Raw genomic sequence first — 54,956 nt, 5'->3', positions numbered from 1 at the left:
TGATGGCCGAGCCGGGGGTGCCGGGAACGATCAAGGCCCCCGATCCCTACGCCTACGGCTCGACGCTCGACCCCATGGAGAGCCTCGAGTACATCGACGAGATGCTCACCCTCGAGGGCGATACGGTCGCCGCGGTGGTCGTCGAGCCGATCGTTGGCTCGAACGGCATTCTGGTGCCGCCGGACGAGTACTTGCCCCGACTCAAGGAGATCGCCCACGACCACGGCGCGCTCCTGATCTGTGACGAGGTGATGAGCGGGTTCGGGCGCACGGGCGAGTGGTTCGGCTGTGACGTCTTCGGGGTCACCCCCGACATCATGACGATGGCGAAGGGACTCACGGGAGCCTACCAGCCCCTGGGCGCGACGATCGTCACCCCCGAGATCGCCGACCACTTCGAGGAGGAGATGTTCTGTCACGGCCACACCTACTCGGGCCACCCGGTCGCGGTCGCGGCTGGCCTCGCGGCGATCGAGACCTACCGCGAGGAGAACCTGATCGAGCGGGCCGGCGAGATCGGTGCCTACCTCGGCGACCGACTCGACGAACTCGACGAGGCTCACCCGAGCGTGGGCGAGACGCGCGGGGTCGGCCTGTTCCGGGGGATCGAACTCACGAAACGCGCCGACGAGCGCGTCCCCTTCGGCGAACGCGAGGACAAGATCTCCCCCGGTACCACCGTCGTCGACGAGGTGGCCGCGACCGCGGGCGACCACGGCACCTACGTCGCGAACATGATCAACACGCTGATCCTCGCTCCGCCGCTTTCGATCACCGAGGACGACGTCGACGAGGCCGTCGAGGCCCTCGACGCAGGTCTCGACGTCTCCGACGACGCGATGGACGACTGAACGGGCCGATCGCCATCGGGGAGCGCCGACGGTGAGAGCCGAGTGGTTCATGGTCCGGTACCCTCGACTAGGGGCCATGAGCGATTCCCGTCGCACGGCCCCCGATCTCGACGAGACGGACCTCGCGCTGCTCGAGCAGGTTGAAGCCGACTTCGACGTCAATTTGGAGACGATCGCCGACGAGCTCGACCTCTCGAAGTCCGCGGTCCACTACCGGCTGAACAAGCTCAAAGAGGAGGGTGTCATCCAGGGGATCACGGCCGACGTCGATCCCCTGGCGCTCGGACTGGAACTGACCGCGATCACCGACGTCATGGTGGCCCACGAACGGGGGTACTCCGAGGACATCGGCGAGAACCTGCTCGCGCTCTCCGGCGTCGAGCAGGTCTACTACACCATGGGCGACGTCGATTTCGTCGCCGTGAGCCGCGTCCAGACGCGCGATCAGTTGAATGACCTCATCGACCGGATCGTCGCGATCGACGGCGTCAACGAGACGTCCTCGAAGTTCGTCCTCGGGGAGTTCGAGAACGACCGTGCGGTGTCGTCGAACCTCACTTCAGAGGCGAGGGAGGCGGTGCTCGACGGGGACGGGTCGTCGTAGTCGGCCCGTCGAGTGCGACCGCTCGAGTCCTCTCGGCGTCCGCTGATCGAGCGGCGCCGTCTCAGTCCTCGTCGGTCCCGCCCGTCCTGATGTCCGCCGACAGCCCCTGGGCCATCTCGATCTCCTTCGAGTTGTTGAGCGTCCAGGCGGTCCGTTCCGTTACTGCTTCGATCGCCTCCCGGGCGCTCGGATAGCCGTTGCCCGAGTTCTTGACGCCGCCGAAGGGAAGCTGGACCTCCGCGCCGATACAGGGGAGGTTGCCGTATGAGAGGCCGACCTCGGCGTAGTCCCGGAAGTGGTTGATCTGGCGGTAGTCCTCGCTAATGATCGCGCCCGCCAGCCCGTAGGGCGTGTCGTTGTGGATCTCGACGGCCCGCTCGATGTCCCCCTCGTACTCGACCAGGGCGACGTGGGGACCGAAACACTCCTCTTTGAGACATCGAAGTTCGGGATCGTAGCCGATCTCGTAGACGAACGGACCGACCCAGTGGCCCTCCTCCCGATCGGCGTCGCCGGCGAGGTCCTCGCCCTCCAGGTCGAACCGATCGACCAGTACCTCTGCACCTTCCTCGCGGGCGACCTCGTTGTGCCGACCGATCTTCTCGACGTGGTCGGCCTCGATCGCGGGGCCCATGAACGACTCCTCAGTAAGGGGATCGCCGACGGTGACGTCGGCGGCGAGATCCACGAACCGTTCTTTGAACTCGTCGTAGACGTCGGTGTGAACGATCAGGCGCTCGCTCGAAACGCAGCGCTGGCCGGTCGTCTTGAAGCTGGACATGATCGCCGAGTGGACGGCGATATCGAGGTCGGCCTTTTCGGTAATGACGATCCCGTTTTTGCCGCCCATCTCGCAGGCCGCGAGCTTGCCGGGTTCGCCGCCGACCGAACTCGCGATCTCCTGGCCGACCTCCGCCGAGCCGGTAAAGAGGACGGTATCGACGCGGTCGTCCTCGACGATCGACGCGCCGGCGTCGCCGAAGCCCTGGACCATGTTGAACACGCCGTCGGGAATCCCGCTCTCCTCGAACATCTCGGCGATGATCTGACCGCACCAGGGGGTCTGCTCGGCGGGCTTCCAGACGACGGTGTTGCCCTCGACCAGCGAGATCGCCATGTGCCAGAAGGGGATCGCGACCGGGAAGTTCCAGGGGGTGATACAGCCGACGACGCCCCGGGGCTTGCGGCGCATGTAGGCGTCCTTGGCACCGACCTCGCTGGGGACGACATCGCCGTGGGGGTGGCGGGCGTTGCCAGCCGCCCACTCGACCATGTGCCAGGCCTCGGCGACGTCGGCTTTCCCCTCCGAGAGTTCCTTCCCGCACTCCTTGGTAACGATCTCGCCGAGTTCGTCGTGGCGGTCCCGGAGCTCGTGGTAGATCTCCCAGAGGTACTCCGCGCGGTCGATGTACGACAGCCGGCGCCACTCCGCGAAGGCGTCGTCGGCGGCCGAAAGCGCCCGGTCGACCTCGCTCTCGTCGCCTCTGGCGAACGTCGCCAGCGTCTCACCGGTCGCCGGATTCCTGCTCTCGAAGCTCTCGCCGTCGCCCTCGACCCACTCGCCGTCGACGTAGTGGCCGTAACCCTGATCGCTCATTACTGGCAATACTCGCCGGGCGCCGTGAAAAAGCCTGCTATGCGCCGGAGGTTACTCGCCGAGGTCGGCGACCTTCTCGAGTTCGCTGCGGAGCCGCGTCGAGTCGAACTCGTGGTCGGGGCGCAGCCGGACGAAATCGAGGAACTCCCGGGCGGCGAGTAAGTCCTCGGACCCGTAGGTCCCGTAGGCGACCGCGACCGCCTCCCGGGCGCCCAGTCGGGGCTCGAGCACCGCGAGGGCACACGCGAGGTCGTAGGCCCGCGTCTCTCTGGCCCGGCCCGCCTGGAGGCGGGTCGCGTCGATGAAGTAGATCTCGTCGTCGCGGATCAGGACGTTCTCCGCGCGGAGATCGCCGTGGGCGAGGCCGTGGTCGTGGAGCGCGGCGAGCATCGAAAAGAGGTCGGGCGCGCGCTCGCGGACCTCGTCGTCGGGAAGGTCATCGAACGTCTCGAAGGCGGGGAGGTACTCGAGGACGAGGACCCCGAGCCCGTTGACCTCGAAGGCGTCGACGGGCCGGGGCGCGTTGAGTCCGATCTCGCGCATCCGCTCGGTGGCCTCGTGCTCGTGTTCGACCATCTGGAGTGGGGTGTCGAACCGGTCGAAGAAGCCCTCCGTCCCCGACGAGAAGGCGCCGACGTTCCGCCCCGTAGTGAGCAGGCCGTGGACGAGGGCGTTCTGGCGGGAGACGATCTTGACGAACCACTCCTCGTCGATCACCAGCGGCGTCGAGAGCCAGTTGTCGCTCTCTACGAACTCGACGCGGACCTCCTCGCGGCCGTAGCGCTCGGCGAGAGTTCGGACCACCCGCTCGATCCGGCCCCACTCGACGGTGCCCCGGGCGAGCTGGCGGAGGTCCATGTGTAGACGCCTAGCAACCACGCGGTAAATGTGTCCCGGACTGGACGAGCGGACAGTCTGCCGGATGGCTGGTGAACTTCTGGGGCATTGATCCCGACGGCACCACGACGGCAACCCGCCAGCGACAGGACGGTGCGTTTATTCCCCTCGTCGGTAACGAACGACCATGGACTTCGACGTGCCCGACGAACACCGGATGATCCGGGAGACCGTCCGGGAGTTCTGTGAGGCCGAGATCGCCCCGATCGCCCAGGAGATCGAGGACGACCACCGCTACCCCGAGGAGGTCTTCGACCAGCTCGCCGACCTCGACGTGATGGGCGTCCCGGTAAGCGAGGAGTTCGGGGGGTTGGGCGGCGACCAGCTCATGTACGCCGTCATCACCGAGGAACTCGGCCGGGTATCGGGCTCGATCGGGCTCTCCTACGCCGCCCACGTCTCGCTGGCCTCGAAACCGATCGAGCTCTTCGGGACGCGAGAGCAGAAAGAGGAGTGGCTCCGGCCGCTCGCCGAGGGCGAGTACGTGGGCGGCTGGGCGCTGACCGAACCCGAGAGCGGGTCCGACGCCTCGAACATGTCCACGACTGCCCGACAGGAGGGCGACGAGTGGGTGCTGAATGGTACAAAGCAGTTCATCACGAACGCCTCCGAGGCCGGATCGATACTGGTGAAGGCCGTCACGGACCCCGAGGCGGGCTACGATGGGATCTCGACGTTCATCGTCGATCCCGACGACGACGGCTTCGAGGTCACGACGATCTGGGAGAAGATGGGGCTTAACGCCTCGCCGACCTGTGAGATCCAGCTCGACGGGGTCCGGCTCCCCGAGAACCGACTGCTCGGCGAAGAGGGTGAGGGCTGGGAGCAGACCAAGCGAACTCTCGACGGCGGGCGGATCTCGATCGCGGCGCTCTCGACGGGGCTCGCCCAGGGTGCCTACGAGGCCGCCCGCGACTACAGCACCGAGCGCGAGCAGTTCGGCCAGCCGATCTCGGAGTTCGACGCCGTCCGGGACATGGTCGTGGACATGCATCGAAAGACCGAGCGCGCGCGCCTCTTGACCCATCGGGCGGCCTGGCGCTACGACCAGGGCGACCCCGTTACTCGCGAGTCAGCGCTGGCGAAACTCGACGCCAGCGAGGCGGCCCGCGAGGTCGCAGAGGACGCCGTCCAGGTCCTGGGTGGGTACGGCTACACCACCGACTTCGCGCCCCAGCGGTTCTACCGCGACGCGAAGCTGATGGAGATCGGCGAGGGAACCAGCGAGATCCAGCACCTCGTCATCGGGCGGGAACTCGGGCTCTAACTACCGCCGTAGCCGATCCACGAACGAGGAAACCGCCGCGGCCGGGGAGAGCGGTCGTCCCGTCTCCCGGCGACGGCGGTGTTCGCGGGCGATCCGCAGGGAGAGGGCGTAGCCCGCGGCCGCGAGGACGAGGGCGATCACGAGGTTGCCCAGCACGAGAAGCTGGACGGCGGTCACCGCGGCGTCGGCGAGCGGCCGGTCGAAGACGGCGACCGGTTCGGTGCCGAAGGCGAGGGCACCGAGCTGGTAGCTGGCGACGTAAACCACCGGCTTGACCAGGGGGTTGAGGACGACTGCGGAGGCGAAGATGGCGGTCTTGCTGACCCACTCGAGGTAATAGGCGAGAACGACGAACAGTCCGAGGCCGAGCCCGCCGGTTGGCATCGCGGTGATGAAGGTTCCGAGGGCGAAGCTCGCGGCGATCTCCCGGTCGGTGTGTTCTTCCTCCAGGGCGGCCGTGAACGCTCTCCGGACGCGGTCGCGGTAGACGGAGAGCCGTTCGAGGAGCATTGACGACGCTCTCCGGGATTCCCCGCCGGAACAAAAGGCTGTCGCCCGGTCGCTACGCGCCGGGGAAGGTACCGGACTCCTCGTAGGCGTCTACAACCCGCTGGACGGCGACGACGTAGGCCGCGGTCCGGAAGTCCTCGGCGCCGTGGTTCTCGTAGGCGTCGGTCAGGGCGTCGAAGGCGTCGACGACCATCGTCTCGAGCTCGTCGTTGACACGCTCTTCGGACCAGTGGAAACGTTGGCGGTTCTGGACCCACTCGAAGTAGGAGACGGTGACGCCGCCCGAGTTCGCGAGGATGTCGGGAACGACCGTCACCTCGCTCTCGGCAAGGACGTCGTCGGCCCGCGGCGTCAGCGGCCCGTTGGCGGCCTCGACGATCAGGTCGGCCTCCACGTCCTCGGCGAGGTCGCCGTCGATGGCGTTCTCCAGGGCCGCGGGGATCAGGACGTCGACGTCGGCCGTGAGGAGTTCCTCGTTGGTGAGTTCGCTGTCGGCGTCGGGGTAGCCGACGACGCTGCCGGTTTCCTCCTTGTGGGACTTGACGGCCCGCGGGTCGAGGCGGTCGTCGCTTCGGATCCCGCCGCTGGAGTCCGAGACGGCGACCACGCGCGCGCCCCGTTCGTCGGCCAGTCGGGCGGCGATCGAGCCCGCGTTGCCGTAACCCTGGACGGCGACCGTCGCGCCCTCGATCTCCCGGCCGAGGTACTCCAGGGCCTCGTGTGCGGCGATCACCGTCGAGCGGCCGGTCGCCTCGACGCGGCCCTCGCTGCCGCCACTCGAGAGCGACTTCCCGGTGACGACTCCCGGCGCCGTCGTGTTCTCGAGGGTCTCGTAGGTGTCCTTGATCCAGTTCATCTCCCGTTGGCCCGTGTTGACGTCGGGTGCGGGCACGTCCCGGTCCTCGCCGATCAGCGGGCGGAGTTCGGCCGCGAACGCGCGCGTGACGCGCTCGAGTTCGGTCTCGCTGTACTCCGCGGGGTCGATCGCGATCCCACCCTTCCCCCCGCCGTAGGGGATGTCCACGATCGCACACTTGTAGACCATCCACCCCGAGAGGGCCTTGACCTCCTCGCGGCTGACGTGTGGGTGATAGCGGATGCCCCCCTTGTAGGGGCCGCGGTCGCCGTTGAACTGCGAGCGGAAGGCCTTGAACCGCTCCAGGGTACCGTCGTCGCGCTCTACGGTCAGGTTCGTCTCGAGGACCCGCTCGGGGTGTTTGAGCCGCTCGACGACGTCGTCGGCGACGTCCATGTGGGCCGCGGCCTCGTCGATCTGGGACTGGAGGCTCTCGAAGGGGTTCACGTCGGCAGACATGCCTAGTGGATTCGGCGAACGTGGGATAAGTGTGGCGAACATCACCGTAAATCATGGGGTTCGTGCCCGAACGGCATATAATCGCCCTAAAGGAGTGGACGGGCGTGGGCCGGAGTCACTCCGCGCTCGCCAGCTCGAGGATCCGCTCGGCGCGGGAGAGAAGCGGCGCGTCGATCATCTCGCCGTCGGCCTCGAACACCCCTCCCTTGGCCTCCCGTTCGGCCGCGAGGACGCGCTCGGCCCACTCGATTTCCTCGGGGTCGGGCCGGAAGGCGTCGTGGATCGGCTCGATCTGGTCGGGGTGGATCGCGAGCTTTCCGTCGTAGCCCAGCCGGCGGGCCCGTGCCGTCTCCGTGCGAAGCCCCTCGCTGTCCCCGAACTCCGTGAAGACGGTGTCGATCGCGTCCCGGTCGTAGGCGGCGGCGGCGAGCACGACCCGCTGGCGGGCATAGAGGACCTCCGTCCCCTCTCGGCTCCGGGAGGCCCCGAGGTCGGCCGCGAGGTCCTCGGCGCCGAAGATCAGCGCCTCCGTCCGGTCGTGGGCGGCGATCTCGTGGGCGGAAAGCACTCCCCGGGCGCTCTCGATCAGCGCGAACACGCCCGCCGCCGAGTCGCGGTTCGTCAGGAGCGCCGCGACCGCCTCGACGTCCTCGGCCGCCGCGACCTTCGGGAGGACGAGCGTGTCGAGGCGTGCGTTCGGACCGAGGACCGCGTCGAGATCCTCGGCCGCCCGCCCGGACTCGACGCGGACGCAGACCTCGCTTTCGGCATCTGCGGCGTCGGCCAGCAGGTCGCCCACCGCCTCGCGCGCGGCGGTCTTTCCGTCGGGCGAGACCGCGTCCTCCAGGTCGAAGATCACGGCGTCGGCCCCCGACTCGAGGGCCGTTCGCATCATCTCGGGACGGTCGCCGGGGGTAAAGAGCAGGCTTCGTCGGGCCATACCCCCACTGCTCTCCGGGGCACCGTCAATCGTGGGGCCAGCGGCGAGCGTTTTTGGGGGTCGTGGTGCTACACCGGATATGGCCGGACGCTACTTCGAGGAGTTCACCGTCGGCGAGACGATCGACCACGAGAAACGCCGAACGGTAAGCGAGGGCGACAACCAGCGGTTCTGTGACATGACGATGAACCAGCAGCCCCTGCACCTGGATCGGGAGTTCGCCGCCGACACCGAGTTCGGCGAGCGGGTCGTCAACGGCCTCTACACGATGAGCCTGGCCGTCGGGCTCTCGATCCCCGAGACCACCGACGGGACGATCGTCGCGAACCTCTCGTACGACGGCGTCGAACACCCAAACCCCGTGTTCCACGGCGACACGATCCACGCGCGCTCGACGGTCACCGACAAGCGCGAGACCAGCGACGGCGAGCGCGGGGTCGTCACGATGCGCGTCGAGGCGTTCAACGGCGACGACGAACTGGTCTGTGGGTTCGAGCGAACCGTCCTCTCGCTGAAACGCGCGGTCGCCGAGCGCGAGTGACCTACGGCCACGCTTCACACACCCGCGACAACGCTTTTGTGCGACCGTCCGTCGGACGTTCTATGGATCTGTTCCCCGAGACGATCGAGACCGACCGACTGCGCCTCGAGGCCGCCGGCCCCGAGACGGTCGACGTCCTCGAGTTCTACGAGATCTGTTCGTCGGACCCGGGGATAGACGAGGTCACCGAGTACGTCACCTGGGAGCCCCACAGTACGCCAAAGGAGACCGTCGACTTTCTGGAGCGCGTCGCCGAGGGCCGCGAGGAGGACGAGCGGGCGTCCTACATGGTCTACCCCCGCGAGGGCGAGGAGGGCACCGGCGAGATCGCCGGGATGGCCGGCTTCGGCGTCGACTGGGATCGGCGGACGATGACGCTCGGCACCTGGCTCCGGAAACGGTTCTGGGGCCGGGGGTACTCCGGCGAGCGCGCCGCCGCGTTCATGGCGGTGGCGTTCGACCGCCTCGACCTCGACTGCGTGGCGGTCACCGCGGACGCGGACAACGACCGCTCGAACCGCGCCATCGAGAAGTACGTCGAGGCCCACGGTGGCCGCCGCGAGGGACTGGTACGGAACTTCGTCGTCATCGACGGCGAGCCCGAAGACTGCCACCGCTACACCGTCTCCCGCGAGGAGTGGGAGGCCAGCGAGTCGGAGGTCGCGGTGCGGACTGAGGGGTAGGAGCTACTCGGCGTCCGTCTCCCCCGAGCGCGCCTCGAGGTATCCCCCTTCCCACTCGTGGCGGGCCCGGAGCCGCTCGTAGCCCGCCTCGGTCAGCGAGTAGTAGTTCGTCCGCCCGTCGAGTTCCCCCTTCTCGACGAACCCCGCCTCGACGAGTTCGTCCAGGTTCGAGTAGAGCCGGCCGTGGAGCACCGACCGATCCTGGGACTGTTCGACCTCGCGCATGATCTCGCTTCCGCTCGGCGTGTCCATCCCACAGAGGACGAACAACAAATCTCGCTGGAAGCCGGTCAACTCGGCCAACATGGTTCCCCGTTCGAGGCTCCCTGCATAAATACATTCCCTATCGTATGGAATTTATGTGGGGGCTAACCGGCGGAACGGAGTCTCCCGGTTCCCTCCCGGAGATCCTTCCCGCGGGGTTCGGGCGTCGTTCCCTCGCTGCCGACACCGTCGCCGTTCCCGGGCACGACGGACGAAGCGGGCGTTTAGCGCCAGTATAATAACCCACGGACCCCGTACTTGGGCCAACGACCGCTACGCCGGCGATCGGCGGGAAGCGGACTCCGACCCACGATGAACGGGACCGACGGAGAGGACGGATCGAGCCACGACCGGGAGCGACCGGACCCCGGGGACGCTTCGCGCCCGCCCTGGGAGGAGGTTCGGGACCTCGACCTCCAGTCGGGGCTCGTCGCCGCCGGAATCGGCGTCTTCGTCCTCGGTACGATCCTCACGGTCGGCGGCCCGCTCGTAGTGGACGCCCTCGTCGGCTCCGACGACGACCCGGCGGGGAGTGGCCCGGAACTCGAGGGCGGGGAGCCGGCAACGGCCACCGACGATGGGGGTGGCGCGAACGGGGCCGACGCGGGGAGCGACGGCTCCCCGGAGACCGCGGATGACGGAGAGGAGTCGGGCAACGCCGACTCCGAGGGGACTGGGGAGGGGACGGGAGGCGACACGCCGACCGACGAGGGCGAGAGCCAGGACGACGAACCCGGAGACGACGGAGCCGACCGGCCCGCGGACGGTCGGTCGGCCGACGGCGCTGACGGGGAGGGCGACGGGAGCGAGGCGAACGACGAGGACGCAGGTGCGGACGACGCGACCGACAGCAGCGACGACGAGTCGTTCGGCGACGAGGACGGCGACGGGACCCCGGCGAGCGATCCCTCAAGCGACGGCGAGGACGGTGACGGCGAGGCAGGCGACGGCGGAACGGACGACAGCGGAGCGGACGACGACCTCGGGTCCCTGTTCGACGACGCGGACGACGGCGAAGCGGACGACGAGGACGGACCCACGGCCGGCGACGGGGCCGGTCCCGGAAGCCAGGGGAACGGAGCGGGCGACGGTCGAAACGAGAACGACGGGGGACCGGCCGACGGGAGCGATGACGGCGGCGATGGCCTCTCGAGTGACGGGGACGATGATAACGACTCCGGCGATGGCGACATCGGGATCGAGTTCTGAGCCCCGAGGCCGCCATGTCGTAAGGTTGATGGATCGGAGGGGGGTTTCCAGGGACATGTTCGACAAACTCGGGGCCGTCGGGATCGCCGGGCTGGCGCTCGTCCTCGTCGGGATCGCGCTCGTTGCCTACGCGAACCTGATCGTCGCGGCGGGGATCGCGCTCGCCATCGCGGGGCTGGGCCTCGTCGTGAAGGGACTGCTCAACTCGCTGCTTGGAGCCTGGGGAATGCAGTAAGCAGGTCAGCTTAATTGCAAGGCGGAGCCCCCTTCTGCTCACGGCTTCGCCGTTCGCATGGTCTGGGGGACGGAGTCCCGCGCTATCCTCAACGAGCGCCGGAAGTGCGACGCTCTGTCGCACGGAGGCGCGAGTAGGGAGGGGAGGAGCCGATCGCGGACTACCGAACCCACACGACAGTGGCAGGCCGACTCCCGGACGTTTACGTACCGTTGGGTTTTATCTGAGGTATGAAAGTGCGTCGAACTGCCGTCGTGAAACTCGCCGTTTCCGACGAGCACCGCGACGCTTTCCACCGAACTGCCACACAGTATCTGCACTGTGCGAATCGAACCGCCGCGTTCTGTTGGTTGGATACCTCGTTCACCGAGTGCAAGACCAACAAACGGGAGGTTCGGGACGCATTGTACGCCGACCTCCGCGAGGAGACGGACTTGCAGGCACAACTCGTCCAAGCCGCCATTCGTCGCGGCGTCGAAGCCGTCAAGGGCGTTGTCGAACGCTGGAAGAACGGGCGGCGCGTCTCCCGTCCCACGTTCACTGCCGAGACCATCGACTACGACACGCGAAGCGCGACGTTCTCCCGCAACAAAGCGTCGCTTGCAACGGTCGATGGTCGCATCGAACTTCCGTTCGTGTTGCCGTCGGACAGCCCGACGCCCTACGAACGGTACGTTCTCTCCGAGGACTACGAGTTCCGCGAGAGTACGCTCAGGTACGACGCGGTAACCGACGAGTTTTACCTGCACCTCTCGACTCGGCGGTGCGAATCGGACGGCAACCATGTCGAGGTTTCGGCAGATACCGAGCACCAGACGGTCCTCGGTATCGACCTCGGCGTCACTAGTCTCGCTGTCGCTTCGACCGGCACGTTCTGGCAGGGCGACGACTACGATCACTGGTCTGGCGAGTTCGAGAAGCGGCGTGGGAAGCTGCAACAGCGCGGGACACAAGCCGCACACAACGCGCTTCTTCGGCTCGGAAAGCGCGAAGAAGCGTGGTGAAAACAGTACATTCACACCGTCGCAAACGAGATCGTCACCGAAGCCGCTGAGAACGGGTGCGACGTAATCGCGTTCGAGAAGTTGGACGGCATCCGCGAGCGGTTGCCGTTTGCGGAGTGGCACCACGTCTGGGCGTTCCGCCGGCTGGTCGAGTACAAGGCACCCGAACGCGGCGTCTCCGTCGAACAGGTTGCACCGAACCACACGTCCCACCGCTGTTCTCGGATGGACTGTGGGTTCACGCACGAGCACAACCGCGACGGCGAGCACTTTCACTGCCAGAAATGCGGCTACGAGGTCAACGCGGACTACAATGGCGCGAAAAACATCGGGCTACGCTATGCCCGGAAGCGAACACACAGACTCCGTTCCTCGCCCACGTCGGGGGACGGAGACGTCTTGGAAAGCGGAGCTTTCCAATGGTCAGAAAATCTCCGATTTCCTTCGACACCAGTAGACGTGCGTGTGAATGGTGGGACAATGAACGGCGAGAGTTACAGGCCTATTGCCGGGGACTGATAGGGATCAGCAGAGATATTCATAGATTCTCGGTGAGCTGAGGGTCGGAAGTGTACTCGTGAGATACGCTTTCAGCTCTGGAAGCGTTCGATAGAGTTTGTTGGCACGTCCCTCGTTCAATTGACGCCAGCACTGTTCGAGTGGATTCATTTCCGGTGCATACGGTGGGAGATATTCAAGAAGCAGGCCCGCTTTCGCGGCCTGCTTCTTGAGGTACTTCGCGATGAAATACGGCGCGTTGTCTAGGACGATCACCAACTTCTCTCCGAACTCTTCTTGGAGTGCTCGGAGAAAGTGCGCGGCTACTTTTCCAGTGAACGAGCCGTCGACGAATGAGATGAAGTGGTCACCGTCGTCGGTGACCGCGCCTAACAGATTAACCGAGGCTCGACCGCCCGAGACCGGCAGTCTCGGGCGGGAGTTCACCGGAAACCATGCGCGTTTTTGCGTGGTCTTGATCACCTGGGTGTGCTGATCGATGACGACGATTCGGCGGCCTTTTGCCTTCAGCGTCGGCCACTTTTTTTGAACTCCTCACGCCAGCGCCGTTGTTCAGCGGGATCTGCTTTGTAGTGATGCGGGCGGGCTGTCTGGTAAGACAGGCCCGCCCGCTTCATCACACGATACATGTGCGCCAGCGAGTACTCGACGTCGAACGTCTCAGCGACGTACTCACGGACGAGAGCTGGTGTCCACGTCGGTTGATCGTAGCCTGCTTCCGACGGCGACGCCGCCAGCGTCGCCGTCAGTTCTGTCCACTGGTCGTCGGTGAGGCGGGCGGGTTGGCCGGGACGAGGGAGGTCGCCGAGCGCGGTTGGGTCGCGCTTGGCGACAGTGTCGAGCCAATCGTAGACTGTTTGTTCGGGGAATCCGAGCAGCTGTTCGATCTCTGCCGGTGACTTTCCCTGTCGATACAGCAGAGCACTCGTGAGGCGTTTGACCGCTTTCGCATCCGTCTCCGTGCGCAGTTGCTGGCGCAACTGCTCCTCATCGACACCATCCAACTTCCCGCCCCACGTCGTCATGAGTCTCTCTACGCGTCCAAGAGATATGAACTAGTCAGCCGATCCCTATGAGTGCCGGGAGTCCACATCAAAACCCCACCCTCAAGGACCGAGGCGCGGAGCGCCGAGGGAGTAGGGTGGGGTAGTTTACGCCTCGTTGTCGCCCGCGCGGTGTTCGCTGATGAGCCGATCGACCATCGAGGCCTTCCGTGCTTTCTCCCTGTCCTCGGCCCGATCGCGCCACTCCTCGATCGCCGCCTCGACTTCCTCCTCGCGGGCGACGGCGAGTTCGTCGACCTCCTGCATCGCGACGTCGTCGGCGGGGGCGACCGGCACCTCCCGGTCGAAGAGGATGGCGTCGGCTATCTCCGAGAGCCCGCCCTCCTTCAGCACGATTCGGGGATCGAACTCCGCGAGGAGTTCGGCGGTCGAGCGCCCGGCGCCACTGGCGTCCCGTAGGTAGACCACGTCGTCGGAGGCGATGCCGTACGCCTCGTCCGCGGCCCGGATCGCCTCGTTGGTGAACTTCTCGACGACCTTCACCGGGACGAGGCCCGCACGCTCCTCGGAGACGTCCGCGAAGTTCGAGTGATCGAGCTTCCAGAGTTCCTTCATCCGCTCGACCTTCCGTTCCAACGCCTCGACCTCCTCGCGGGCCTCGTCGCGTTCGTCCTCGACGGCGTTCACTCTGCGCTCGAGGCGGGTCACCTCCCGGTTTCTCCGGACCTCGCGGCGCTCCTCGCTGCGGCTCTCCGCGAGTTTTCCCTCGAGTTCCTCGATGCGCTCGTCGCGCTGCTGGAGCCGGTTCTGGAGGCGGTCGACGTGGGAGTCGAGTCGATCGACTTGGGCTTCGAGGTCCTTGATCCGTCGTTCCTCCTCGGTGAGTTCCCGGGGCTCGTGGTCCGTGGCCTCGTCCTCGGCCTCCTCGTCGTCGTCGTCGAGATCCCGGAGGACGGCTTCGACGCTCTCGCCGCCGGCGACGACGCGGGCGGTGACCGCCCCGCGGTCGAGGCCGGGCGGGACCTTGCGCGCGATCCGCTCGAACTGGTCCGCGTGGTCGTCTACGGCGAACAGCGCCGCGGCCATCGCGTCGCGCTGGTGGTCGTTCTCGTAGGCCTCATCGCGCGTCCGGTGTTGTTTCTCGTCGATCGGGAGGTCGCTGTCGGGCGTCCAGGCCGCAGCGTCGAAGCTCCGGCGGATCTTCTCGACGGTCTCGGGCATCGGCGTCACGTCGGCGGCGACGACGACCGGCCGGCCCCGCTCGACGATCCACTCGATGACGTCGGCGTGGTCGCCGGTCCGCGAGCTCCGGACGTCGAGGACTTCCCCCGAGAGCGAGACGATGGCGACCGCGGTCGTCGTCCCGGGGTCGATCCCGACGAGGACGTGGTCGCGGCGTTTCGCGAGCGGGCGAAACTCGATGCCGTCCCGGCGGACGCGTTCGATCTCGACCCTGACGTCGCCCGAGCGGTGGGCCGAGACCGGGATCTCCTCCGGGCGGGCCTCGACGGAGAAGACGGCGTTCGAGTAGCCGCCGTACTTCTCGGTGATATCGACCTCGTACTCCAGGTTTGCTCCTTCGAGATCGGATTCGACCTCCCGGGCCCGTTTCCTGACCGAGCCGTGGATCCGGCGGGTGTAGCGGTCCTCGCTCCAGCCGCCCCCGCCCGTCGAGCGCCCGCGCGAGACCTTCACCTCCGTCCGGTCGGTGAACGCCGAGACCTCGTAGCCGACGTTGTGGGCGGCCAGGCGGGCCGCCGCCTCGGCTTCCGCCATCGGCTCCTTGGCGTAGGGGACCCCGTGGCGCTTGGCGACCCGCGAGAGGGGTTCCGGGCGTTCGTCGCCGGTGACCTGGACGAGCTTCGTTCCCGCCGGGAGAGCGCCCAGGAAGTGGACCAGTCGGTCCTTGTCCTCGGCCAGCTCGTACATATTGTCGGTCGCAACGATCGCCGGCTCGCGCTCCTCGATCAGCCGGCGCAGCTTCCGGCCGGAGACGACGTCGCGCTCGACTCCCTCGCCGTCGTAGGCGACGAGCGCGTAGGAGGGCGAATCCCCACGGACGTCCCCGCTCTGGACGTCGACGCCGAAGACGGTGTCGTCGAGCGCACTCGTTCGCGTGCTCACGGAACGGGGTAGGGGCGAACGGGGTATAAATCCGACGCGGGCAGGGGCTATCGATTCGCTCCGGCGAACGCCTCCCGGATGACCTCGTAGGACTCCTTGCGCCGCTCGTGGTAGCTGGGCTCCTCCCAGCCCTCCCACTCGAACGTCGACTCGGGACCGAACTCGAGTCGGCTCCCCGAGAGGTCGCCGATCGCGTCGGTGACGGTCGCCTCGCCGTCGCCCGCCGACAGCTCGGGCTCGGCGTCCGGATCCTCGGGTGCGAACGTGGCCGCCGCGACCGAGACCCCGTCGGCTGTCCGGCCTTCGATGCCGTCCTCCCAGAGGTCGGCGACGGTCTCGTGGCGACTCGGATCCCTGAGGTTGATCAGGAGCCAGGGGAGCCGAACCTCGATCGTGTCCTCGGCGGGGGCGACGTGGACGTCGGACAGCGAGTCGTACTCCGGGCTCTCGGGATCGCCGTTGCCGAAGCGAAGCCGCCCGGTCTCGTGGCTCTCGAACCCGATCGTCCGGTCCTGGCTCGGGATGCGGAGCTCCCGATTGAGCGCGAGTTCGATCGGGTGGAACTCGCCGCTGTCTCTCTCCCCGGCGTACTCGACGGTCGGGATCGACTCGAGGAGCTCGGCGTAGAGGTAGTAGAAGACGTCGTAGTAGCTGTCGACGACGACCCGCGAACTCCCGGGGCCGGCGAGGTGGACGACGAAATCGACGCCCCGGTCGGTCCCCAGGCCCGTCTCGAACGGCAGCGAGGTGTTGCCCTGTCCGGGGGCCAGATCGAGCGCGAGGAGGGTGTTCGCTCGATTCCAGTCGAGGTCGGCGAGGTCGTCGAAGGAAACCCGGAGATGGAGGTAGCGCTCGTCGGCCCCGGCCTCGAGCCCGGTCAGGGTCCGTGCGCCGTCGTGACCGTCCTCCAGGGCAACCAGCGGCGAGGGACCGGGGTCGTCGTCGAGTCGGGTTGCCGCGTCCCACTCGTCGGGAGATCCCGAGAGGGTGAAGCCGGGCTCGTCGCCGGGGTCGAAGCCGAGCACCCCGAACATCTGCTCGCAGGTCTGGACGTCCGACCAGAACGGCCGCCGGTCGGGGTTCATGTAGTCCATCGTGTTCCAGGTGCGTTTGAACCACTCGTCCTGCCAGGTGAAGACGAGGCCGCCCAGCGTGTCGGCGCCGACGATGTGCTCGTAGAGTTCGACGTTCATCTCGCCTTGCTGGCGTTCGGTGTGGCCGCCCTGGTCGAAGCCGTAGACGTGGCTGTGGGTCTTCCCCCGCGAGGCCGGGACGCCGAACTCGCCGACGAGTACCGGGTGGTCATTGGCGTCAACGAGGTCCTCGAGATACCCCCGATAGCTGCTCCGCTCGCCGTCCTCGGCGACGTACTCGACGTACTCCTCCTCGTAGTTGAGGAAGTCGGGGTAGTAGGGGTAGACGTGGTAGGTCGCGAACAGCCCGCGGTCGAAGGCGTCGGTCGTCCGGTGGTGGTTGGCGGTGACGCTGACGAGGTCCTCCTCCTCGAGGGGTTCGGCGGGATGCTCGAGATGGTCCGCGGTCGGCCAGTTCGTGAAGCTCAGCGGACGGGTTTCGTCGTACTGCTCGTCCTCGTACGCTGTGACCTCGTCCAGCCGCTTTGCGAGCCAGTGCTCGAACGGCGTCGCGTCCTCGGTTCGAACGTACTCGCCGTCGTAGTCGCCGATCCCCTCGTTCGCGTCGTCGGTCTCCTCGATGACCTCCGGGGGCCACTCGATGCCGATGACGTAGCCCAGGACGTACGGCGAGACGTCCGCGCGATAGGTCCCGTCGGCCTGGCCGACCCGCTCGGAGACCGAGAGGTCGCCGTGGACGGCGTCGACGATTTCCTCGATCCCCTGGCGGTGGATCTCGACGACGGAGTCGTCGAAGGCGTCGCCGGCCTCTGCCAGTGCTGGCTCGGCGATCCAGTTGCCGTGGAGGACGAAGAGGGGCTCTTCGCGCTCTTCGTTGTGCTCGGCCAGCGCCTCGTAAAACCCCGGGGGATGGAGCGTGTACATCCGAATGACGTTAGCGTTCATCTCCGAGATCCCCTCGAGCCACCGGGCGTACTCCGCTTTCGTGATCGCTGCCTCCCCCGGGAATCGTCCGGGTTTGGCCATGCCGAGATTCACCCCGTGGACCGGGAGGTCCCGCCACTCCTCGCCCTCGCGTCGCGTCCGGAAACTGCCGCTCGTAACCCGGCTCTCGATGTCCTGGGGTTCCGGAAGCGAATCGCGACCGAGACAGCCCGCCGTCGAAGCCACCGCCGCCGCACCGATCGCGCCGAGATAACGCCGCCTGTCCATTCGTCCGGCTGGATGATCGCCCGACGGTTAAACCACTCGACATAATTGGGTACTCCGTCGGAGCCCCGTCGGGAAAACCGTAAACAGTTATCCGGCTGTGGGCGCAAGGGGCCGATAATGGCCAAGGACGTCAAACCGACACGCAAGGAGCTGATGCAGATCGAGGACCGCATCGAGCTCTCCGAGCGGGGCCACGGCACCTTAGAGAAGAAACGCGACGGGCTCATCATGGAGTTCATGGACATCCTGGACAAGGCCCAGGACGTTCGTGGCGACCTGGCCGACGACTACGAGGCCGCCCAGACGAAGATCAACATGGCCCGCGCGATGGAGGGCGACGTCGCCGTCCGCGGGGCCGCCGCGGCCCTCCAGGAACACCCCGAGATCACCACCGAGTCCAAGAACATCATGGGCGTCGTCGTCCCCCAGATCGAGTCCTCGCGGGTCTCGAAGGACCTCGGCCAGCGAGGATATGGAATCATGGGCACCTCCGCCCGGATCGACGAGGCCGCGGAAGCCTACGAGGACCTCCTTGAGAGCATCATCCTCGCCGCCGAGGTCGAGACGGCGATGAAGAAGATGCTCACCGAGATCGAGACCACCAAACGCCGGGTCAACGCCCTCGAGTTCAAACTCCTGCCGGAGCTCTACGAGAACCAGGACTACATCGAACAGAAGTTAGAAGAACAGGAGCGCGAGGAGATCTTCCGGCTGAAGAAGATCAAAGAGAAGAAAGAACAGGAAGAAAAGGAGGCCCGCCAGGCCGAAGCCGACACCGGCTCGACCGGCGAGGTAGACGCAGAACAGGCCACCGCGGGCGGCGTCCCCGGCGGCGACTGACCGTCCCGTGGCCGCCTGCTGTGACGCCGACACGGACCCGATCGCCTTCCGGGTTCCGGCGTCCCATCGCGACACCCTCCCCGACCGCCCTCGCGAAACGGAGCCGGTCGCCACCCTCTGTCCGCGCTGTCTGACCCTCGAGTGGCCCACACCGGGCGACGCCGACGACGAACCCGACTTCTCACGGATCAGCGACGCGTTTCCGACCGGGGAGGCGGCGATTCCGTTCGCGCTCGCGCTGGGGCTCTGTTCGTCGCTCGCGGCCAATCGGGAGGCGATCGCTACCCTCCTCGAGGACGTCGAACGGGCCGGGACGGATCCGTTGCTCGCGATGGACCGGCTGCTCGACGATCCAGGGGTCGAGCCGGCGATCGATCTGGCGCGTCGTCGCCACCAGGTCGAGCAGTTACTGTACTAACGGCTTAGGCTTAGATCCCCGTCGAGTACCGCAGAATGCCCGCGACGCCGCCGAAGGCGTTGAGGAGCTGGTCGCCCTTCTCGAAGTCCGTCGAGATGAACTTGGTCTCGGTGCCGCGTTGTTCGGCGAGTTCGATCAGGTGGTCGATGGCGTCCTCGCGGTCCTCGTCGCTCGCGAGGACGTCTGCGCCACAGTCACTGCAGGTGTGGTCGGGGATCGACGCGCGCTGGTCGATCATCTCGTAGTCGGTGTTAGCACACTCCGGACAGTCGAAGGTGATCGCCTCCGCCCGGAGGTCCTCGCTGATCAGGAGGCGATCGACCGCGCCCATCATCAGGTTCCGGCGGGTCTGGGCGAAGCCGTAGGTAGCGCGTTCGCCCGCGTTGAGTTCCTCGAAGAACTCCTCCATCTCCCGCTTGTCCTTCATCACCTCGGCGTCCGCGAGGGCGTCCTCGGCGTTGTCCACGAGGTCGCGCAGGCCCGACTCGTCGGTGTATGCAACGTCGAACTTTCCGAGGACCTTGTCCTGAAGCTCGTGGTGGAGGTAGTCGCCGTCAAGGAACTCGTCTTTGGTCGGCGAGGGGCCGCCGACCAGAACGCCCTCTAAGTCGTGGCGCTCGGGGACGAACAGGTCGTTGGCCATCCCCGCGACCTCCTGGTAGAAGTTGTCGATCGCCTCGAGCCGCAGACGGGCGAACCGCTGGGCGGACTGCCCCCCTTTCCGTTGTTTGCCGGGGACCAGCGAGGAGGCGCTTTTGACGGGTTCGACCCGCTTACCCCGCAGCCAGCCGACGTTTGCCTCCCGCCGATCGAGGACGATCAGGCCGTAGAGCCCCTGGTCGGCGAGCATGTGCTCCAAGGGCTCGGTGAGGAAATCGGAGTCGCAGTGATACCGGAAGGACTCGACGGGCTGGGGCGGACTCTCGAGGGTCCGGGTGATCATCTCGGTCTGGCCGCCGCCCGAGTTGACGGCACCGGAAAAGAGCACCATCCCGTTTTCGGGGGGGTAGGTGTCGTAGTAGCGAAGCCGGTCTTTGATGCTCGTCAGGGCGTCCTGGACGTTGGTCCGGGTCTGCTTCGATTTGATGTTCGCCGCCTCGGAGTGTTCTTGGGTGACGTGGGCGACGACGTCGCTGACCTGGCGGTCCTCGGGGACGTAGATCGTCACGAGTTGGGTTCCCGACCCTTCGAACTCCTTGAGCTCCTCGATGACTCTCCGGAACTCGTACTTCTTTCGGTCGGACTGTTCGGTCGCGCCCTCCTGGCTCATTGTCTCTACGAAGCAGTGCCGGCGCTAAGTATCCTTTGCACCCCACCTGCTACATCGACCGTGGCGCCGCGACCCCGAGGATCGAGAGCGCGTTGGCCATCGTGTGCCGCGAGGCCGCCACGAGCGCGAGCCGGGCGTCCCGGAGATCCTCGTCCACGTCGGAAGCGAGGACGGGACACTCCCGGTAGAAGGCGTTGAACGCCTCGGCGAACTCGCGGGTGTAGGTCGCGACCCGGTGGGGCTCCAAGTCGTCGGCGGCCTCCTCGACGACCGCCGGGAACCGCGCGATGGTCTCCAGGAGGTCGCGTTCGGCCTCGGTCTCGAGCAGCGAGGGATCGAAGGCGGTCTCGACCTCGCTCTCGACGGCTATTCCGGCTTCTTCCAGAATCCCACAACAGCGCGCGTGGACGTACTGGACGTAGGGTGCCGACTGGGCCTCGAAGTCAAGTGCTTGATCCCACTCGAAGGTGATCGCCTTCGCCGGCTGTTTGGCGACGATGTCGTAGCGGACGGCGCCGATCCCGACCTGGTGGGCGATCCGTTCGATGTCCTCCTCGCCCAGATCGTCGTCGCGGATCCGGTCGTCGAGGCGATCCTCGACCTCCTCGCGGGCACGCGAGATGGCCTCGTCAAGCAGGTCGTCGAGTTGGACGCCCGTCCCCCGCCGCGTGCTCATCTTCCCCTCCGGGAGGTTGACGTAGGAGTAGATCACCTGGCGGAGCCGGTCCGCATCGTTTCCGAGCAGGTCGAGCGAGGTCCTGATCTGTTCGGCCTGGAGCTTGTGGTCCTCGCCCAGCACCGTCACCGCCCGGTCGAAGTTCTCTAACTTCCACTCGTGGTGGGCCAGATCCCGAGTGGGGTACAGCGAGGTGCCGTCCGAACGGAGAAAGACCATGTTCTTCTCGATGCCCTGTGCGCTCAGGTCGAGTTGCCAAGCCTCCTCCTCGTATATCGCACCGTCGAGTTCTTTCAACCGCGCGACGACGTCGTCCGTCTGCCCGTCGAACATGAACCGGGTCTCCTTGACGAACTCGTCGAACTCCGCTGGCAGGCGCGCGAGACACTCGCGCATCCCGCCGAGGACGCGATCGACGACCTCGCTGACGCGCTCGTAGGTCGCCTCGTCGCCCGCCTCTAAGCCCTGCATGATCGACTCGATCTCGGCCTCGGCCGCTTCGACGGCGTCGTCGTCTGCGTTCTCGAGGAAGGCGTTTCCCTTCCGGTAGTAGCGCACGAGATCGTACTCGACGCGGTCGCGGGCGGGTTCGCTCTCGAGGTCCTCCTCGTCGAAGGTCTCGTAGGCCCAGGTGAAGACGGCCATCTGGCGGCCGGCGTCGTTGACGTAGTAGTGGCGGGCGACGTCGTAGCCCGCATACGCGAGGACGTTCGCGACGGCGTCGCCGACGATCGGGTTCCGGGCGCGCCCGACGTGGACCGGCCCCGTCGGATTCGCGCTCGTGTGCTCGACGACGACCGACTCCTCGCGATCCGCCAGACGGCCGTAGTCCGGATCGACCGCCGCCTCGAGGGTCTCCCCGAAGTACGCCTCGCTCGGCAGGAAGTTCAGATAGGGGCCCTGGGTCTCGACGCGGGAGACGAACTCCAGATGGTCGGCGTCGATCGCGTCGGCAACGGTCGCCGCGATCTCCGGCGGCGGGGCGCCGGCCTCGCCGGCCAGCCGGAAGGCGACGCTCGAGGCGAGGACGCTCTCGACGTCCTCGGGGGGTTCTTCGATCCCGAGGTCGTCCGACGGAAGATCGAGGTCGGCTAGCGTCTCCCGGAGGGCAGACTCGACCTCTGCGCGCAGCGAAAGGAACATGCGAGAGCGTATTCGAGCCGCCAGTAAAGGGATATCGGGTTCGACCGGCGCTCGCCGGCGTCGGAACGTATCAACGGCTTTCGTGATACGGCACCAGCGCGATACCGTCACCTCCCCGCGACCGAGTGCATGACGCTGTTCCAAGAGACGGACGATTCGGAGCCGTCGAGTTCCGACGCGGCCGAACGAGCCGAGGAGATCGCCGAGGGAACCCCGCTATCGGCGGGCGACCCGATCACCGCAGCCGCGGCGTTTTCGGTGGTCTACTCGTGGTACAACTTCTACGTAAAGGGCGACGAGGCGGCCGGGATCTTCGTCGGCCTCTGGGCGCCGACCCTGCTGGGCGCCGCGAGCTATCTCCAGCAGAAGGAGATCTACACCAAACTCGAGGAAGGCCTCTTTTTCGGCCGCTGAGCCGGCCCGTTTTCCCTACTTTTCTCGTGCGACCGCACGGAACCGTTCCTCGTGGATCGGGCGGAACCGCTCGTCCAGCCGGTCGAACTCCGCGGGCGTGAGAAAACGGGCGGCCGCGGCGTCCGAGCCGGCCGCCGGCTCCCCCGAGGTCTCCCTGCGATCGACGACGTACTGGAGCGAGAGCACCTGGAGTCCCTCCCGCGGCGGAAGCGCGGTCGCGTCGTAGAGTTCGAGCGCGTCCGGATCGACGACGAGTCCCGTCTCCTCCCCGAGTTCGCGGGCGGCCGCCTCCGCCGGCTCCTCCTCGCGGGCGGCGTCGATGTAGCCGGCGGGAAGCGTCCACTCGCCGACCCCGGGCGGGATCGCGCGCTCGACACAGCAGACGGCGTTTTCCCCCTCGCGATGGTCGACGACCGCGACGCCGGCGCCGGGAACGGGGTTGTGCCAGACGATCCGGTCGCAGTCCCCGCAGTATCGTCGGGCCTCTCCCTCGAGCGTCGTGCTCCCGAGTTCGGTCCCACAGTACGGACAGAATTCCGGTGGATAGTTGACCATCTCACTCCCCCTTGAGGCCGCTGCCGGTGAGGGGAACGACCACGTCCGCGCCGGGCTCTACGACCCCCAGTTCTCGATACCGTTCTACGGCCGCGGGCGCGACCGCCGACGTCGGCTCGACGTAGAACCCGCCGCGGTGGAGCCGGTCGAGAGCCGCCTCGATCCGCCCGTCATCGAGGGCGGTCGCGTCCCCGTTCGTGACCTCGACCGCCTCTACGATCTCGGCGTGTCGAGCGGGCGCTTCGATCCTGATGCCGTCGGCGACCGTCGTCGCGTCGGCGCTCTGGTCTCTCTCATCGCCGCCGATCGCCTCCGCGATCGGTGCCGCCGCCTCCGACTGGACACCCAGCAGCCGCGGGAGCCGGTCGGTGATTCCCGCGTTGTAGAGCGCACGAAAGCCACGATACGCCCCCAGAAACAGGGTGCCATGGCCGACCGGACAGACGACGGCGTCGGGAACCGACCAGCCGCGCTGGGCCGCAATTTCGAAGGCGAACGTCGAGGTTCCGGCGTAAAAGGCGGGGTTCCAGGCGTGACTCGCGTACCAGCCTTCGCCGCGTTCTACGGCCTCGAGGCAGGCCTCCGTGACGGCCGCCCGGCCGCCCTCGACGCGGACCGGGCGCGCGCCGGCGCGTTCGATCGCCGAAAGCTTCGAGGCTTTGACCCCCGCGGGCACGTAGATCTCCGCGTCGATCCCCGCCCGCGCGGCGTAGGTCGCGATCGCCGCGCCCGCGTTGCCCGAGGAGTCCTCGATCACTCGCTTGACGCCGAGTTCGGCGGCCCGCGAGAGCGTCGTCGTCGCCCCTCGGTCCTTGAACGACCCCGTCGGGAAGACGTACTCGAGCTTGAACCCCACTGCCTCGCCCCATCGCTCGCCCGCCGAAACCAGCGGCGTGAATCCCTCCCCGAGGCTGACCCGCCGCCTGACGGGAAGCCACTCCTCGAACGTCCACAGCCCCTCCCCGGGATCGACTGTCCGCCCTTGCGGGGAGTTCGGGGGAGGATCCGCGGCGAGCTCGAGGGGCGCGCCACACGAACACCGCCAGGGTTCGTCCGGTCCGGGAGCGTACTCGGCGCCACAGGCCGGACAGGAGAGGGGTGACGCCATCAGTAGGTGTCGACGTCGACGCCGATCGAACAGACGTACTCGCCCGTCGCGACCTGTGGTAGCCGACGGCTCCGCCAGAGGATGCCGTTCTCCTCGGCGGTCACCTCCGCTTTCCGCTCGCCGAAGGGGGTCGTGACCTCGAACAGCGGGTCTCCGGACTGGACCCGGTCGCCGAGGTCGGCCGCGAACTCGACGAGCCCGCCCCGCGGCGCGCCGTACTGGTCGAAGCCGGCCGCCCGCGTCTGGTCGCCGTAGTTTGCGTCCCCGGGGAGAAAGCCGTAGTGAGCGAGGACGTTGTAGAGGCCGTCGACGCCCGTCTGTACGCTCGCCTCGTCCCAGCCGACCGACCCCCCGAGCTCGGGATCGATCGTCGGTACCCCCTCGTCGGGCCCGGCTCGAGCGAGCTGGCCGTCGGGACCTTTCTGGTCTAAGACGTAGCCCGCGCCAAAGACCTTCGCCAGCTCGAGACACTCCTCGTGAAGGCGGTGGCGGCGGCCACACCGCACCCGGACCTCGTCGATCATCCGGCTCGTCGAGCCCTGGTGGAGGTCGACGATCAGATCCGCCCGGGAGGCCGCCTCGAAGGTCGCGTGGGCGATGCGCTCGCTGGACGTCCCCTCCGCGTCGCCGGGATACGCCCGATTCATTTTCGTGTCGTCGATCGGGTTCCGGTGGCGGGCGACCTGGAAGGCGTGGTAGTTGACGATCGCCGTCACCAGGATCGTCCCCGAGATCTCCGCTGGATCGAGCCGCGGAACGACTCGCCGGAGTACCCCCACCCCGTTCAACTCGTCACCGTCGCTGACGGCCTGCACGTAGAGGGTCTTCCCGTCCTCGGCGCCGTTTATCACGGCGACCGGGAGGCCGAAGGCGGCCCCGTCTCGGGTCTCCCCCACCTCGAGGCGCCCCGTCGCCGTCTCGCCGGGCGCGGCCTCGGCCGTTCCGAACGTCGTCATACCCGGATCATGGACCCGCTCGACTTAGTGGGTTCGATTGCCGGCCCCTGAACGGAGGTCGGCGTTCTCCTCTATGGTCCCCGCGATCCGGAGGTCGCCGTTCTCGGCGTCGAGTCGACCGACGACTGTCCCCTCGGACTCGAAAACGAACTCCCGGCTCTCGGCGTCGAAGGAGACGAACGCGCCGTGGTGGCCCTCCTCGTGGAGGTTGATCCGCCCGGTCTCCAGGGGGACGCCGTTGGCGACGGCGAAGTTCCCCCGGAGGTCCTCGCCGATGCCGTCCTCGCCGCGGTAGCGGATCCGGGCGGGCTCCTCGCCGTCGTCGTCGTAGCCGAAGACGTTGTTGTACCGGGGCTGGGAGGGGCCGTCGTCGTCGAAGACGATCCCGAGTTCCTCCCCGCGCATGTCCGAACACCGCGCACCCACGAACGTGTTGTACCGGCCCGTACACCGGGCGCCGACCTCGACGCCGTCGATCGCGGGAGTGACGAACGTGTTGTCGGTCATCGCCGACCACGTCTCGTTGTGGAAGTTGACGCCGTAGGTCTCCCGATCCAGGGCGTCTGCCTCGCTGGCTCGCGCCGAGGAGATCCCGATCCGGCCGCCCGAGAAGGCGTTGCCGTCGACCCGGCCCCCCTCCGTCGCCTCCAGCCGGACCCCTTCGACGCAGTCGACGACGTTCGCGATCCCGTACTGGCCGTTCTCGATGGCCTCCTCTCTGGCAAGAAGGTGGAGGCCGTACTCGAAGCCCCGGACGGCCAGGCGTTCGGTCGTCACCTCGTGAGCGCCGTTGGCTCGGAGGCCGCTCCAGGGCGCCCCGAGGTTCCACCGCGAACGCCCGCTCATCACCCCGAGATCCCGCACCGTCGACGTGTCCACGACCTCGATCCCGACCGGCTTCGACGCCTCCCCGAGGTCGAAGCCGAGGGTGACCGACTCCGCCGACTCCCCTGCGAGGACGTGGCCGTCGAGCTCGAGGGTGTCGGTCAGGTAGTAGCCCGCCTCGGGTTCGGGGACGAACACCCGCCTCGAATCGGCGAGCGCCCGCCGGAACGCGTCCGTGTCGTCGGCCTCGCCGTCGCCGACCGCGCCGTAGTCGGCCACGTTGGCCCACGATCCGCCGGTCGAGGACGGAGCGACATTCATCGACTGTGCGCTTGCTCCCCCGCTTCCCCACTCCGTTTCGCCGAGGTAGCCGAGATTGTCCCGCCAGACGCCCCGCGTGAGGTTGACGGCGTCGTCGTCCGGGCTGTAGGCCGGGAAGACGTCCCCGACCTCCCGGAGGTCACAGTCCCGGATCTCCAGGGAGTCGATCTGGTCGTCGTTGCCGTAGAGGTAGAATCCCTGGGTGACTTCCGTGTCGTTGAACGTCGCCCGGTCGATCTCGGCCCGTCCGCTCTGGGTACCGAGGATCACCGCGTAACTTGGGCCGTGTGCCGCGAGCCGGGAGTTCGTGATCCGTGCCGAACCGCTCTGGATCTGGAGAGCCGCTCGATAGGAGTCCTCGTTGATGCAGTCGATCGAGACGTTCGAGAGGTGGACGTTCTCGCGGTCGATGCGGAGTGCGGCCGTATTGATCGAGCCGTCGCCGCCGTCGATGATCCGGACGCCGTCGAGCGCGAGGATTCCCTGTTCGGGGTTCGAGCCCGTACCGGTGACCTGGAGCGAGCGCTGGTCGGTCTGGTTTTCGATATAGACGTCGCGGTAGGTCGCGCTGCGGGCCTCCGCTCGCATCCGGGCCGTCGCGTTTTCCCCCGTCTCTTTGATTATCCGCAGTCCAACGACGGCGGTCCCGTTCGCCTCGTCGGCGTCGAAACAGACCCCCTGTCGTATCTCGTCGACGCCACGTGGGTCGTCCCAGACGCTCCGACAGGCGATCACGACGTCGCTGTAGCCGATCCGGATGTTCGCGTTCCCACAGTTCCTGGCCTCACACCCGACGAGGACGTTCCGCCCGGTACCGTCTTTCACGTAGTAGCCGTTGCCCCACCAGTTCTCGAGATAACAGCCGAGCCAGAGGTTCGTCCCGACGTGAGAAGGCTCGGCACCGATCCCGATCGCGGTGTTGTCCGACTGGACCGAGGGAATGTCGCCGTCGGGCATATCGATGTTCTGGTGGATCCCCATCCCAGCGGGATCGGTCATACAACAGAAGTAGCCGAACTTGCCACCCTCCTCGAGGCGGTGGGCCCGTTGGCCCTCGAGTTTCAGGTTTCTATTCTGAACCGTGTCGTCGACCCAGAACCGGCCCCAACCCGCGTCGTATCCGTTTCGACCGTCGACCACGAGCGTCAGGTTCTGCAGGGAAAGCCGATCGAACGCCCCACCGCGGCTATTGCCGAGCCACGCGAAGTGATCGACGTTCTGATCGTCGACGACCAGCCGGGCATGGGGCTTGCCGATCACCTGGAGCTGGTCGTAGCCGTCGTTCGGCGAGGTCCAGTTGAGCTCCGACTGGACCGAGTACTCCCCTTCGGGCAGGACGAAGACGCTGTTGGGGAACTCCCGGAACAGCTCCATGATGTCCCCGCCAGACCGATCCCCCGGATAGCCGTAGTTCGAGGCGTCGATGACGTTCCATCCCTCGACCGACAGCGAGTCGCTCTGGAGTGCTCCCGCGGCGGTGGCCTCCGAGTCTAGCACGTCGGTTACCACCTGATCGACCTCGAAACCGTCGAAGCCGAGGTTCTCCGCGTCGATCGTCTCGGCAGCGAGCGTGCCGACGTCCGTGATGTCGTTACCTCCGAGGTCCAAGTTCGCTTCTCGAGGGAAGCTGGTAGAGGAGACTGGGGAGACGAGAAGGTTAGTTTCGCGCGAATTCCCTCGGACGGTACCGCCTTCGTCCGTCCGGAGACGGACACCAACGCTTATACGATCACCGGCGCTCGCGTCGAACTCGTCATAGGAAATCGCACTCCCATAGGGGCCGTTCCGTTCGTCTGACTGGATTATCCAGGATCCGTTCTTGCGTACGACAGTTTGGACGTTATCCTCATTACTGATTCCTGTTACCCTTACAGTGGATTTGAACGCGTATCGTCCGTCCTGTGGGATCTCAATCGTATGGTCCTCGGAGTCGAGCGCATCAAAGTCGTCATAAGTCGTCTGATCGAATTGAACGGTAGTCATTTCGTCCGCGGCAATATACTGATCCCCGGACAAATGCGCTCTCGTTCCGCTCATCTCACCTCACCCCACAGCTGAACGGTCGCCCCCTCGAGGGCGACCTGTTCGTCCCCGCCACCGACTTTCGCCTCGAAACCGAGGACGGCGTTGCGTTCGGGGTCGTAGGCCACTTGTGGGCCGACGACGGGAACCCGGGTCGGACGAGTTTCCGAAACCGTCTCCTGGACCTCGGAATCGGCCAGCGGGTCCCCGGAGGTGAGATCGACGAGCCGAACGGAGAGCGTCGAGTCGGGTTCGGAGGCGACGGCGGCGCCAGACAGCGAGACGAAACAGTTCGAGAACCCCTCGTCGAGCTGGTCGAAGGGGATCGTCACCGGGTCGGGCGCGTGTTGGCGGGTAAAGTGGGTTTCGTGGGGGGAGAAGACGCCGACCTCGTAGTTCTGGATCGGGACGAGCGCGCCGTCGAACGGCGACGTGCTCGTGGCGTGGAGGACGCCGTCGGAACCGATCGAGAGATTTCGGCCCGCGAAGTCGGTGATCGGTTGAGAACGGGCAGCCATCGACAGCGAGCCCACGTTGGCGAGGCTGTGGCCCCGGAAGTCGACGTCGTGTTCCTGGGTACCGGTGGGACCCGGACCGGGGTCGGTCCCCGTGGCCGCGGTCGCGGACTGCGAACCCAACAGGAGTCCGCTGTGGCCCATCAGACTGAGCGTCGTCCGCCTCGAGAGCCCGACGTGATCGTCGGCAGCGTCGTTCGTCTGTCTATTGTCGCCCATGGTTATCGGTCGGTAATAACCGGACCGGACCGGGTGCACTTAATACTAGACATATTTGTTTGTCGCATGCAATTACGGTCATCCCATTTGTAATAATCGGTTTCTGCTGAACGTCAGGACGGGAGATAAGTACGCGGGACGGCCGCATCGGCCCGGCTCAAGCGGTCACGGGCTCTCTCTTTGGGCAGAACGCATCAACCGAAATACGTATAATCGGGGGCGGTCGTTGTAGGTCCATGCAAGCAGTCGTCCTCGCGGCGGGGAAGGGTACCCGACTCCGACCGCTGACCGACGAGAAACCCAAAGGCATGGTCGAGATAGACGGCAAGCCGATCCTGAGCCACTGTTTCGAACAGCTGGTCGAACTCGGCGCCGAGGAGTTCGTCGTCGTCGTCGGCTACGAGAAAGAGAAGATCATCGAACACTACGGCGACGCGTTCAAGGGCGTGCCGATCACCTACACCCACCAGCGCGAACAGAACGGACTAGCCCACGCCCTGCTCTCGGTTCGCGAACACGTCGACGACGACTTCATGTTGATGCTCGGGGACAACATCTTCAACGCCAACCTCAAGGACGTCGTCCGGCGCCAGCGCGAGGACCGCGCCGACGCCGCCTTCCTCGTCGAGGAGGTGCCCTGGGAGGAAGCGTCGAGATACGGCGTCACCGACACGAACGACTACGGCGAGATCACCGAGGTCATCGAGAAGCCCGACGAGCCGCCGACGAACCTCGTGATGACCGGCTTCTACACCTTTACGCCGGCGATCTTCCCGGCCTGCGAGCTCGTCCAGCCATCGAATCGCGGCGAGTACGAGATCAGCGAGGCGATCGACCTGCTGATCCGCTCGGGGCGGACGATCGACGCGATCAAGCTCGAGGGCTGGCGGATCGACGTCGGCTACCCCGAGGACCGCGACGAGGCCGAGTCGCGGCTCCAGGAAGCGCGGGAGATCGAGGCCGAGTAGTCCGGTTTTCGGTTCGGAGTTCTTCGGGCGCGTGTTCGTCTTCTACAGTCCCTGGACGGAGCCGACCGCGCTCGAAAGCGGCGGCGCGTCGAAGACGGCGGTGTCGGTATAGGCGTTGGTCCCCGAACAGTAGACGTTCCGTGCGATCTCGATCACCCGGTCGTCCAGGGGCTCGGGCTTTCGGTCACAGAGCGTCCGCCAGTCGGCGACGTCCTCGCGTTCGGCTCGTTCTTTCGCCTCGCGGACGGCCTCGACCCAGCCCGGCTGGGTCCGCTTGTGGTACTGGCGGAGGACCTCCTTCGAGAGCTGGGTCCCCTCGTAGGCGAAGCGGTTCTCGTCGAAGGTGCCGACGACGTCGGCGACCCGGATCTCGCCGCCGTCGGAGAGACACTCGATCTTGCCGTCCTCGTGGGTCAACCCCGCCCTCTCGGCGCGCTCGGTGACGATCCGGTTGACCTCGCGAGCGACGTCCTCGAGTGCGTCGATGTCGGCGGCGCCGGCGATCGTGGCGGCCTCCGTCCGCGAGAGGTAGCGGTCGCCGGCCTCGAACTTCGTCGAGAACTCGACGATCGGCTCGGCGAGATCGACGGCTTCGTCTGGCCACTCCTCGCGGTCGAGGCCGTGATCGGCGGGTCGAGTGCGCCGCCGGAGGCTCGAGCCGATCGGGACCCGGTTTCGGAAGACGACCTCGAGAGGGATCAGGTAGTTGTCGCCGGCGGCGCCGTGGTAGGCGTCGTAGTCGTAGCTGCGGCCCTCGTGGGGGAGGTCCGGGACGGTGGTGAGGTCGATCGCCATCTCCCAGGGCGGGCGCGTGGTCTCCGCGAGGGGTCGGACGTCGCCGTTCTCGACGACGCCCCGGTAGTGGGTCGGGACGCCCTCGCGCTCGAGAAGTTCGAAGTTGAACGCGCCCATCGTACAGAGGGAGGCGCCCTTTTCGGGGATCCGGTCGGGCATCTTCCCCCAGTCGAAGACCGAGTAGTCGTCGGTGAAGACGAAGGTTCCCCGGCCAAGCGAATCGTCGGTCGCCGGCTCCTCGATTCGGAACTCCTTGACGCTCGTCATCCCTGCCACCCCGCAAAGGCCGCGCGGTCCATACCGGCACTCCTCGGGCGGGGCCCAAGAAGGTTTCAATCTCGGCCGCGCGTTCCATCACGTTTTTGGCCCCGTGCGCGCATCGTGTCGACGATGAACCGACCGGTGACCGAGGCCGACCTCGCGTTCGACGCCCGACCCGAGACCGACCAGTCCTTCGAGAACGCACTCGCGAAGGCGCGGGCGGGCGATCGGCTCTCGGTCGCGGACGCGATCGAACTGCTGACGACCGGCTCCGAGAGCGAGGGGATCGACCCGCGGCGCAAAGAGCAGGTGTTGGAAGCCGCGGACCGCCGCCGGGCGGAGGTCGTCGGCGAGGAGGTCACCTTCGTCGCGAACCTGAACAACAACGTGACGACGGCCTGTAACGTCGGTTGTCTGTTCTGTAACTTCAAGGACGCCGCCCACACCTTCGAGGAGAGCTACGAGGGCGAGTTCGCCGGCTTCACCAAGACGCCCGCGGAGTCCCGCGAGGTCGTCGCCGACGCCGTCGAGAAGGGGATCTACGAGGTCTGTTCGGTCTCGGGGCTCCACCCCGCGTTCGCGCTCGACGACGAGCACCTGGAGATCCTCCGGGCGCATCCCGAACCGAAGGAGGTCAACTTCAAACCCCCCGAAACCTACGATGTCGATCCCGGCACGTACACCGAACAGATCTCGGCGATGGACGTCGGCGGCGTCCACGTCCACTCGATGACCCCCGAAGAGGGCTACCACGCCCGCCGGGGGACCGACTGGTCCTACGAGGAGGTCTACGGCCGGCTGAAGGATGCCGGCCTCGACACCGTTCCGGGCACTGCCGCCGAGATCCTAGTAGACGAGGTCAGAGACGTGATCTGTCCGGGCAAGATCGGCGCCGACGAGTGGATGGAGGCGATGGAGGCTGCGGCCTCCGTCGGATTGGGTCTGACCGCGACGATCATGTACGGCCACGTCGAGAACGAGGCCCACCGCGCCCTCCACTTGGAGCGCGTCCGCGAGCTCCAGCAACGGGTCGACGGCGCGATCAGCGAGTTCGTTCCCCTCTCCTTCGTCCACCAGAACACCCCCCTCTACGAGCACGACGTCGTCTCCGGCGGCGCCTCCCCCGCGGAGGACGAGCTGATGATCGCCGTCTCGCGGCTCTTCCTCGACAACGTCGACCACGTCCAGTCCTCCTGGGTCAAGTACGGCGACGAGGGCGGGCTGAAGATGCTGAACTGCGGTGCCGACGACTACATGGGGACGATCCTCTCGGAGGAGATCACGACCCGCGCGGGCGGCGAACACGGCGAGTTCCGGTCCTTTGGCGACTACGTCGAGATGATCTCCTCGATCGGCCGGATTCCCGTCGAACGCTCGACGGACTACGGGACCCGCCGCGTCATTGACCCCGACGACCCGCCTTTTGGCCCGCGACTCGGACCACAGGCCGACGGGAGTCCGCTGCTTCCCGAGGAGCGGCCGACGGTCGCCGACGACTGACGGTGGTCACAAACGGTGGGCGGGTAACGGCGTGAAACCACGTCCGCCCGAGAGCGTTCTCAGCTGCCACGTGGCCAGAGATAAACTCTATAGAATCAGATCGAATCCTGCGTTAGGTCGAGCGTGTGTACGTAACGCTGGCCCCGGTGGTGATCGCTGTAGTCATCCAGCTCGAGGTCGATAGGTCGGTTACGAGTCAGTGGACCGTCGATCGCAACACGATGGCGCGATCGAACGGGAAATCGTTGTAACCGACCCTCCGAGCTATCGACTTCTCACGGAGACGAGCGGCCCGAGGGAAACGGTTCGTTGGATTCGAGGGTCGCCATCAGAGCGGGTATCATCATCGCTGGTCGAAATACTGAACACATGGTCGGAGACGACGCCAGTGAGCTGGTTGTCGTCCGTTTCGACGAAGAGAACGGCCCGGCCGTTCTCTCCGGGGGCTTGGACGACGCCCCCCGTTCGTGAGACGACGTTCCCCGAGCGCGTCGACTCGTATTCGATTTCGACCTGATCGCCAGATGTGAGGTCCTCGTCCATGTCCGATTCTACGGGCGGGTGTGTTATCGCTTTGTTGATTACTTTGCTCACTCCCTCTCTCCGGACGTGGTGAGTCGCTCCCCTGTTTCGACCAGTTCATCAGTGGCGGTTGCCAGCGCATCGACCCGATCACTGAGCTGTGCGACCCCGACACCGGTCGCAGTCGATCGTTTCCTCGTCGGCCACTTTCAGGAGGTGGACATGGATCAACTGCAGGTAGAGTTCGATGGGCCTGGCGAGTACGCCCCACCGAACGATAACCCAGAGATTCCACAGCAGGACGCTCACCAGGACGAACAACGACCCGATGGCTGGATCAGAGGGTCGGTCGAGATCTTTAGCCGACCTTATGGTGGCGACACCGATGGTCAGTGGTCGAGATACAGCGAGTACATGACTATCGCGAGACCGATCGCGACGAGGAGGCTGTTGATGAGGACTCCCTGCTCGAGGGTGACCCCGAGGAACTGATTCGCGATTCCCGCGAGAAGCGCGCCGAGCGTGATCGTTCCGAACCCGATCGCCAACAATCGAAGCGACGTGGCACCGGTCCGGCGATGCGCTTTGTACGCGATATACGTCACCCCGCCTCCCAGCAGGAGGATGATCGTCTTGAGAGCGATGATGGCGGTGTCGACTATCGCGCTCATAGCTCGTCCCCCATCTCCGACCACATCTCCGCGAGGCGCTCGTCCGCATGTCTCGACGGTCGATCGAGTTCGATCGAGAACTCGCCGGTCTCGTCGATCGAAACCGAGACATCGGTCATATCCCGCTCGTACTGTGAAATCCGACCCCCCTCCGAGCCGACGCCGGTGCGTTCGTCGACGAGCGATGCCTCCGTCAGGAGGTCGAGCTTTCGGTAGACCGTCGACTGGGAGATGTCACACGTCTCAGCGAGTTCGGTTGCGGTCATCGGCTCGGTGGCTTCGCTCAGAATCGCCCGGCACTCGGGATCGCCCAGCGCATCGAGGACGGTTTGCAGCGCGGGCGGTCCTTCTGTGGAGGGGAGATCACGTACCATGGCTGGGCGGACCGTCGCGCAAGGAGCGTCCACTGGTGTGGCGATCGGACCCGTACACGGCGACCTACCGTTCCACATCGGCCACTGGTCCGCCGAGTCGCCGCTGTCCGCGATCAGTGATGTCGTACGTTCCACGCGTGGTCGACTCGATATATCCGTTTCCATGCAGGCGAGCACAGGCGTGGTCGATCGCGACGGGATGTTCCCCGAGCCGCTCGGCGAGATTCAGCACGTGAGTCGGCGTACTCTCGCCCAGTGCGTGGAGAACGGCGACATCTAGGTCCCTCTGATTCATCCATCATCACCGTGTTCCCCGTAGATCTCGAGGAGTTCCTGGTAACGGTTTCGAACCGTGACTTCGCTCACGCTCGAGACTTCACTGACCGTCTCCTGTGTGAGTCGCTCGTTCGTCAGGCGTGCAGCGGCGTAGATCGCAGCGGCGGCGATCCCGGCGGGGCTTTTCCCGCTGTGGGCGCCGCGAGCCTTCGCGGTGTCGAGGATCTCCCGTGCGACACGCTCGGCCTCGTCGCTTACGTCGAGTTTCGAGGCGTACTGGCGGAGGTACTGTGTGGGATCCGCCGGTTTCATCTCGAGGCCGAGCTCCGTAGCGAGGTACCGATATCCTCGCTGGATCGGGAGTCTGTCCACCCGGCTGACGGACGCGACGGTATCCAACGTGCGTGGGGTGTCATGTTGCCTGGCGGCTGCATACAGGCTGGCAGTCGTCATCGCCTCGATCGATCGGCCCGGGAGCAACTCCTCGTCGACGGCACGCCGGTAGAGCACGCTCGCCGTTTCGCGACACGACTGGGGAAGACCGAGCGCCGAGGCCATCCGCTCGATCTCTCCGAACGCCTGCCGCAGGTTCCGTTCCTGGGCGTCTTTCGTCCGAAAGCGTTCGTCCCACGTTCGTAACCGCTGTATCTGCGCGCGCTTTCGCGACGAGAGGGAGTTCCCGTACGCGTCCTTGTCCTGCCACCCGATCGTCGTACTGAGTCCCCTGTCGTGCATGAGCTCGGAGGCCGGGGCGCCCACACGGCTTCGATCCTCGCCGTCGGCGCCATCGAAAGACCGCCACTCCGGACCACGATCGATCTCGTCCTCCTCGAGGATCAAGCCACACTCCTCACAGGCTCGTTCGCCGTGTTCCTCGTCGTAGGCGATCCGTCCATCACACTCGGGACATCTCGTCTGCGATCGGCTCGAGGACGTCGTTTCCGTCCCGTGTCGTGTTGACTCTCGTGTCTCGGTCGTCACGCGTGTCTCGGTCATGGAAGGTGGTGGCGCCAGAGTGCGGTGTGCCTCTGATCGTGTGCTGTTCTCTTTCAAGCGGGGGCATGAACGAACGGCGGATTCCCAGTCCGTGGGAACGGCGTCCGTGGCGACGTCCGGTCCGGGTAGGGGCTGCTCTCGAACGAAGAGACGGGTGGCAACGCGGTGGGTCACGGTTCTTGGCGGGGCGGGCATCGAGAACCGTCAGCCAGGGACGGTCAGCGGTATCAGCCCAGGAGGTTGTTGAGGGCCAGTCCGATGAAAAACACGATCACCACCTCGTTTACGATCCACGAGTTCTCGTTCATCCAGTCTCGCGCCTTCGGAAGGAACGATTCCGCGCGCTCGCCGAACCCGACCAGGACGAGCGACGGGAGAGCAAGGACGAACAGCGTCAGCAGAACAAAGGGGACTGCGTCCGCCCACGGCGCGTCGTTCGCTGCGAGATAGGAGCCGACGGCGGCCGACGTGAGAACGTCGGTCGGGAAGAATCCGAGGAGGAGAAACCCCAGTCTGAACGAAAACCGCGGCGTTGCGGCTCCCAGTTTCCCCATCCATCGTGGTGGCTCCGACTCGTTTCTGGTCCGGTAGGTGTGTCCCATTGCGAGCAAGAGCACGCCCAGGATGATCGCGCTGAGGGTCGTATTCGACGCGCCCTGACCGACTGCGCCAACACCGAACACGTATGCGAGCGTGACGACGAGGGTGATCGAGAGCGATGCACCGGCGACGTACGCGGCGGAGTTTGCGCGCCAGTGCTCGGTCGTCGCGAGGAAGATCGGGGTGAGGATCTGTGGCCCCGCAACCATCACGAACACGAGGGGGAGGATCTCGAGCCAACTCATCGCTCGGGTTCCTCCGACTGCTCGATCCGTGCTTCCTGCCAGCGGAGGTGCCCGCGATGGGATCTGCCTGCGATGGTCGTTCCTGCCCGTTTCGGTTGCCGTTCGGGAGCCGTTTCGTGGGGTTCGGAACCGCAAGGACGAGTCTCGCTCGGATCTCTCGCTCCCTCGTGTTCGGACGGCCGGAGTCGTTCAGCAAACGGTAGCGAGGAGCCTCCTTCCTCAACGAGCGACCGACGGGAGCGAGTAGGGTGGAGAGGAATCGCGTTGCGAAGCTGGACGAAACCGCAAGGCTTAGGCCGTCTCCGCCCGTTATGTGAGATACTGCCGTCCTCGCACAAGCCGGGGTCGGTAGGAGCCACGAGTAAACTGGCTCCCGTGGTGTGACGGCGTGGCCGTCGCACCCTATACTCGGGAACGACGACCGCGAACGGGTTCGATCCCCGTCCCCAGTGTTGGGGTAGAGTGAGAGAACACCGGGAATTAAATCGGCGGGACAATCCACGGAACGGATCCGGTAGGCGGGTCGCAGCAACAACTCCGACCCGCCGTCCGCCCGTGGACGGTAAGAGGAAGCCGGGCCGCGCCCTTGCATGGGGTCGCGGGGTACAATGTCGTTGCGGTAAAGCCCCGCCCTCAAGGAGTGACCGACCGCCGCAAGGCGGGAGGGAGCGAGTAGGGCGGGGTAGTTTACGCCTGTGACTACTGCTCGCAGGCGTACGACGTCGCCGAGGAGATTGAGGAGAGCGACGCCGACAGCCGCGACGAGTTCGAGGGCCACCCGAGCCTCCACTCGCTGGTTTCGGACGGCTACGAGATCATCACGTACTGATTCTCCCCGTCTTTTTACGATCGTTCCCGGGAGCCGAAAGCCGTTAGACCGCCGCGACCCCATCTCCACCATGCGCGTCGCTCTCCTCGGCTGTGGCTACGTCGGGATCGAACTCGGGAGACAGTTGCGAGACGCCGGCCACGAGCCGATCGGCGTCCGGCGCTCCCCGGAGGGGATTGAGCGAATAGAGGACGCCGGACTCGAGGCCGTCCGCGCGGACGTCACCGATCGCGGGGATCTCGAGCGGGTACCCGACGCCGACTCGGTCGTCTTCGCGGCCAGCAGCGGCGGCCGCGGCGCCGACGCCGCCCGTGAGATCTACGTCGAGGGCCTCCGGACGGCGATCGAGGCGTTCGGCGAGCGCGACTCGCCGCCCGACCGACTCGTCTACACCTCCTCGACGGGCGTCTACGGCGACCACGGCGGCGACTGGGTGGACGAGGAGACCCCGATCGAGCCGACGACCGAGAAAACGCGGGTGCTCGCCGAGGCCGAACAGATCGCCATCGAGGAGTCTGCCGGGTACGGGATCGCTGGCACCGTCGCCCGCTACGCCGGCCTCTACGGCCCCGACCGCTACCGCCTCGAGCGGTATCTCGACGGTCCAGTGACTGAGGGCTACCTCAACATGGTTCATCAGGAGGACGCCGCCGGTGCGGTTCGATACCTGCTCGCCGAGAATCTCGCCCGCGGCGAGGTCGTCCAGGTCGTAGACGACGAACCCGTCTCGAAACACGCCTTCGCCGACTGGCTCGCCGACGAGTGCGGAGTCGAACGACCCGAGAAGCAGTCGAAGGAGGAACGGTTGGCGGAGGGCGACCTCTCGGAACCCGCACGGCGGCGGATCCTGACCAGCAAGCGGTGTTCGAACGCGAAGCTCCGCGAGTTAGGGTACGAATTCGCATATCCGACGTTCCGCGAGGGGTATCGCGCGGCGATCGAGGAGTATCGGGAGTAACCGACGCTCAAACGGACGTTTCACCGTCCCGAACGGTTATCCTCCATCGGCGACGAGAACGGATCATGCATCGGCGTCGTTTCCTCGCCGGTGTCGGACCCGCGATCGTCCTTCCGGGATGTCTCGGGGGAGTCGGCACCGGCTCCAAGAACGGGGATGACGACGGGACGGACGACGCCAACGAAAACGACACCGCGGATGACTTCGAGCGCGTCGTCTCGATCGCGGACACTGGCGACCTCCCGGATCGAGCACCGATCGCGTTCGACCTTCGCGTTCTCGAGGAACGGGTGGCGGCCGACGGGGCGGCGCTGCTGGAACTCGAGACGATGAACGTCGGCGATTGCGACCGGACGGTATCACCGTACTACAAGGGCCGAAGCGGGACCGACGGCCCTGCCGGAATCGTCCTTTACTCGCTCGAGGCTGCCGATAGTCCGGGCGAGGACTACCGGCCGGAGTGTATCGACGACCCCGAACCGACCCAGGAGGCGATCGACTTCACTACGGAGGAGGGGGTCCACCACGACCTCGAGTCGGGCGAGGCGGTCACTGACGAGTACGTCGTCGCCGACGATCCGTCGGTCAAGGGCTGTGTTCCGTCCGGCGGGTACCGGTTCGAGTCCACGCGCATCTTCGAGGAGATCGAGGATTTCGACTGGGGCTTCGATCTCGAAATCCGAGAGGGCTAAATTCCCTTGCCCATCAGGTGGCTCCGGAGGACGTCCGCCTCCTTGTTCGCCGAGGCGGTGTTGACGATCACGACCGTTTCGTCCCCGTTCCAGGTTCCCTGCTCGGCGAGTTCCCAGGCCCCGCTCGCGGCGCTCGCGGCGCTGGGCGAGAACTCCAGGCCCTCCCCTTTCGCGACCGCGATCGCGGCCTCGAGGATCTCCTCGTCGTCGGTCGCGACCCCGCCGCCTCCCGATCGGGAAAGCGCATCGATGACGTGGGCTCCCGCCGTCGGGTCGGGGATCTCGATGTCGCCACAGATCGTGTCGGGGTGTTCGACGGGCTCGGGTTCGTCCGCGCCCGTGGCGACGGCCTCCGCGATCGGTGCACAGCCCGACGCCTGGGCGGCGTAGATCGAGGGAACCCGATCGACGAAGTCCAGTTCCACGAGTTCTCGAAACCCCTTCTCGATGCCGACTACGCCGGCACCGTCACCGGTCGGGACGACGACGGCGTCGGGGGACTCCCACTCCAGAGATTCGGCGATCTCGTAGGCGACGGTCTTGACGCCCTCGTGGCGGTAGGGTGTCTCGAAGGCGCCCATCGGGTACCACTCCTCGCCCTCGCTCGCGTCGGCGTACGCTTCCTCGGCCTCCCTGATCCGCCCCCCCGCGACGGTCATCTCGCCGCCGTGGACGTTCGTCATCGCCTTCGCGGTAAACCCCGAGCGGGCGGGAACGAAGACGTTCGCCGCGAGGTCGGCCCGGCCCGCGGCCGCGGCGACGGCCTGACCGTCGGTGCCCGTCGAAGCGAGGCCGACCGCCTCCACTCCGGCCTCGCGAGCCATCGAAGCGCCCAGGTAGGCGCCCCGGTCGGCGATCGACCCCGACGGATTCCGCCCCTCGTCCTTGACGAACACGCGCTCGATCCCGAGTTCGTCGGCGAGTTTTCCACAGTCGACCAGGGGGGTTCCGCCCTCGTCGGCCGTCACCGCCCGCTCGCGCGGGAGGGGGAGCAGGTCCTCGTAGCGCCACTGGCCGTTCGTGCGACGCGAGTCGAGGGCGGCCGGCTCGACGCCGATCGCGTCGTAGTCGTAGCGCGGATCGAGCACGCCCCCACACGCCGGACATCGGCCCGCTTCCGGCCCGACTTCCTCCCCGCAGTCGAGGCAGGCGAGGCCGGAAAACGCCTCGGTCGTCTCCATACCGGCCGTCCGGGCGGCGGCGACTAATCGCTGTCCATCCCCGGACGGCGCTCGCGCCGGGAGTATTGTGATCTCGGAGGGGGGGGGCACGCATCCACAGGGAATTACCATATCAAATCTCATCACGCCCTCCGAACGAGTGGGCACTAGGGGTGACGATCCCGACCGCGGCTGTTCGAGACGAACGACCCCACGGACCGAGCGCGGACGCCGGGCGAGCGACCGGAGTCACGTCTACGCCTTCGAGAACGGCGACCTCCTCGAGCTTCCCGTCGCCTACGACGGCTTCACGCTGAAGGCGACCATCGGCTCGGACGCCGGCGGCGACTGACCGGGTTGCCGCGAGGGAACGGCCCTTGGGCCCGGGCCCCGAACTGGGGCCATGAGCAACCCGCCCCAGGTCGCCGTCGTCGGCGGCGGCCTCGCCGGCCTCGTCGCCGCCCGCCACCTCGCGGCCGCCGGCGGTGACGTCACCTGTTACGAGCGTGCAGACCGGGTCGGTGGCCGCGTCCGCACCGAAACACGCGAGGGCTATCGCTTCGATCGGGGCTTCCAGGTGCTGTTCACGGCGTACCCCGCCGTACAACGCGAACTCGACCTCGCGGCCCTCGACCTCCGACGGTTCTCCCCCGGCGCGACCCTCGCCCGCCCCGGGCAGCGCTCGACGCTCGCCGACCCGCTCAGGTCGCCGAAACGGTTCCCGGCAACGCTGTTCAACACCGAGGTGACCGTCGGCGACAAGCTCCGGGTGCTCGCCCTTCGATCGCGGCTCGCGCGGACGGAGTTCGACGAGCTGTTTTCGGGTCCCGATCGATCGATCGCCGAGAGCCTCCGCGATCGGGGCTTTTCCGAGCGTTTTCTCGAGAACTTCGTCGCGCCCTTCTACGGCGGGATCACCCTCGATCGCTCGCTCTCGACCTCCGGACACGTCTTCGAGTACACGTTCAAGGCGCTCTCGGCGGGGTCGATCGCGGTTCCCGCCGCGGGGATGGGCGCGATTCCCGAGCAGCTCGCCGAACGCGCCCGGGAGGCTGGGTGCGAAATCGAGATCGGACGCGAGGTCACGGCTGTCTCGTCCGACGGGGAGGGCGCGAGGATCACGACGGCCGACGGCGACGACGTCGGGGCCGACGCGGTCGTCGTGGCGACCGATCCCCCGACGGCCCGCTCGTTGACCGGAGTGAGATCGATCCCGACCGAGGCACGCTCCTCGGTCACCCAGTACTACGAACTCGGCGCCGACCTCGACACCGGGCGCCGGCTGGTGGTCAATCTCGAGGCGGAGGGACCGAACCACGTCGCGCCGACGACGGCGGTCGCCCCCGAGTACGCTCCCGGTGAGACGACGATGGTGAGTGCGACCTTCCTCGGCGAACCCGAAGCAAGCGACGAGGAACTCGCCGAGCGAGGGCGACGAGCCCTCGAATCGTGGTTTCCCGCCCGCCGGTTCGACGGCTTCGACCTCCGCTCGACCGTCCGGGTCCCGTTCGCGCAGTTCGACCAGCCGCCGGGATTCCGCGAGGGGCTTCCCGGCCCCCGCACGCCCGACGGACCGGTCTACCTCGCCGGCGACTACACCCGCTGGTCGTCGATCCAGGGCGCCATGGAGAGCGGACGGGAGGCGGCCCGGGCGGTCGTCGCCGACCGTTAGAGCAGCCGGCGACACTCGGCGAGAGGGGGAAACCAGAGCGTCTCGCCCTCCCCGTCGCCGACGCCCGGATGCCAGCCCCCGGCGTCGGCGACGAGCGGCGACTGGAAATCGCTCCCTGACATCCCGTTTATCGTGCTCCCGGGTGCGAGCCGGGTGAACGCGGGCAGCATCAGTACGTCCGCGCCGTCGAGGGCACCGGGTCCGTAGAGAAAGCAGGGCTGTTTCCGCCCCTCAATCTCGATGGCGGGGTGGTCGTGGCCGACGACGTACCGTTTTGCGGGTAGCTCGGGGACCTCGTGGCCGTGGGCGACCACGGTCTCGCCGTCGGCGAGGCGGTACTCGGCGTGGATCTCGCCGTCGTAGACTCCGGAAAGCATCGTGTCGTGGTTTCCGCTGACGACGACGGGCCGGGCGCCTCCGTCCTCGATCGTCTCGAGGAAGGCGACGAGATCCCTCTCGACGCCCCGCGGAACCCGCGAAAAGGAGTGGAGGAGGTCGCCGGCGACGACGACCTCGGCGAGGTCGGTCCCCTCGAGGAGCGCTTCGAGCCGGTCGATGGCGTCCCGGCCCCCGTCGAGGGGAGCCTCCACCCGGGAGGCGACGTCCCGACCGAGATGGACGTCGGCGATCACGAGCGTCTCGCTATCGGGAACGTAGACGGCCCGTCCGACGGTCGACAGGCCGTCGGGATCGGTCACGGGCCGACTCCACGGGCTGTTCGGCGGGCGGCGATCGCCGGGAGAGACTGGGTGGGCGTCACTGACGGCGGGAGGCGCTCGCGGGGGATCAAGCTTCTCCCGGAGGCCTACCTTTTTGCCGGACTCGGGCGAATCGGGGGGCATGGTCGACGTCCTCGACGACAAGCGGACCGCGACGCGGTTCCGGATCCTGGTCGAGATCGCAAAGCGCCAGCCGGCGGTCAGCCAGGGCGAGATCGCCGAGGAGGTCGGCGTCACCAGCCAGGCCGTAAGCGAGTACGCCCGCGCGCTCGTCGACGACGGGTTGGTCGAGAAGGAGGGTCGCTCGCGCTACCGGGTCACCAACGAGGGCGTCGACTGGCTGTTCGGCGCCGCCGAGGACGTCAGCCGCTTCGCCGAGCACGTCACCGAGGACGTCCTCGAGGCGATGAGCGAGGACGCCGCGATCGCGGCCGACGGCATCGAGGAAGGCGAGACCGTGACGCTTTCGATCGAGGACGGCCTCCTCCATGCGACCTCCGGGGATGCGGGGCCGGCGACCGGAACCGCGACGACCGACGCCGCCGCGGGCACCGACGTCGGCGTCACCGGCTTCGAGGGCGTCATCGACCTCGAGGCCGGCTCCGTGACCGTCGTCCAGATCCCCTCGGTGCGCTCGGGCGGGAGCCGGGCGGCCGACCCGGAGGCGGTCGCCGACGCCTGCGAGGGGGCGGATCTGGTGGCCGCGGCGGGGATCGAGGCAGTCGTCGCGCTCCGGGAGGCGGGCGTCGAGCCCGCGGTCACGGTCGCCGCCGGCGAGGTCGCCGCCGCCGCGGCCGAACGGGGGCTCTCCGTCGTCGTCCTCGCGACGACCGACGCCGTCGGCCGGGTGACCGACGTGCTCCGGGACGGCGAGGTCGCCTACGAGGTCCGAGAAAGCCAGTAACGACCGAAGCGGGTCGTCGAACCACAGCCAGCAGTTCGATCCGTTCGTCGCGGTGACAGTGTCGCGCGTCGCGGATAGGACTTTACTGCAGGGGAGCCTACAGGAGATATGACGACGGCAAACTGGGTTTTTGCGGCCCTGTTGGTGCTCCAGGGCCACTTTGCGGCCTCGTACCTCGTTCCGCTGGACGGCGAGGCCCAGGAGGAGTTCGGCGGCCTCCTGGCGTGGCTCTGGCCCTGGAGCGACGGTGACGGCGGGCTGATGGGCCAACTCGCGGTGGGCGGGGACCTGCCCCTCGCCGGGTTGTTCCTCGCGATGACTTCGGCGACGCTGTTCGTCTGTGGCGCCTTGGCGGCGGTAGAGATCGGGGTCCCGTTCGGCTGGTGGCGGTTCCTAGCCGGGGGCGGAGCCGTCCTGTCGCTCACCTTGATGGCGGGCTTTTTCGGCGCCACGAAACTGCTGCCGATGATCCTCGCCGTGGCCGTGCTGTGGGCCGTGGCGACGAATTGGCTCCAGCCTCCCGGATAGGGACGGCCGCGGAAGTCGGTAACGCTCCGATCCGATTGCTCTCTGGGTTGGAGACGAATCAGTGCACCGTCGATCGCCGTACGGCAAGACGATCGGTCGGTGAATAGTCAGATCCGACCGTATCAGTCGCCCCCGCGGCCGTCGGCGTGGTCCCTGGCCGTCGCGTACGCCTCCCGGAGTTCCCGGAACGCCGCCTCGTCGCCGCCGTGGTCGGGGTGGACCTCCTTTACTCGCTCGCGGTAGGCCGACCTGACCTCCCCCGAACTCGCGGTCGTCGGCAGTCCCAGCGTGCCGTATGCGTTTCCGACCCGCTCGGCGAACGCGGATCTCGCCGGCTCCGGCGACGGGTCGGGCGTCTCGAAGGGGAGTCTCGCGCCGAGGTGGGCGACCGGCATCTCGTGTTCGACGAGGACCACCGCCGTCCCGGTCGTGTTCCGAAGCCGGAAGAACGCGTGGGCGTCGAACGTGATCGCGACGTCACGTTCGGGCAGGTAGAACGCGACCGGATGGCCCGCGATCGGGTGGTCCTCGGCGTACCGCTCGCCGATCTCGCCCAGATACTCCCGGATCTCCCGCCGCCGTCGACCCTCGCCCGAGTACCGCGGCTCGCTCGCCCGGCGGGTCGGAAACCACCGCTCGCCGAGGACGAAGAGGATCGCGGCGACGGCCGCGAAGGCGGCCCCGAGGGCGAGTCCCGCGAGTACCGCCGGCGGGATCGTCTCAAGCCCCTCGACGACGCGTCCTGGCACGGGGAGAGGTAGGAAACGACGGGTAAAGAATCGCTCGTCGCGGACCGGGAGAGGTCGAGGGTCTCGCTTACCCGATGTACCGCAGGTCGTCGTCGCTCGGTAGCTCCATCGACTGCTGTTGTTGCTCCATCTCCTGGATCTTCCCGATGACCTCCTCCATCTCCTCGGCGCGCTCGTCGAGCGAGTCGTAGCCGACCTCGAGGTCGAGGCGGTCCTCGAGGAGTTCGAGGATCGCCCGGGCGCTTTTCGGATCGACGAGATAGCCGCTGGTCTCGCCCATCAGGCAGGCGGCGTCGAACCCGCGCCGACCGCCCAGACCCAGCAGGAGGCCGCTGACGCCGACGATCCCGCCCGCGGGCTCGTCCTCGCGGAACTCGACGCCGAGTTCCTCTAACTCCTCGCGCAGGTCGGCGTCGCTTACGGCGCCGATGACGTCGTACTCCTCGATGAGTTCACCGGTCGGGACGCCCCCGAGCGCGTAGATCTCGCTCACGTCGAACTCCTCGGCGACGTCGAGGAAGGCCTCGGTCAGCGCGTAGTGGCCGGCGTTGCTCTGGGCCTGGTGGTCGCCGGTCAGCACCAGCATGTCCCGGCCCGCCTCGGGAGAGATCGCGTGGAGCTTCGCACACGTGAGCTCGGCGACCCCCTCCTCGACGCTCACCTGCGGGGGAAACTCCCGGGAGTAGAGCCGCCGGACCAGCGTCGTCTCGGCGTCGAGTTCCTCCACGAGGTGTTCGGCGGCCAGCGTCCCGACGTGGCCGACGCCGGGCAGCCCCTCGATCAGGACCGGCTCCTCTACGTCGGCCTCGGCGACCGCGTCGATCTCGAGATCGTCCATCCTACCTCCCTTCGGGGCCGCCGTACTTAAGAGAACGTCGGTACTCGCCGTGGGGGTCCGCGGGGGAAAACGGTGCTGGCGCACTGTTTTCGGCGTCTGCGCCACACTCCGGGCAGCGCTCCGCGAGGGTGTAGATCGGCCGGTCGTGGGCCTCGCGCCAGGCCGAACACACCCGAACGTCCGACTTCACGGCGTTACTCCTCGTCGGTGCGCCGCTCACGGTGGAACTCGCCGCTGCCGCCCTCGGCCTCGATCGCCGACACCGCTCGGGAGGCGCTCTCCTCTAGGGCGTCCTCGGCGGTCTTGTAGTTGGGCGCCCGGACGGTGATCCGGTACTCGGGGGCGCCGACGTAGCCCACCGAGAGTTCGACGCCCTCGGGGACCTCGCCGTTGCCCTCGGCGGCCTTCAGGGCCTCGCGGACGCCGTCGACGCCCGATGCAGAGGGGTTCTCGAGGTCGACGTAGCCGCTGACGTCGACGTAGGGCACCGAGACGTTCTCGCGGGCGGTCTCGACGATCGCCTCGCGGTCGTCCTCGGCGAGGTCGGTTCCCTCGAGGGCCTCCCGTCCGTGGATCGCCGCCTCGGAAAAGCCCTCGTACAGCGAGCCGTGAGCAGCGAGGAGTTCGTCCGCGACCTCGACGTAGCGCTCGTCGGGGACGTCCTCGCCGAAGGCGATCCCCATCCAGTTGTCGGCCTTCTGTTCGTTCTTCCACTCCTGGATCTTATCGGAGCGCTGGTGGTCGTTGACGTCCTTCAGGGAGAGGTCGATCTGTTCGTGTTCCTCGTCGACGTCCAGGACCTTGCAGACGGCGATCTGGCCCTCGCGGACGTGGTCGCGGACGTTCTTGATCCAGCCGTTTGCGACCTCCGAGATGTGGATCAGCCCGCGTTTGTCCCGGTACTCCTCTAAGTCGACGAAGACACCGAAGTCCTCGATCTCGTCGATCTTGCCGACGACGAGTTCGCCGGCGTCGGGCCATCCACTGTACTTCATTGTTCGACGGTCTCCCCGTCGGTCGGGCTCCCCGCCGAGCGCCGCTCGACGGTCTCTATTACCTCGTGGTCGATCTCGGCGTTACCGCCGGTGGGACGGGCGAGCGTCGTCCCACAGACCGCACACGCCACGTCCGAGGAGGCCTTTCCGAAGACGACCTGTTCGTTCTCGCAGTCCCCACAGCGGACGAGATAGAAGTTTCCAGCCATGATTACTCCTGGAACTCGAGACGGCCCGCGCGCCATCCCTTCCGGAGGTGGGCCTTCCCACACTCGTTGCAGCGGTACTTCAGGTCCGTGCGCTTGGTCGGCTTCTCGCCGACCGGGACCTTCGAGAACCGGCCGCTGTTCCCGATCGAACTCGACGCCCGCCGCGAGCGGCGGGTGTCCCACTTCATCCCGCTCGAGCGGCCGGTGCGGGACTTCTCTACTTCGTGTTCGTGGTGTTCGTGACAGTGCGGACAGTACGTATTGAACCGGCGTGGCATCTGCATGGGTAGTTCTTGGCCGGAGTTGGTCGTGCCCGCTTAAAACCCGTTTGGTTTTTCGCCCGCCCGCCTGCCGGTCGGCCGGCGGTCATCGGGATTCCGGGACGTTCGCCGCGGCCGTCCGGGCAGTCCCCCGGTGGTCCGACCGGCCGCGGATCAGGCCTCGAGGGCGTGTTTCTCGACGACGACGTCCTCGATGGCCAGCACGTCCAGGCCCATCCCGTAGAAGTCCTTGATCGCCTCGGTGGGCGTGTTGACGATCGGCTCGCCGTGGTCGTTAAAGGAGGTGTTGAGCACGACCGGCACCCCCGTCAGATCGCCGAACGCCGAGATGAGCCGGTGGTAGCGGGGGTGTTGGTCCTCGCGAACGGTCTGGGGCCGGGTCGTGTCGTCGCCGGGATGGAGTACGGCCTCCAGGTCCTCGCCGCGATCCGGGTTCGCGTCGTAGCCGTTGATCATGAACGGCGCGGGGCCGCCGTCGACGAGGTACTCCTCGGCGGCCGCTTCGGTCATCGAGGGCGCGAAGGGGCGCCACTCCTCGCGGTGTTTGACGTAGCGGTTGACCCGATCCCTCGATTCGACGGTCCGGGGATCGGCGAGGATGCTCCTGGCACCCAGGGCCCGGGGCCCCATCTCGAGACGCCCCTGGAACCAGCCCACCAGCGCGCCGTCGGCGAGCCGGGAGGCGACGTATTCCTCGAGGTCCTCCGGCCGATCGTAGGCGATCTTGTTCGTCTCCAGCAGCGCATCGATCTCCCGGGTGTCGTAGGCGGGCCCGAGGTAGGCGTCGGTCATCTCGGGGACGTCGGCGGGCCGGGACTCGAGCCAGCCGGCGCCCAGCGGGAGTCCGGCGTCGTGGGCGACCGGCTGGACGAACAATTCCGAGACCGCCGGCGACTCCCGGAGCCGTTTGTTGAGCTTGCAGTTCAGGGCGACCCCGCCCGCGAGCGCGAGCCGATCGGTGCCGACGGCGTCGAGCGCCTGGACGGCGATCTCAAGGACGGTCTCCTCCAGGAGCTTCTGGGCGGTGTGGGCGAAGTCCTTCTCCCACCGGTCGAACTCCCGCTCGCTGCCCCGGTCTACCTGCTCGCGGCCGAAGGCCTCCTCGAGACGGGAGACGCCGTAGTCGGTGCCCCAGCGCTTGGTGAGCGGCGTCACGTCGTAGTCGACGCCGAACTCGACCAGCTCGCGGAGGGTTCGCTCGATCTCGGGGTTTCGCTCGCCGTAGGGAGCCAGTCCCATCACCTTCCCCTCGCCGTTGAACATCCGGTAGCCCAGGAACTCGGTGACGATCGCGAAGAAGATCCCGAGGCTGTTGGGGTGGTCGTACGTTCGCAGCCGTTTGAGGCCCCGGTCGGTTCCGTGCCAGACGACCGTCGAGTCGTACTCGCCTTTCGCGTCGATCGTCAGGACTGCGGCCTCCGAAAAGCCGGAGGGATGAAAGGCACTTGCGGCGTGGCACTCGTGGTGGGAACGGGTTTCGATCTCGGGGACCGGCCCGCCGATGTCGGCGAGTTTGGACTCGATCTCCCGGGTGGGGAGAAACCGGCTGCGAAGCTGGGTCACGGTCACGTTCTCGAGGCCGGTCAGCTTCGGGAGCAAGCCGGGGATGGTCGCGGCGTCCCGGAGGTAGTGGGTGAGGATCTTCCGGCGGAGCGTCGGGTCGTAGGGGAGGACGATCCGGTCGACGTCGGCGAGGTCGAGGTCGCGGTAGTCGAGACACGTCCGGATCGCGCGGGTCGGAAAGGTGTCGGGCGCGTGTTTCTCGCGGGTGAGTCGCTCCTCCTCGATCCCGTAGACGAGTTCGCCGTCCTCGAACAGCGCGGCCGCGGGATCGTGTTGCCCGTAGAGACCGATCGCGGGCTTGAACGAAAGGAGGTACTCGGACACTACACCGAAGAGGGTCCGTCCCTCAAGTAAGGATTACGATCCGATGGCCGTCCGATGCGGCCCCGTCCCCTATCGCTCGCGCGATTCGGGTGCGATCGCCATCGGGTACTCCGTGAGGTTCTCGTACCCTCCCTCGGTGACGACGACGAGGTCCTCGAGACGGACGCCGCCGACGGCGGGATCGTACAGTCCGGGCTCGACCGTGATCACGTGACCTGCCTCGAGTTCGCCCCCCGACGGCGAGAGGCTCGGCCGCTCGTGGATCTCGAGACCGACGCCGTGGCCGGTGCTGTGGATGAATCCGGTCTCGGCGGCGGGATCGCTCCGGAGCGTGTCGTAGCCCGCCGCCTCGATGACGTCACACGCCGCGTCGTGGACCGCGGCGCCCGTGACGCCCGCCTCGACGCTTTCGAGGGCAGCCTCGTAGGCGTCCTCGACGACTCCGTACCGCCGTTCGATCTCGTCGTCGGCCTCGCCGCGGACGAACGTCCGAGTCATGTCGCCGAAGTATTTGGTCCGTTTGTCCCGGGGAAAGATATCGATCACGATCGCCTCACCGGCGAGCAGCGGCCCGCTCCCGCGGTCGTGGGGATCGGCGGCGTCGGCACCGCAGGCGACGATCGTCTCGTCCAGCGCACAGCCCCGCCGGAGGAGGGCGATCTCGATCTCGGTCGTCACCCGCTCGCTCGTGAGCGGTTCGCCCTCGTGGTACAGCACTCCGTCCTCGACGTCGGCCCCGGCGAGCAGCGATTCGGCGACCGCCATCGCGGCCTCGTTGGCCCGCTGGGCGTCGTGGACGTACCCCTGCTCCTCGTCGCTCTTGACGGCCCGGATCTCCTCGACGACCCCCTCGCGGTCGACGGTCACCGAGACGCCTTGCTCGCGGAGGCCATCGGCGGTGCCCGCGGGAAAGCCGTGGGGGACGACGACGCTCCCGGCGCCGTGGTCTCCGAGAAAGCGCGCGATACACCGCACCGTCCCCTCCTCTGGACCGTGTTCTGCGACCAGCGTCCGGTAGTCGTAGTCGGCGTGTCGGGAGACGGTGTCGGCGCGTGACTCCCGACTGGCGCGGCCGTACTCGAGCCCCGAGACGAGCAGGTGGGTCCCTTCGCCGGTCACGAGCGTCCGGTAGGGGTCCGGCGCGCTAAAGCCCGAGAGGTAGTGCTGGTCGGCGTCGTCGCCATCCTCGCTGACGAGATAGCCGTCGGCGTCCCGGTCGGAGAGCAGTTCCCGGACCGGCGAGAGGTCGATCTCCATGCCGGCCACTGGGGCGGGGGAACCATATAATGGCGCGAATCGCGGCCACCGACACCGGTATAGGCGGGCCGTTCGAGAGAGCGGGTATGTACGTCACTATCGCGCCGTCGTCGGTCGGCGGGCGGGTCCGGGCGCCCCCATCGAAGAGCTACACCCATCGGGCGATCCTCGCGGCGGGCTACGGCGAGGGCGCCTTCGTCCGGGACCCGCTCCGGAGCGCCGACACCCGCGCGACCGCCCGCGCCGTCGAGGCCTACGGCGGGAGCGTCGCCGAGCGCGAGGAGGGGTTCGAGGTCGAGGGTTTTTCGGGCGAACCCGCGGTCCCCGACGACGTCATCGACTGTGCGAACAGCGGGACGACGATGCGCCTCGTCACCGCGACCGCCGCGCTTGCCGACGGGACGACCGTCCTCACCGGCGACGGGTCGCTTCGCTCGCGCCCGCAGGGACCCCTGCTCGATGCCATCGAGGAGCTGGGGGGCGAGGCGGCGAGCACCCGCGGAAACGGTCGGGCGCCCCTGGTCGTCACCGGCCCCATCGCTGGAGGGGGAGTCTCGATCCCCGGCGACGTCTCCTCGCAGTACATCACCGCCCTGTTGATGGCCGGCGCGGTAACCGAGCGGGGGATCGAGATCGACCTGGAGACCGAGCTCAAATCCGCACCGTACGTCGAGATCACCCGCGAACTCCTCGCGGCGTTCGGGGTCGAGACGACCGAAACCGGAGGAGGGTTCGCGGTCGCGGGCGGCCAGCGCTACGACCCCCCCGAGGGAGAGTATTCGGTGCCGGGCGACTTCTCCTCGATCTCCTACCTCCTCGCGGCCGGCGCCGTCGCTGCCGCCGAGACGGTCGAGATCGAGGGCGCCCACGAGAGCGCCCAGGGCGACCGTGCCATCGTCGATATCGTCTCCGGGATGGGCGCGCCCGTCGAGTGGAATCGTGCCGAGGGAACCCTCTCGGTCTCGGCGGCAGATCTCTCGGGGATCGAGGTCTCGGTCGCCGACACCCCCGACCTCCTGCCGACGATCGCCGCCCTGGGCGCGGTGGCCGACGGCGAGACCCGGATCACGGACGCCGAACACGTCCGCTACAAGGAAACCGATCGGGTGTCCGCGATGGCGGCGGAGTTAGGAAAGATGGGCGTCGAGACGACCGAGGAACCCGACGCGCTGACCGTCCACGGTGACCGATCGACTCTCGAGGGCGCGGCCGTGGACGGTCGCGGCGACCACCGGATCGTGATGGCTCTCGCAGTCGCCGCCCTCGCCGCCGACGGCGAGACGACGATCGCCGGAAGCGAGCACGTCGACGTCTCCTTCCCCGGATTCTTCGGGACGTGGGCGGATCTCGGCGTCGATCTCGAGGAGCGAGAGTAAGGGGCGGGCCAACCGACCACGTTTCAGTCCGGACCCCGTACCGCCGCCATGCTCACCGGCTCGGCAACCTGGGACTACCGCGACGCCCGCCACGAGCGCTTCGGACGGACCCACTTCCGGCGCTACGGCGACGGCCTCGTCTCGAGTCTCGGTCTGGGCACCTACCTCGGGGAACCGACCGACGACGTGGACGAGGCCTACCGCGAGGCGATCGGGCTGGCCCTCGAGTCCGGGTGCAACGTCGTCGACACGGCGATCAACTACCGCTGTCAGCGAAGCGAGCGGGTCGTCGGCCACGCGGTAGCGGAGAGCGACGTCGGCCGCGAGGCGGTGCTGGTCGCGACCAAGGGTGGCTTCCTTCCGTTCGAGGGCGAACGTCCCGACGATCCCGGTCGATTCGTCCGCGAAGAGTACGTCGAGCCCGGGTTGGTCGATCGTGACGACCTGGTGATGGGCAGTCACTGTATCGCTCCCGACTTCCTCGACGACCAGCTCGACCGTTCGCGTGCGAATTTGGAGACCGATCCCGATCTCTACTACGTTCACAACCCCGAGACCCAGCTTCGCGAGCGCTCCCGCGAGGAGGTCTACGACCGGCTCGAGGAGGCGTTCGTCCGGCTGGAGGAACGCGCTTCCGACGGCGACCTGGGAGGCTACGGCGTCGCGACCTGGGAGGCGTTTCGGGTTCCCCAGGACCACGACGCGTATCTCTCCCTGCCGGAGGTCGTAGACCGCGCGCGTGCGGCCGCCGACCGGGCGAGAACCGGCGGAACCCACTTCCGGGCGATCCAGCTTCCGTTCAACGTCTCGATGGCCGACGCGTTCACCGTCGAGGCCCACGAGACTCCCGACGGAGAGAAGAGCGCGCTCGAGTTCGCCGCCGACGCGGGCCTCGCGGTGTTTACGAGCGCGAGCATCGCCCAGGGTACCCTCGCCGACCGGCTTCCCGAGGCCGTCGCCGCCCGACTCGGCGGCGAGACGCCCGCCGGGCGCGCGATCAACTTCGCCCGGTCGGCGCCGGGGGTGACCGCCTCGCTGGTCGGGATGCAGTCGATCGAGCACGTCCGGGAGAACCTCGAGGCCTGCGAGGAAGACCCGATGGGCGCGGCGGCGTTCGACGAAGTCTTCGAGTAGTCACCACGGCGACAGGGGTCCGCCGTCGGTGATCCGTTCGTCGGCGAGGCGGTCGTGGACGAGGCAGGCCCCGACCGCGAGGACGGCGGCCCCGATCCCGGCGACTCCGACGGGTGCGATCACCAGGTTCGGGGCGCCCGCGAGGTAGAGAACGGCGAGCCCGCCGACGGCGTTGTAGGTCCCGTGGAGGATCGTCGGCGCGAGGGCGGTCTCCGCGCGGACGGTGACGTAGGTGTAGACCGGCGCCATGGCGACGGTCGCGACGGTCATCACCGCGACCCCCACGACGGGGAACTCGGGGAAGTTGTAGCCCTGGACGATGACCGGCGCGTGCCAGACCCCCAGACCACACCCGTGAGAAGGGAGACCGGCCAGAACCCCAGTTCGGAGAGCTCCGAGAGGAGGAGTCCCCGCCAGCCGAGTTCCTCGCCCGCGGCCGCGAGGGCGTTGATCGTCGCCCCCGCGACCAGCGCCTGGCCGACGAAGACCGCCGCCGCGGGGACCGGCAGCGCCTCGAGTTGCTCGACCGTCGCCGCGGCGTCGGCCTCCGAGAGCCCGGCCTCGAGGAAATAGGTCGCGTAGTCGGTCGTCAGCGAGACGCCCGGGATCGCGGCCCCGACGCCGATCGTGGCCCCCAGTAGCCCGACCGGAAGGAGCCATGCAAGGACGATCCACCGGGGACGCCCGCGTGCGATCCCACAGCGCGCCCGGATCGACTCGCCACGTCGGCGGGCGACGACGATCGCGGCGACGGCAGGCCCCCACATGAACGTCACGACGAGGAGGGCGGTTCCGACGACCGTATCGAACCCGATCCCGGCCAGAAAGAGCACGAGCCCGCCGGTCCACGAGATCCCGAACGCGAGCGCGAGGAACTCCCCGACGACCCGCGTCCGTACGTCGGTCGCGTCCATATCCTCTCGCTCGAACGAGTCCGATAAAAACATTTGGCGAACTCGACGGCGTCCGAACCGCTCGTGGCCGCGATCGGACGACGGGAGGAAGGCATACGTGACCGGTCCGTGAAACCCGCCCATGAACGATCCAGCTCGAGGGACGCGATGAGCGCTCCGGAATCGCGGCCACCGCGGACGAGCCGCCCGGTCGCCCACGTCTACGACGCCGCCTACGCGGGCGTCCCGAACTGGGACATCGGCCGCCCCCAGCGCGCGTTCGTTTCGCTTCTCGAGGCCGGTCTCGTCCGGAGTCCGGTTTTGGACGTCGGCTGTGGAACCGGCGAACTCTCCCTGTTTCTCGCCCGTCACGGCCACGACGTCCTCGGGATCGATCTCTCGGCGCTCGCGATCGGCCAGGCCAGGGAGAAGGCCCGCTGGCGGCGGGTCTCAGCGCAGTTCCTCCAGTGGGACGCCCTCCGGATCGGGGAACTCCGGGCCGCGAATCTCTCCTTTCGGACGGTCGTCGATTCGGCGATGTTTCACGTGCTGGGCGACCGCGAACGCGACCGGTTCGTTGCCGTGCTGGGCGAGGTCGTCCGACCCGGCGGGCTCTACTGCGTCCTCGGGGACGCCCGGCGGGACGAGAACGAGGTGTACGGAATCACGCCCGCGGAGATCCGGCGGCGCTTTCGCGGCGACTGGGAGGTCGTCTTCGCGAACCGGACGGTGTTCGAACGGCGCTGGAGTTCGAACCCGGCGTACGTCGTCGGCGTCCGGCGGCAATGACACGAATTAAGCGGAAGCCCACGACTTCAGTCGTGGGTCTAAGCGGTAGGCAGAGACTCGAAAACGCAAGACTTAGCCACTCTGGAGCCGTTTATGTGTCTAACTCGACTGGGAAAACTGGGGTTGGATTGGGGTCCCCATCAACAAAAAGCAACCCTGCCCGATTGAGTGTGGCTGATGGCACCGCCCGTAGGGTGTTAGCGAGGCAGTCCGAACGCGTTCGGACTGACGTTGCCATGCGTTCATCGCCTCGACGCACTGCCTACAAACCGGGACCAACCACTGGGGTTGGGAAGTTGCCTCCGTCGGGGTGGTCAGCGTGACCGGCCCCGAGCGCGAGGAATCCCACGACTTCACTCGTGTGGAGGATGTCAAAGGGCGCGACGGAACCATGAACCACGCCCGAGAACCTGCGCTTCGCGCAGACCCTCGGTCTCCTTCAACAGGCAGTAGCGAGGAGTCCCCTTCCTCACCGAGCGGCGAAGCCGCGAGTAGGGAGGAGAGGAATCGCGTTGCGAAGTTGGGCGAAACAGTTAGTATCGCCCGGTTCGTTGTCCTCTGTCGTCCGAAGCGGGCTTCAGACAGCCCAGCAATGGGTGCCGAACCAACACTTCGGTGCGGGAAAGGTTTGGTTCCTCGCTCCGGACGGGCCGCCGTCAACCGGCCCCGAAGGACGGACCGACGACGCGACCGCTCCGAGCAAGCTCGACTTGCCGCGAAGTCGCC

General features: G+C 67.2%; 57 protein-coding genes and 1 pseudogene (1 of these 58 only partly in view). 23 read left to right on the top strand and 35 right to left on the bottom strand.

The window, feature by feature from the left end; genetic code table 11:
• Together LCF40_RS12105 and LCF40_RS12100 are read left to right on the top strand one after the other, a co-directional pair.
• A protein-coding gene (locus LCF40_RS12105; RefSeq protein ID WP_114578259.1) for an aminotransferase family protein crosses the window boundary here: on the top strand, positions 1-851 show its 3' portion. 487 nt of this gene lie to the left of the window's left edge; the window shows 851 of its 1,338 coding nt (coding positions 488-1,338); the start codon falls outside the window, past its left edge; it ends in the stop codon at positions 849-851.
• 76 nt (positions 852-927) lie between these two features.
• The gene (locus LCF40_RS12100) at positions 928-1,455 is read left to right on the top strand and encodes an Lrp/AsnC family transcriptional regulator (RefSeq protein WP_114578258.1); all 528 of its coding nucleotides are present in this window, start codon (positions 928-930) and stop codon (positions 1,453-1,455) included.
• A gap of 61 nt (positions 1,456-1,516) precedes the next feature.
• Here the strand turns inward: LCF40_RS12100 and LCF40_RS12095 are convergent, their stop codons facing one another.
• Positions 1,517-3,052 carry an aldehyde dehydrogenase family protein gene (locus LCF40_RS12095; protein ID WP_114578257.1) on the bottom strand — a complete coding sequence of 512 codons (1,536 nt, stop codon included), beginning with the start codon at positions 3,050-3,052 and terminating at the stop codon, positions 1,517-1,519.
• 51 nt (positions 3,053-3,103) lie between these two features.
• A complete protein-coding gene (locus LCF40_RS12090; protein WP_114578256.1) occupies positions 3,104-3,910 on the bottom strand; it encodes a phosphotransferase in 807 nt (268 codons plus the stop codon).
• Between the two features lie 166 nt (positions 3,911-4,076).
• Here LCF40_RS12090 and LCF40_RS12085 point away from each other — a divergent pair, with 166 nt between their 5' ends.
• Positions 4,077-5,216: an acyl-CoA dehydrogenase family protein gene (locus LCF40_RS12085; RefSeq protein WP_114578255.1), complete on the top strand. Its 1,140-nt coding sequence runs from the start codon at positions 4,077-4,079 to the stop codon at positions 5,214-5,216.
• Here the strand turns inward: LCF40_RS12085 and LCF40_RS12080 are convergent, their stop codons facing one another.
• The 3 genes from LCF40_RS12080 to LCF40_RS12070 form a co-directional block, all read right to left on the bottom strand.
• Positions 5,217-5,726, bottom strand: coding sequence for a DUF2062 domain-containing protein (locus LCF40_RS12080; protein WP_114578254.1), 510 nt, complete (start codon positions 5,724-5,726; stop codon positions 5,217-5,219).
• A 52-nt stretch (positions 5,727-5,778) separates the two neighbouring features.
• Positions 5,779-7,041 carry a Glu/Leu/Phe/Val family dehydrogenase gene (locus LCF40_RS12075; protein ID WP_114578253.1) on the bottom strand — a complete coding sequence of 421 codons (1,263 nt, stop codon included), beginning with the start codon at positions 7,039-7,041 and terminating at the stop codon, positions 5,779-5,781.
• Positions 7,042-7,156: 115 nt separating this feature from the next.
• The gene (locus tag LCF40_RS12070) at positions 7,157-7,981 is read right to left on the bottom strand and encodes an HpcH/HpaI aldolase/citrate lyase family protein (RefSeq protein ID WP_224828649.1); all 825 of its coding nucleotides are present in this window, start codon (positions 7,979-7,981) and stop codon (positions 7,157-7,159) included.
• Between the two features lie 79 nt (positions 7,982-8,060).
• Between LCF40_RS12070 and LCF40_RS12065 the strand changes: the two genes are divergently transcribed.
• Both LCF40_RS12065 and LCF40_RS12060 read left to right on the top strand, forming a co-directional pair.
• Positions 8,061-8,522 carry a MaoC family dehydratase gene (locus tag LCF40_RS12065; protein ID WP_224828648.1) on the top strand — a complete coding sequence of 154 codons (462 nt, stop codon included), beginning with the start codon at positions 8,061-8,063 and terminating at the stop codon, positions 8,520-8,522.
• A gap of 68 nt (positions 8,523-8,590) precedes the next feature.
• Positions 8,591-9,205 (top strand): GNAT family N-acetyltransferase, encoded by a 615-nt coding sequence (locus tag LCF40_RS12060; RefSeq protein WP_345777852.1) that lies wholly within the window; start codon positions 8,591-8,593, stop codon positions 9,203-9,205.
• Positions 9,206-9,208: 3 nt separating this feature from the next.
• On the opposite strand, the gene LCF40_RS12055 is transcribed toward LCF40_RS12060, so the two are convergent.
• Complete coding sequence (locus tag LCF40_RS12055; RefSeq protein WP_114578324.1) at positions 9,209-9,508, bottom strand: PadR family transcriptional regulator; 300 nt, start codon at positions 9,506-9,508, stop codon at positions 9,209-9,211.
• Positions 9,509-9,781: 273 nt separating this feature from the next.
• Between LCF40_RS12055 and LCF40_RS12050 the strand changes: the two genes are divergently transcribed.
• The 3 genes and pseudogenes from LCF40_RS12050 (at position 9,782) to LCF40_RS23220 (ending at position 12,436) form a co-directional block, all read left to right on the top strand.
• Positions 9,782-10,678 (top strand): hypothetical protein, encoded by an 897-nt coding sequence (locus LCF40_RS12050; protein WP_224828646.1) that lies wholly within the window; start codon positions 9,782-9,784, stop codon positions 10,676-10,678.
• Positions 10,679-10,733: 55 nt separating this feature from the next.
• Positions 10,734-10,913, top strand: a complete 180-nt coding sequence (locus LCF40_RS12045) for a DUF7470 family protein (RefSeq protein WP_114578249.1) — start codon at positions 10,734-10,736, stop codon at positions 10,911-10,913.
• A gap of 230 nt (positions 10,914-11,143) precedes the next feature.
• Positions 11,144-12,436: pseudogene (locus LCF40_RS23220) on the top strand (RNA-guided endonuclease InsQ/TnpB family protein).
• Between the two features lie 6 nt (positions 12,437-12,442).
• Here LCF40_RS23220 and LCF40_RS23215 read toward each other — a convergent pair.
• The 4 genes from LCF40_RS23215 to LCF40_RS12020 form a co-directional block, all read right to left on the bottom strand.
• On the bottom strand, positions 12,443-12,946 hold the full coding sequence (locus tag LCF40_RS23215) for an IS630 family transposase (protein WP_263623674.1): 504 nt from the start codon (positions 12,944-12,946) through the stop codon (positions 12,443-12,445).
• Positions 12,943-13,461, bottom strand: coding sequence for an IS630 family transposase (locus LCF40_RS23210; protein ID WP_263623672.1), 519 nt, complete (start codon positions 13,459-13,461; stop codon positions 12,943-12,945). Before LCF40_RS23210 ends, LCF40_RS23215 begins: the two co-directional genes overlap by 4 nt.
• Before the next feature lie 126 nt (positions 13,462-13,587).
• A complete protein-coding gene (locus tag LCF40_RS12025) occupies positions 13,588-15,564 on the bottom strand; it encodes a DUF460 domain-containing protein (RefSeq protein ID WP_224828644.1) in 1,977 nt (658 codons plus the stop codon).
• A gap of 47 nt (positions 15,565-15,611) precedes the next feature.
• Positions 15,612-17,870: a hypothetical protein gene (locus tag LCF40_RS12020; RefSeq protein ID WP_224828643.1), complete on the bottom strand. Its 2,259-nt coding sequence runs from the start codon at positions 17,868-17,870 to the stop codon at positions 15,612-15,614.
• A gap of 117 nt (positions 17,871-17,987) precedes the next feature.
• On the opposite strand from LCF40_RS12020, the gene LCF40_RS12015 reads away from it, so the two are divergent.
• Both LCF40_RS12015 and LCF40_RS12010 read left to right on the top strand, forming a co-directional pair.
• The gene (locus LCF40_RS12015) at positions 17,988-18,710 is read left to right on the top strand and encodes a V-type ATP synthase subunit D (protein WP_114578246.1); all 723 of its coding nucleotides are present in this window, start codon (positions 17,988-17,990) and stop codon (positions 18,708-18,710) included.
• 7 nt (positions 18,711-18,717) lie between these two features.
• A complete protein-coding gene (locus LCF40_RS12010) occupies positions 18,718-19,128 on the top strand; it encodes a DUF6276 family protein (protein WP_224828642.1) in 411 nt (136 codons plus the stop codon).
• A 10-nt stretch (positions 19,129-19,138) separates the two neighbouring features.
• Here LCF40_RS12010 and prf1 read toward each other — a convergent pair whose 3' ends face one another.
• Together prf1 and argS are read right to left on the bottom strand one after the other, a co-directional pair.
• Positions 19,139-20,398, bottom strand: a complete 1,260-nt coding sequence (gene prf1, locus LCF40_RS12005) for a peptide chain release factor aRF-1 (RefSeq protein WP_114578244.1) — start codon at positions 20,396-20,398, stop codon at positions 19,139-19,141.
• Between the two features lie 49 nt (positions 20,399-20,447).
• Positions 20,448-22,217 carry an arginine--tRNA ligase gene (gene argS / locus LCF40_RS12000; protein WP_224828641.1) on the bottom strand — a complete coding sequence of 590 codons (1,770 nt, stop codon included), beginning with the start codon at positions 22,215-22,217 and terminating at the stop codon, positions 20,448-20,450.
• A gap of 129 nt (positions 22,218-22,346) precedes the next feature.
• On the opposite strand from argS, the gene LCF40_RS11995 reads away from it, so the two are divergent.
• Positions 22,347-22,631 carry a hypothetical protein gene (locus LCF40_RS11995; protein WP_224828640.1) on the top strand — a complete coding sequence of 95 codons (285 nt, stop codon included), beginning with the start codon at positions 22,347-22,349 and terminating at the stop codon, positions 22,629-22,631.
• Between the two features lie 15 nt (positions 22,632-22,646).
• Here LCF40_RS11995 and LCF40_RS11990 read toward each other — a convergent pair whose 3' ends face one another.
• From LCF40_RS11990 to LCF40_RS11970, 5 genes are all read right to left on the bottom strand, one after another.
• Positions 22,647-23,186: an NUDIX domain-containing protein gene (locus LCF40_RS11990; RefSeq protein ID WP_224828639.1), complete on the bottom strand. Its 540-nt coding sequence runs from the start codon at positions 23,184-23,186 to the stop codon at positions 22,647-22,649.
• A 1-nt stretch (position 23,187) separates the two neighbouring features.
• Positions 23,188-24,294: a pyridoxal-phosphate dependent enzyme gene (locus tag LCF40_RS11985; RefSeq protein WP_224828638.1), complete on the bottom strand. Its 1,107-nt coding sequence runs from the start codon at positions 24,292-24,294 to the stop codon at positions 23,188-23,190.
• On the bottom strand, positions 24,294-25,250 hold the full coding sequence (locus LCF40_RS11980; protein ID WP_224828637.1) for a succinylglutamate desuccinylase/aspartoacylase family protein: 957 nt from the start codon (positions 25,248-25,250) through the stop codon (positions 24,294-24,296). Before LCF40_RS11980 ends, LCF40_RS11985 begins: the two co-directional genes overlap by 1 nt.
• 24 nt (positions 25,251-25,274) lie before the next feature.
• Positions 25,275-28,004: a glycoside hydrolase family 55 protein gene (locus LCF40_RS11975; protein ID WP_224828636.1), complete on the bottom strand. Its 2,730-nt coding sequence runs from the start codon at positions 28,002-28,004 to the stop codon at positions 25,275-25,277.
• Between the two features lie 425 nt (positions 28,005-28,429).
• The gene (locus LCF40_RS11970) at positions 28,430-29,152 is read right to left on the bottom strand and encodes a hypothetical protein (RefSeq protein ID WP_224828635.1); all 723 of its coding nucleotides are present in this window, start codon (positions 29,150-29,152) and stop codon (positions 28,430-28,432) included.
• Positions 29,153-29,388: 236 nt separating this feature from the next.
• On the opposite strand from LCF40_RS11970, the gene aglF reads away from it, so the two are divergent.
• The gene (aglF, locus tag LCF40_RS11965; RefSeq protein ID WP_224828634.1) at positions 29,389-30,120 is read left to right on the top strand and encodes a UTP--glucose-1-phosphate uridylyltransferase AglF; all 732 of its coding nucleotides are present in this window, start codon (positions 29,389-29,391) and stop codon (positions 30,118-30,120) included.
• Between the two features lie 42 nt (positions 30,121-30,162).
• Here the strand turns inward: aglF and LCF40_RS11960 are convergent, their stop codons facing one another.
• Positions 30,163-31,182 carry a phosphoribosylaminoimidazolesuccinocarboxamide synthase gene (locus tag LCF40_RS11960; protein ID WP_224828633.1) on the bottom strand — a complete coding sequence of 340 codons (1,020 nt, stop codon included), beginning with the start codon at positions 31,180-31,182 and terminating at the stop codon, positions 30,163-30,165.
• 123 nt (positions 31,183-31,305) lie between these two features.
• Between LCF40_RS11960 and cofH the strand changes: the two genes are divergently transcribed.
• Complete coding sequence (cofH, locus tag LCF40_RS11955) at positions 31,306-32,676, top strand: 7,8-didemethyl-8-hydroxy-5-deazariboflavin synthase subunit CofH (protein WP_114578235.1); 1,371 nt, start codon at positions 31,306-31,308, stop codon at positions 32,674-32,676.
• 264 nt (positions 32,677-32,940) lie between these two features.
• On the opposite strand, the gene LCF40_RS11950 is transcribed toward cofH, so the two are convergent.
• From LCF40_RS11950 to LCF40_RS11940, 3 genes are all read right to left on the bottom strand, one after another.
• The gene (locus LCF40_RS11950) at positions 32,941-33,219 is read right to left on the bottom strand and encodes a hypothetical protein (protein WP_224828632.1); all 279 of its coding nucleotides are present in this window, start codon (positions 33,217-33,219) and stop codon (positions 32,941-32,943) included.
• Between the two features lie 368 nt (positions 33,220-33,587).
• Positions 33,588-33,869 carry a DUF7521 family protein gene (locus LCF40_RS11945; protein ID WP_114578233.1) on the bottom strand — a complete coding sequence of 94 codons (282 nt, stop codon included), beginning with the start codon at positions 33,867-33,869 and terminating at the stop codon, positions 33,588-33,590.
• A complete protein-coding gene (locus LCF40_RS11940; protein ID WP_224828631.1) occupies positions 33,866-34,243 on the bottom strand; it encodes a winged helix-turn-helix domain-containing protein in 378 nt (125 codons plus the stop codon). The genes LCF40_RS11945 and LCF40_RS11940 overlap by 4 nt, the downstream gene beginning before the upstream one ends.
• On the opposite strand from LCF40_RS11940, the gene LCF40_RS11935 reads away from it, so the two are divergent.
• Positions 34,242-34,523, top strand: a complete 282-nt coding sequence (locus tag LCF40_RS11935; protein WP_224828630.1) for a hypothetical protein — start codon at positions 34,242-34,244, stop codon at positions 34,521-34,523. The genes LCF40_RS11940 and LCF40_RS11935 overlap by 2 nt on opposite strands.
• 11 nt (positions 34,524-34,534) lie before the next feature.
• On the opposite strand, the gene LCF40_RS11930 is transcribed toward LCF40_RS11935, so the two are convergent.
• Complete coding sequence (locus LCF40_RS11930) at positions 34,535-35,515, bottom strand: transcription initiation factor IIB (RefSeq protein WP_114578230.1); 981 nt, start codon at positions 35,513-35,515, stop codon at positions 34,535-34,537.
• 227 nt (positions 35,516-35,742) lie between these two features.
• Complete coding sequence (locus tag LCF40_RS11925) at positions 35,743-36,360, bottom strand: GAP family protein (protein WP_224828629.1); 618 nt, start codon at positions 36,358-36,360, stop codon at positions 35,743-35,745.
• Between the two features lie 899 nt (positions 36,361-37,259).
• Here LCF40_RS11925 and LCF40_RS11920 point away from each other — a divergent pair.
• Positions 37,260-38,147 carry an SDR family oxidoreductase gene (locus LCF40_RS11920; RefSeq protein ID WP_224828628.1) on the top strand — a complete coding sequence of 296 codons (888 nt, stop codon included), beginning with the start codon at positions 37,260-37,262 and terminating at the stop codon, positions 38,145-38,147.
• A gap of 65 nt (positions 38,148-38,212) precedes the next feature.
• Complete coding sequence (locus LCF40_RS11915; protein ID WP_224828627.1) at positions 38,213-38,839, top strand: hypothetical protein; 627 nt, start codon at positions 38,213-38,215, stop codon at positions 38,837-38,839.
• Here LCF40_RS11915 and LCF40_RS11910 read toward each other — a convergent pair.
• Positions 38,836-40,020: a threonine synthase gene (locus LCF40_RS11910; RefSeq protein WP_224828626.1), complete on the bottom strand. Its 1,185-nt coding sequence runs from the start codon at positions 40,018-40,020 to the stop codon at positions 38,836-38,838. The two genes, LCF40_RS11915 and LCF40_RS11910, sit on opposite strands and share 4 nt — an antisense overlap.
• Positions 40,021-40,159: 139 nt before the next feature.
• On the opposite strand from LCF40_RS11910, the gene LCF40_RS11905 reads away from it, so the two are divergent.
• Positions 40,160-40,351: a hypothetical protein gene (locus LCF40_RS11905; protein WP_224828625.1), complete on the top strand. Its 192-nt coding sequence runs from the start codon at positions 40,160-40,162 to the stop codon at positions 40,349-40,351.
• Positions 40,352-40,402: 51 nt separating this feature from the next.
• On the top strand, positions 40,403-41,671 hold the full coding sequence (locus LCF40_RS11900; protein ID WP_224828624.1) for an NAD(P)/FAD-dependent oxidoreductase: 1,269 nt from the start codon (positions 40,403-40,405) through the stop codon (positions 41,669-41,671).
• Here the strand turns inward: LCF40_RS11900 and LCF40_RS11895 are convergent.
• Entirely contained in the window at positions 41,668-42,369 is a 702-nt protein-coding gene (locus LCF40_RS11895) for a metallophosphoesterase (RefSeq protein WP_224828623.1), read from the bottom strand. The genes LCF40_RS11900 and LCF40_RS11895 overlap by 4 nt on opposite strands.
• Positions 42,370-42,511: 142 nt before the next feature.
• Here LCF40_RS11895 and LCF40_RS11890 point away from each other — a divergent pair, with 142 nt between their 5' ends.
• A complete protein-coding gene (locus LCF40_RS11890; RefSeq protein ID WP_114577709.1) occupies positions 42,512-43,294 on the top strand; it encodes a DUF7839 domain-containing protein in 783 nt (260 codons plus the stop codon).
• A 108-nt stretch (positions 43,295-43,402) separates the two neighbouring features.
• On the top strand, positions 43,403-43,822 hold the full coding sequence (locus tag LCF40_RS11885; protein WP_224828622.1) for a hypothetical protein: 420 nt from the start codon (positions 43,403-43,405) through the stop codon (positions 43,820-43,822).
• Between the two features lie 122 nt (positions 43,823-43,944).
• On the opposite strand, the gene LCF40_RS23430 is transcribed toward LCF40_RS11885, so the two are convergent.
• From LCF40_RS23430 to LCF40_RS11845, 8 genes are all read right to left on the bottom strand, one after another.
• Entirely contained in the window at positions 43,945-44,571 is a 627-nt protein-coding gene (locus tag LCF40_RS23430) for a J domain-containing protein (RefSeq protein ID WP_224828621.1), read from the bottom strand.
• Positions 44,572-44,638: 67 nt separating this feature from the next.
• Positions 44,639-45,409 carry a proteasome assembly chaperone family protein gene (locus tag LCF40_RS11875; protein ID WP_114577710.1) on the bottom strand — a complete coding sequence of 257 codons (771 nt, stop codon included), beginning with the start codon at positions 45,407-45,409 and terminating at the stop codon, positions 44,639-44,641.
• 1 nt (position 45,410) lies between these two features.
• Positions 45,411-45,599 carry an RNA-protein complex protein Nop10 gene (locus LCF40_RS11870; RefSeq protein WP_114577711.1) on the bottom strand — a complete coding sequence of 63 codons (189 nt, stop codon included), beginning with the start codon at positions 45,597-45,599 and terminating at the stop codon, positions 45,411-45,413.
• 4 nt (positions 45,600-45,603) lie between these two features.
• The gene (locus LCF40_RS11865) at positions 45,604-46,404 is read right to left on the bottom strand and encodes a translation initiation factor IF-2 subunit alpha (RefSeq protein WP_114577712.1); all 801 of its coding nucleotides are present in this window, start codon (positions 46,402-46,404) and stop codon (positions 45,604-45,606) included.
• Complete coding sequence (locus LCF40_RS11860) at positions 46,401-46,613, bottom strand: 30S ribosomal protein S27e (protein ID WP_114577713.1); 213 nt, start codon at positions 46,611-46,613, stop codon at positions 46,401-46,403. The genes LCF40_RS11865 and LCF40_RS11860 overlap by 4 nt, the downstream gene beginning before the upstream one ends.
• Positions 46,614-46,615: 2 nt before the next feature.
• Entirely contained in the window at positions 46,616-46,897 is a 282-nt protein-coding gene (locus LCF40_RS11855; RefSeq protein ID WP_114577714.1) for a 50S ribosomal protein L44e, read from the bottom strand.
• A gap of 150 nt (positions 46,898-47,047) precedes the next feature.
• Positions 47,048-48,781, bottom strand: a complete 1,734-nt coding sequence (locus LCF40_RS11850; protein ID WP_114577715.1) for a carbamoyltransferase family protein — start codon at positions 48,779-48,781, stop codon at positions 47,048-47,050.
• 69 nt (positions 48,782-48,850) lie between these two features.
• On the bottom strand, positions 48,851-50,038 hold the full coding sequence (locus tag LCF40_RS11845; protein WP_114577716.1) for a M24 family metallopeptidase: 1,188 nt from the start codon (positions 50,036-50,038) through the stop codon (positions 48,851-48,853).
• Between the two features lie 86 nt (positions 50,039-50,124).
• On the opposite strand from LCF40_RS11845, the gene aroA reads away from it, so the two are divergent.
• Positions 50,125-51,414, top strand: coding sequence for a 3-phosphoshikimate 1-carboxyvinyltransferase (gene aroA / locus LCF40_RS11840; protein ID WP_114577717.1), 1,290 nt, complete (start codon positions 50,125-50,127; stop codon positions 51,412-51,414).
• A gap of 48 nt (positions 51,415-51,462) precedes the next feature.
• Positions 51,463-52,548, top strand: a complete 1,086-nt coding sequence (locus tag LCF40_RS11835; protein WP_114577718.1) for an aldo/keto reductase — start codon at positions 51,463-51,465, stop codon at positions 52,546-52,548.
• Here the strand turns inward: LCF40_RS11835 and LCF40_RS11830 are convergent, their stop codons facing one another.
• Together LCF40_RS11830 and LCF40_RS11825 are read right to left on the bottom strand one after the other, a co-directional pair.
• Entirely contained in the window at positions 52,549-52,818 is a 270-nt protein-coding gene (locus LCF40_RS11830; protein ID WP_224828620.1) for a hypothetical protein, read from the bottom strand.
• Complete coding sequence (locus LCF40_RS11825) at positions 52,818-53,462, bottom strand: CPBP family glutamic-type intramembrane protease (RefSeq protein ID WP_224828619.1); 645 nt, start codon at positions 53,460-53,462, stop codon at positions 52,818-52,820. The genes LCF40_RS11830 and LCF40_RS11825 overlap by 1 nt, the downstream gene beginning before the upstream one ends.
• Before the next feature lie 147 nt (positions 53,463-53,609).
• Between LCF40_RS11825 and LCF40_RS11820 the strand changes: the two genes are divergently transcribed.
• The gene (locus tag LCF40_RS11820; RefSeq protein WP_224828618.1) at positions 53,610-54,230 is read left to right on the top strand and encodes a class I SAM-dependent methyltransferase; all 621 of its coding nucleotides are present in this window, start codon (positions 53,610-53,612) and stop codon (positions 54,228-54,230) included.
• Positions 54,231-54,956 lie beyond the last annotated feature (726 nt).

It is taken from the genome of Saliphagus infecundisoli (genome assembly GCF_020177375.1).
Classification (GTDB): domain Archaea; phylum Halobacteriota; class Halobacteria; order Halobacteriales; family Natrialbaceae; genus Saliphagus; species Saliphagus infecundisoli.
The sequence above is the reverse complement of the archived record's forward strand: the minus strand, read 5'-3'. Positions and strand labels throughout refer to the sequence as shown.

What these genes read in the sequence shown, in the direction of transcription:
- LCF40_RS11935 (WP_224828630.1), top strand. Translation starts at nt 34,242, where the DNA reads ATGGCTGGGCGGACCGTCGCGCAAGGAGCGTCCACTGGTGTGGCGATC.
- LCF40_RS11830 (WP_224828620.1), bottom strand. Translation starts at nt 52,818, where the DNA reads ATGACCGTCGCGACCGTCGCCATGGCGCCGGTCTACACCTACGTCACC.
- LCF40_RS11925 (WP_224828629.1), bottom strand. Translation starts at nt 36,360, where the DNA reads ATGAGTTGGCTCGAGATCCTCCCCCTCGTGTTCGTGATGGTTGCGGGG.
- LCF40_RS12080 (WP_114578254.1), bottom strand. Translation starts at nt 5,726, where the DNA reads ATGCTCCTCGAACGGCTCTCCGTCTACCGCGACCGCGTCCGGAGAGCG.
- LCF40_RS11910 (WP_224828626.1), bottom strand. Translation starts at nt 40,020, where the DNA reads ATGGAGACGACCGAGGCGTTTTCCGGCCTCGCCTGCCTCGACTGCGGG.
- argS (WP_224828641.1), bottom strand. Translation starts at nt 22,217, where the DNA reads ATGTTCCTTTCGCTGCGCGCAGAGGTCGAGTCTGCCCTCCGGGAGACG.
- prf1 (WP_114578244.1), bottom strand. Translation starts at nt 20,398, where the DNA reads ATGAGCCAGGAGGGCGCGACCGAACAGTCCGACCGAAAGAAGTACGAG.
- LCF40_RS12020 (WP_224828643.1), bottom strand. Translation starts at nt 17,870, where the DNA reads ATGGACAGGCGGCGTTATCTCGGCGCGATCGGTGCGGCGGCGGTGGCT.
- LCF40_RS11890 (WP_114577709.1), top strand. Translation starts at nt 42,512, where the DNA reads ATGGTCGACGTCCTCGACGACAAGCGGACCGCGACGCGGTTCCGGATC.
- LCF40_RS11995 (WP_224828640.1), top strand. Translation starts at nt 22,347, where the DNA reads ATGACGCTGTTCCAAGAGACGGACGATTCGGAGCCGTCGAGTTCCGAC.
- LCF40_RS11825 (WP_224828619.1), bottom strand. Translation starts at nt 53,462, where the DNA reads ATGGACGCGACCGACGTACGGACGCGGGTCGTCGGGGAGTTCCTCGCG.
- LCF40_RS11940 (WP_224828631.1), bottom strand. Translation starts at nt 34,243, where the DNA reads ATGGTACGTGATCTCCCCTCCACAGAAGGACCGCCCGCGCTGCAAACC.
- LCF40_RS11980 (WP_224828637.1), bottom strand. Translation starts at nt 25,250, where the DNA reads ATGACGACGTTCGGAACGGCCGAGGCCGCGCCCGGCGAGACGGCGACG.
- LCF40_RS12045 (WP_114578249.1), top strand. Translation starts at nt 10,734, where the DNA reads ATGTTCGACAAACTCGGGGCCGTCGGGATCGCCGGGCTGGCGCTCGTC.
- LCF40_RS11865 (WP_114577712.1), bottom strand. Translation starts at nt 46,404, where the DNA reads ATGAAGTACAGTGGATGGCCCGACGCCGGCGAACTCGTCGTCGGCAAG.
- LCF40_RS12085 (WP_114578255.1), top strand. Translation starts at nt 4,077, where the DNA reads ATGGACTTCGACGTGCCCGACGAACACCGGATGATCCGGGAGACCGTC.
- LCF40_RS11860 (WP_114577713.1), bottom strand. Translation starts at nt 46,613, where the DNA reads ATGGCTGGAAACTTCTATCTCGTCCGCTGTGGGGACTGCGAGAACGAA.
- LCF40_RS12095 (WP_114578257.1), bottom strand. Translation starts at nt 3,052, where the DNA reads ATGAGCGATCAGGGTTACGGCCACTACGTCGACGGCGAGTGGGTCGAG.
- LCF40_RS11930 (WP_114578230.1), bottom strand. Translation starts at nt 35,515, where the DNA reads ATGACCGAGACACGCGTGACGACCGAGACACGAGAGTCAACACGACAC.
- LCF40_RS11875 (WP_114577710.1), bottom strand. Translation starts at nt 45,409, where the DNA reads ATGGACGATCTCGAGATCGACGCGGTCGCCGAGGCCGACGTAGAGGAG.
- LCF40_RS11945 (WP_114578233.1), bottom strand. Translation starts at nt 33,869, where the DNA reads ATGAGCGCGATAGTCGACACCGCCATCATCGCTCTCAAGACGATCATC.
- LCF40_RS11820 (WP_224828618.1), top strand. Translation starts at nt 53,610, where the DNA reads ATGAGCGCTCCGGAATCGCGGCCACCGCGGACGAGCCGCCCGGTCGCC.
- LCF40_RS11990 (WP_224828639.1), bottom strand. Translation starts at nt 23,186, where the DNA reads ATGGTCAACTATCCACCGGAATTCTGTCCGTACTGTGGGACCGAACTC.
- LCF40_RS11845 (WP_114577716.1), bottom strand. Translation starts at nt 50,038, where the DNA reads ATGGAGATCGACCTCTCGCCGGTCCGGGAACTGCTCTCCGACCGGGAC.
- aroA (WP_114577717.1), top strand. Translation starts at nt 50,125, where the DNA reads ATGTACGTCACTATCGCGCCGTCGTCGGTCGGCGGGCGGGTCCGGGCG.
- LCF40_RS11960 (WP_224828633.1), bottom strand. Translation starts at nt 31,182, where the DNA reads ATGACGAGCGTCAAGGAGTTCCGAATCGAGGAGCCGGCGACCGACGAT.
- LCF40_RS11835 (WP_114577718.1), top strand. Translation starts at nt 51,463, where the DNA reads ATGCTCACCGGCTCGGCAACCTGGGACTACCGCGACGCCCGCCACGAG.
- LCF40_RS11950 (WP_224828632.1), bottom strand. Translation starts at nt 33,219, where the DNA reads ATGGACGAGGACCTCACATCTGGCGATCAGGTCGAAATCGAATACGAG.
- LCF40_RS23210 (WP_263623672.1), bottom strand. Translation starts at nt 13,461, where the DNA reads ATGACGACGTGGGGCGGGAAGTTGGATGGTGTCGATGAGGAGCAGTTG.
- LCF40_RS12065 (WP_224828648.1), top strand. Translation starts at nt 8,061, where the DNA reads ATGGCCGGACGCTACTTCGAGGAGTTCACCGTCGGCGAGACGATCGAC.
- LCF40_RS11900 (WP_224828624.1), top strand. Translation starts at nt 40,403, where the DNA reads ATGAGCAACCCGCCCCAGGTCGCCGTCGTCGGCGGCGGCCTCGCCGGC.
- LCF40_RS12070 (WP_224828649.1), bottom strand. Translation starts at nt 7,981, where the DNA reads ATGGCCCGACGAAGCCTGCTCTTTACCCCCGGCGACCGTCCCGAGATG.
- LCF40_RS12050 (WP_224828646.1), top strand. Translation starts at nt 9,782, where the DNA reads ATGAACGGGACCGACGGAGAGGACGGATCGAGCCACGACCGGGAGCGA.
- aglF (WP_224828634.1), top strand. Translation starts at nt 29,389, where the DNA reads ATGCAAGCAGTCGTCCTCGCGGCGGGGAAGGGTACCCGACTCCGACCG.
- LCF40_RS11985 (WP_224828638.1), bottom strand. Translation starts at nt 24,294, where the DNA reads ATGGCGTCACCCCTCTCCTGTCCGGCCTGTGGCGCCGAGTACGCTCCC.
- LCF40_RS11920 (WP_224828628.1), top strand. Translation starts at nt 37,260, where the DNA reads ATGCGCGTCGCTCTCCTCGGCTGTGGCTACGTCGGGATCGAACTCGGG.
- LCF40_RS12015 (WP_114578246.1), top strand. Translation starts at nt 17,988, where the DNA reads ATGGCCAAGGACGTCAAACCGACACGCAAGGAGCTGATGCAGATCGAG.
- LCF40_RS12075 (WP_114578253.1), bottom strand. Translation starts at nt 7,041, where the DNA reads ATGTCTGCCGACGTGAACCCCTTCGAGAGCCTCCAGTCCCAGATCGAC.
- LCF40_RS11855 (WP_114577714.1), bottom strand. Translation starts at nt 46,897, where the DNA reads ATGCAGATGCCACGCCGGTTCAATACGTACTGTCCGCACTGTCACGAA.
- LCF40_RS11915 (WP_224828627.1), top strand. Translation starts at nt 38,213, where the DNA reads ATGCATCGGCGTCGTTTCCTCGCCGGTGTCGGACCCGCGATCGTCCTT.
- LCF40_RS12100 (WP_114578258.1), top strand. Translation starts at nt 928, where the DNA reads ATGAGCGATTCCCGTCGCACGGCCCCCGATCTCGACGAGACGGACCTC.
- LCF40_RS12090 (WP_114578256.1), bottom strand. Translation starts at nt 3,910, where the DNA reads ATGGACCTCCGCCAGCTCGCCCGGGGCACCGTCGAGTGGGGCCGGATC.
- cofH (WP_114578235.1), top strand. Translation starts at nt 31,306, where the DNA reads ATGAACCGACCGGTGACCGAGGCCGACCTCGCGTTCGACGCCCGACCC.
- LCF40_RS11885 (WP_224828622.1), top strand. Translation starts at nt 43,403, where the DNA reads ATGACGACGGCAAACTGGGTTTTTGCGGCCCTGTTGGTGCTCCAGGGC.
- LCF40_RS11970 (WP_224828635.1), bottom strand. Translation starts at nt 29,152, where the DNA reads ATGGGCGACAATAGACAGACGAACGACGCTGCCGACGATCACGTCGGG.